This window comes from Streptomyces sp. NRRL S-31, from assembly GCF_000718775.1.
Taxonomy (GTDB): Bacteria; Actinomycetota; Actinomycetes; order Streptomycetales; family Streptomycetaceae; genus Streptomyces.
This window is the reverse complement of the sequence record NZ_JOCB01000007.1, coordinates 1-57,328: the sequence shown is the minus strand read 5'-3', so window position 1 is coordinate 57,328 and position 57,328 is coordinate 1. Positions and strand designations below refer to the sequence as shown.

At 75.4% G+C, this 57,328-nt stretch carries 45 protein-coding genes and 2 pseudogenes (1 of these 47 cut by a window edge); 26 read left to right on the top strand and 21 right to left on the bottom strand.

Annotation, left to right across the window (positions count from 1 at the left end; all coding sequences use genetic code 11):
- The 5 genes and pseudogenes from IF37_RS0104735 to IF37_RS38990 form a co-directional block, all read left to right on the top strand.
- On the top strand, positions 1-170 hold the 3' end of the coding sequence (locus tag IF37_RS0104735) for a WD40 repeat domain-containing protein (protein WP_030736609.1). The gene continues 898 nt to the left of window position 1, outside the view; the window shows 170 of its 1,068 coding nt (coding positions 899-1,068); its start codon lies beyond the left edge, outside the window; the stop codon is at positions 168-170.
- Between the two features lie 6 nt (positions 171-176).
- Positions 177-3,077, top strand: coding sequence for a DUF6603 domain-containing protein (locus IF37_RS0104730; protein ID WP_030736605.1), 2,901 nt, complete (start codon positions 177-179; stop codon positions 3,075-3,077).
- Positions 3,078-3,402: 325 nt separating this feature from the next.
- Positions 3,403-5,937: a hypothetical protein gene (locus tag IF37_RS0104725; protein WP_030736602.1), complete on the top strand. Its 2,535-nt coding sequence runs from the start codon at positions 3,403-3,405 to the stop codon at positions 5,935-5,937.
- Between the two features lie 31 nt (positions 5,938-5,968).
- Positions 5,969-11,962, top strand: a complete 5,994-nt coding sequence (locus tag IF37_RS0104720) for a hypothetical protein (RefSeq protein WP_030736599.1) — start codon at positions 5,969-5,971, stop codon at positions 11,960-11,962.
- Between the two features lie 177 nt (positions 11,963-12,139).
- Positions 12,140-12,746: pseudogene (locus IF37_RS38990) on the top strand (LuxR C-terminal-related transcriptional regulator).
- 6 nt (positions 12,747-12,752) lie between these two features.
- Here IF37_RS38990 and IF37_RS0104710 read toward each other — a convergent pair.
- From IF37_RS0104710 to IF37_RS0104700, 3 genes are all read right to left on the bottom strand, one after another.
- Positions 12,753-14,075 carry a sensor histidine kinase gene (locus tag IF37_RS0104710; protein WP_079165550.1) on the bottom strand — a complete coding sequence of 441 codons (1,323 nt, stop codon included), beginning with the start codon at positions 14,073-14,075 and terminating at the stop codon, positions 12,753-12,755.
- Between the two features lie 149 nt (positions 14,076-14,224).
- Positions 14,225-15,595, bottom strand: a complete 1,371-nt coding sequence (locus tag IF37_RS0104705; RefSeq protein WP_030736593.1) for an ABC transporter permease — start codon at positions 15,593-15,595, stop codon at positions 14,225-14,227.
- Between the two features lie 5 nt (positions 15,596-15,600).
- Positions 15,601-16,353, bottom strand: a complete 753-nt coding sequence (locus IF37_RS0104700) for an ABC transporter ATP-binding protein (RefSeq protein ID WP_030736590.1) — start codon at positions 16,351-16,353, stop codon at positions 15,601-15,603.
- 395 nt (positions 16,354-16,748) lie between these two features.
- Here IF37_RS0104700 and IF37_RS0104695 point away from each other — a divergent pair, with 395 nt between their 5' ends.
- Positions 16,749-17,963 (top strand): cytochrome P450, encoded by a 1,215-nt coding sequence (locus tag IF37_RS0104695; RefSeq protein WP_030736587.1) that lies wholly within the window; start codon positions 16,749-16,751, stop codon positions 17,961-17,963.
- Positions 17,964-18,275: 312 nt separating this feature from the next.
- On the opposite strand, the gene IF37_RS0104685 is transcribed toward IF37_RS0104695, so the two are convergent.
- The gene (locus tag IF37_RS0104685) at positions 18,276-18,968 is read right to left on the bottom strand and encodes a chaplin (RefSeq protein WP_030736584.1); all 693 of its coding nucleotides are present in this window, start codon (positions 18,966-18,968) and stop codon (positions 18,276-18,278) included.
- Between the two features lie 181 nt (positions 18,969-19,149).
- The gene (locus tag IF37_RS0104680; RefSeq protein WP_030736582.1) at positions 19,150-20,007 is read right to left on the bottom strand and encodes an MBL fold metallo-hydrolase; all 858 of its coding nucleotides are present in this window, start codon (positions 20,005-20,007) and stop codon (positions 19,150-19,152) included.
- A 163-nt stretch (positions 20,008-20,170) separates the two neighbouring features.
- Between IF37_RS0104680 and IF37_RS0104675 the strand changes: the two genes are divergently transcribed.
- On the top strand, positions 20,171-20,683 hold the full coding sequence (locus IF37_RS0104675) for a cytochrome c oxidase assembly protein (protein ID WP_079165549.1): 513 nt from the start codon (positions 20,171-20,173) through the stop codon (positions 20,681-20,683).
- Positions 20,684-20,745: 62 nt separating this feature from the next.
- Positions 20,746-21,093 (top strand): tetratricopeptide repeat protein, encoded by a 348-nt coding sequence (locus tag IF37_RS0104670; protein WP_030736576.1) that lies wholly within the window; start codon positions 20,746-20,748, stop codon positions 21,091-21,093.
- A gap of 352 nt (positions 21,094-21,445) precedes the next feature.
- Here the strand turns inward: IF37_RS0104670 and IF37_RS0104665 are convergent, their stop codons facing one another.
- Positions 21,446-22,375 (bottom strand): M56 family metallopeptidase, encoded by a 930-nt coding sequence (locus tag IF37_RS0104665; RefSeq protein ID WP_030736573.1) that lies wholly within the window; start codon positions 22,373-22,375, stop codon positions 21,446-21,448.
- Positions 22,376-22,381: 6 nt separating this feature from the next.
- Complete coding sequence (locus IF37_RS0104660; RefSeq protein WP_030736570.1) at positions 22,382-22,780, bottom strand: BlaI/MecI/CopY family transcriptional regulator; 399 nt, start codon at positions 22,778-22,780, stop codon at positions 22,382-22,384.
- A 254-nt stretch (positions 22,781-23,034) separates the two neighbouring features.
- On the opposite strand from IF37_RS0104660, the pseudogene IF37_RS41555 reads away from it, so the two are divergent.
- Positions 23,035-23,680, top strand: a pseudogene (locus tag IF37_RS41555) (peptide deformylase).
- Between the two features lie 8 nt (positions 23,681-23,688).
- Here IF37_RS41555 and IF37_RS0104650 read toward each other — a convergent pair.
- Positions 23,689-25,119, bottom strand: a complete 1,431-nt coding sequence (locus IF37_RS0104650) for an NAD(P)/FAD-dependent oxidoreductase (RefSeq protein ID WP_030736564.1) — start codon at positions 25,117-25,119, stop codon at positions 23,689-23,691.
- 153 nt (positions 25,120-25,272) lie between these two features.
- Here IF37_RS0104650 and trxA point away from each other — a divergent pair, with 153 nt between their 5' ends.
- On the top strand, positions 25,273-25,650 hold the full coding sequence (gene trxA / locus IF37_RS0104645; RefSeq protein WP_030736561.1) for a thioredoxin: 378 nt from the start codon (positions 25,273-25,275) through the stop codon (positions 25,648-25,650).
- A gap of 47 nt (positions 25,651-25,697) precedes the next feature.
- On the opposite strand, the gene IF37_RS0104640 is transcribed toward trxA, so the two are convergent.
- On the bottom strand, positions 25,698-26,711 hold the full coding sequence (locus IF37_RS0104640; protein WP_030736558.1) for a LacI family DNA-binding transcriptional regulator: 1,014 nt from the start codon (positions 26,709-26,711) through the stop codon (positions 25,698-25,700).
- 136 nt (positions 26,712-26,847) lie between these two features.
- Between IF37_RS0104640 and IF37_RS0104635 the strand changes: the two genes are divergently transcribed.
- Complete coding sequence (locus IF37_RS0104635) at positions 26,848-27,528, top strand: TetR/AcrR family transcriptional regulator (protein ID WP_030736555.1); 681 nt, start codon at positions 26,848-26,850, stop codon at positions 27,526-27,528.
- Positions 27,525-28,673, top strand: coding sequence for an NAD(P)/FAD-dependent oxidoreductase (locus IF37_RS0104630; protein ID WP_030736552.1), 1,149 nt, complete (start codon positions 27,525-27,527; stop codon positions 28,671-28,673). The genes IF37_RS0104635 and IF37_RS0104630 overlap by 4 nt, the downstream gene beginning before the upstream one ends.
- A gap of 37 nt (positions 28,674-28,710) precedes the next feature.
- Here IF37_RS0104630 and IF37_RS0104625 read toward each other — a convergent pair whose 3' ends face one another.
- The gene (locus IF37_RS0104625; RefSeq protein ID WP_030736548.1) at positions 28,711-29,391 is read right to left on the bottom strand and encodes a TetR/AcrR family transcriptional regulator; all 681 of its coding nucleotides are present in this window, start codon (positions 29,389-29,391) and stop codon (positions 28,711-28,713) included.
- A 99-nt stretch (positions 29,392-29,490) separates the two neighbouring features.
- On the opposite strand from IF37_RS0104625, the gene IF37_RS0104620 reads away from it, so the two are divergent.
- The 5 genes from IF37_RS0104620 (at position 29,491) to IF37_RS0104595 (ending at position 34,337) form a co-directional block, all read left to right on the top strand.
- Complete coding sequence (locus IF37_RS0104620) at positions 29,491-30,048, top strand: NAD(P)H-dependent oxidoreductase (protein ID WP_030736545.1); 558 nt, start codon at positions 29,491-29,493, stop codon at positions 30,046-30,048.
- A 180-nt stretch (positions 30,049-30,228) separates the two neighbouring features.
- The gene (locus IF37_RS0104615) at positions 30,229-31,197 is read left to right on the top strand and encodes an alpha/beta hydrolase (protein WP_030736542.1); all 969 of its coding nucleotides are present in this window, start codon (positions 30,229-30,231) and stop codon (positions 31,195-31,197) included.
- A 364-nt stretch (positions 31,198-31,561) separates the two neighbouring features.
- A complete protein-coding gene (locus tag IF37_RS0104610) occupies positions 31,562-32,983 on the top strand; it encodes an amidase (RefSeq protein WP_030736538.1) in 1,422 nt (473 codons plus the stop codon).
- Between the two features lie 240 nt (positions 32,984-33,223).
- A complete protein-coding gene (locus tag IF37_RS0104600; protein ID WP_030736535.1) occupies positions 33,224-33,637 on the top strand; it encodes a cupin domain-containing protein in 414 nt (137 codons plus the stop codon).
- 253 nt (positions 33,638-33,890) lie between these two features.
- Entirely contained in the window at positions 33,891-34,337 is a 447-nt protein-coding gene (locus IF37_RS0104595; protein ID WP_030736532.1) for a type II toxin-antitoxin system PemK/MazF family toxin, read from the top strand.
- On the opposite strand, the gene IF37_RS0104590 is transcribed toward IF37_RS0104595, so the two are convergent.
- Complete coding sequence (locus IF37_RS0104590; protein ID WP_030736529.1) at positions 34,322-35,203, bottom strand: TIGR02452 family protein; 882 nt, start codon at positions 35,201-35,203, stop codon at positions 34,322-34,324. The two genes, IF37_RS0104595 and IF37_RS0104590, sit on opposite strands and share 16 nt — an antisense overlap.
- Positions 35,204-35,474: 271 nt before the next feature.
- On the opposite strand from IF37_RS0104590, the gene egtA reads away from it, so the two are divergent.
- The 4 genes from egtA to egtD are packed head-to-tail and all read left to right on the top strand — an operon-like array spanning position 35,475 to position 39,932.
- Entirely contained in the window at positions 35,475-36,824 is a 1,350-nt protein-coding gene (gene egtA, locus IF37_RS0104580) for an ergothioneine biosynthesis glutamate--cysteine ligase EgtA (RefSeq protein WP_030736525.1), read from the top strand.
- A complete protein-coding gene (gene egtB, locus IF37_RS0104575; RefSeq protein ID WP_030736521.1) occupies positions 36,821-38,158 on the top strand; it encodes an ergothioneine biosynthesis protein EgtB in 1,338 nt (445 codons plus the stop codon). The genes egtA and egtB overlap by 4 nt, the downstream gene beginning before the upstream one ends.
- Positions 38,158-38,973, top strand: coding sequence for an ergothioneine biosynthesis protein EgtC (egtC, locus tag IF37_RS0104570; protein WP_030736518.1), 816 nt, complete (start codon positions 38,158-38,160; stop codon positions 38,971-38,973). The genes egtB and egtC overlap by 1 nt, the downstream gene beginning before the upstream one ends.
- Positions 38,970-39,932 carry an L-histidine N(alpha)-methyltransferase gene (egtD, locus tag IF37_RS0104565; RefSeq protein WP_030736516.1) on the top strand — a complete coding sequence of 321 codons (963 nt, stop codon included), beginning with the start codon at positions 38,970-38,972 and terminating at the stop codon, positions 39,930-39,932. The genes egtC and egtD overlap by 4 nt, the downstream gene beginning before the upstream one ends.
- Before the next feature lie 13 nt (positions 39,933-39,945).
- On the opposite strand, the gene IF37_RS0104560 is transcribed toward egtD, so the two are convergent.
- On the bottom strand, positions 39,946-41,202 hold the full coding sequence (locus IF37_RS0104560) for an extracellular solute-binding protein (protein ID WP_030736513.1): 1,257 nt from the start codon (positions 41,200-41,202) through the stop codon (positions 39,946-39,948).
- A gap of 232 nt (positions 41,203-41,434) precedes the next feature.
- Between IF37_RS0104560 and IF37_RS0104555 the strand changes: the two genes are divergently transcribed.
- Positions 41,435-41,650, top strand: a complete 216-nt coding sequence (locus IF37_RS0104555; RefSeq protein ID WP_030736510.1) for a dodecin — start codon at positions 41,435-41,437, stop codon at positions 41,648-41,650.
- A gap of 10 nt (positions 41,651-41,660) precedes the next feature.
- On the opposite strand, the gene IF37_RS0104550 is transcribed toward IF37_RS0104555, so the two are convergent.
- Entirely contained in the window at positions 41,661-42,152 is a 492-nt protein-coding gene (locus tag IF37_RS0104550) for an HAD family acid phosphatase (RefSeq protein WP_030736507.1), read from the bottom strand.
- A 218-nt stretch (positions 42,153-42,370) separates the two neighbouring features.
- On the opposite strand from IF37_RS0104550, the gene IF37_RS0104545 reads away from it, so the two are divergent.
- The 3 genes from IF37_RS0104545 to IF37_RS0104535 all read left to right on the top strand — a co-directional run bounded on the left by IF37_RS0104545 (position 42,371) and on the right by IF37_RS0104535 (position 46,019).
- A complete protein-coding gene (locus IF37_RS0104545; protein WP_030736504.1) occupies positions 42,371-43,378 on the top strand; it encodes an LLM class flavin-dependent oxidoreductase in 1,008 nt (335 codons plus the stop codon).
- An 85-nt stretch (positions 43,379-43,463) separates the two neighbouring features.
- On the top strand, positions 43,464-43,658 hold the full coding sequence (locus IF37_RS0104540) for an antitoxin (protein ID WP_030736501.1): 195 nt from the start codon (positions 43,464-43,466) through the stop codon (positions 43,656-43,658).
- 30 nt (positions 43,659-43,688) lie between these two features.
- The gene (locus tag IF37_RS0104535; protein ID WP_030736499.1) at positions 43,689-46,019 is read left to right on the top strand and encodes an excinuclease ABC subunit UvrA; all 2,331 of its coding nucleotides are present in this window, start codon (positions 43,689-43,691) and stop codon (positions 46,017-46,019) included.
- A 75-nt stretch (positions 46,020-46,094) separates the two neighbouring features.
- Here IF37_RS0104535 and IF37_RS0104530 read toward each other — a convergent pair whose 3' ends face one another.
- The 5 genes from IF37_RS0104530 to IF37_RS0104510 form a co-directional block, all read right to left on the bottom strand.
- Complete coding sequence (locus IF37_RS0104530) at positions 46,095-46,991, bottom strand: 1-acyl-sn-glycerol-3-phosphate acyltransferase (RefSeq protein ID WP_052844970.1); 897 nt, start codon at positions 46,989-46,991, stop codon at positions 46,095-46,097.
- Positions 46,991-47,767, bottom strand: a complete 777-nt coding sequence (locus tag IF37_RS0104525) for a GNAT family N-acetyltransferase (RefSeq protein WP_030736495.1) — start codon at positions 47,765-47,767, stop codon at positions 46,991-46,993. Before IF37_RS0104525 ends, IF37_RS0104530 begins: the two co-directional genes overlap by 1 nt.
- 339 nt (positions 47,768-48,106) lie before the next feature.
- Positions 48,107-48,856: a succinate dehydrogenase/fumarate reductase iron-sulfur subunit gene (locus IF37_RS0104520; RefSeq protein WP_030736493.1), complete on the bottom strand. Its 750-nt coding sequence runs from the start codon at positions 48,854-48,856 to the stop codon at positions 48,107-48,109.
- Positions 48,853-50,799: a fumarate reductase/succinate dehydrogenase flavoprotein subunit gene (locus IF37_RS0104515; RefSeq protein ID WP_030736491.1), complete on the bottom strand. Its 1,947-nt coding sequence runs from the start codon at positions 50,797-50,799 to the stop codon at positions 48,853-48,855. Before IF37_RS0104515 ends, IF37_RS0104520 begins: the two co-directional genes overlap by 4 nt.
- Positions 50,800-50,801: 2 nt before the next feature.
- Positions 50,802-51,473 carry a succinate dehydrogenase gene (locus tag IF37_RS0104510; protein ID WP_030736479.1) on the bottom strand — a complete coding sequence of 224 codons (672 nt, stop codon included), beginning with the start codon at positions 51,471-51,473 and terminating at the stop codon, positions 50,802-50,804.
- Between the two features lie 119 nt (positions 51,474-51,592).
- Between IF37_RS0104510 and IF37_RS0104505 the strand changes: the two genes are divergently transcribed.
- Complete coding sequence (locus tag IF37_RS0104505) at positions 51,593-52,477, top strand: LysR family transcriptional regulator (RefSeq protein WP_030736475.1); 885 nt, start codon at positions 51,593-51,595, stop codon at positions 52,475-52,477.
- 38 nt (positions 52,478-52,515) lie between these two features.
- Here IF37_RS0104505 and IF37_RS0104500 read toward each other — a convergent pair whose 3' ends face one another.
- The 3 genes from IF37_RS0104500 to IF37_RS0104490 all read right to left on the bottom strand — a co-directional run bounded on the left by IF37_RS0104500 (position 52,516) and on the right by IF37_RS0104490 (position 56,723).
- Positions 52,516-54,660 (bottom strand): bifunctional diguanylate cyclase/phosphodiesterase, encoded by a 2,145-nt coding sequence (locus IF37_RS0104500; RefSeq protein WP_030736472.1) that lies wholly within the window; start codon positions 54,658-54,660, stop codon positions 52,516-52,518.
- The gene (locus IF37_RS0104495) at positions 54,657-55,469 is read right to left on the bottom strand and encodes an SAM-dependent methyltransferase (protein WP_030736469.1); all 813 of its coding nucleotides are present in this window, start codon (positions 55,467-55,469) and stop codon (positions 54,657-54,659) included. The genes IF37_RS0104500 and IF37_RS0104495 overlap by 4 nt, the downstream gene beginning before the upstream one ends.
- A 294-nt stretch (positions 55,470-55,763) precedes the next feature.
- Positions 55,764-56,723 (bottom strand): SCO0930 family lipoprotein, encoded by a 960-nt coding sequence (locus IF37_RS0104490; protein ID WP_030736466.1) that lies wholly within the window; start codon positions 56,721-56,723, stop codon positions 55,764-55,766.
- Between the last annotated feature and the right edge of the window lie 605 nt (positions 56,724-57,328).

The window sequence follows — 57,328 nt, the reverse complement described above, 5'->3', positions numbered from 1 at the left end:
CCTCCATCGACAACGTGGTGCGGGTGTTCAACCTCGACGGCAAGGAGCACTACACCGTGGGCACCGACGAGGTGCTGGCCCTGGGGTTCAGCCCGGACGGGCGCTGGCTCGGCGTCGGCTGCACCGACCGCGCCCTCGTGATCGACAACGGTGAACTGGGCCACGGGTGAGGCGGCATGGACGCGCACGAACTGCTGCACCAGATCGCCGACCGGCTGCGCGGCCTGGCCCAGGACGCGGTGGACGGTCTCGTCCGGCGGTTGCCCACGCTCGGTGACGAGCCGTCAGCGGCCGGAACCGTGCTGGCGGGCCGGCTGCTGGCGGTGCACGACCGGCTGCCCGCGGGCAACCCGCTGGTGGAGCTGGTCCGCGAGGCACTCGGCGACCTGGGCGCCGGCTCGCCGGTACGACTGCACGGCTGGCGGCGAGCGCCGAACGCGCCGATCGGAGTGGCCCTGGTGCTGACCGACCCCTCCGGGGCCGCGACCGGGCGGGCGGTGCTCGGGATGACCCCCGGCGGCCCGGTCTTCGACGTCGTGGTCACCCCCGGAGCGGCGCTGTCCCTGCCGCCGACGGCGAGCGGGCCGTGGACGGCGCGGGCGGCGATCGCCTCACCGGGCGGCTGGGACGCGTCGTACGGGCCCGGTACGTCGCCGACGGTGCCCGGCGGCACCGCGACGATCCGCCTGGAGCGCGCCGGCCGGCTGACGGCCGGGATGACCGACGGACCCGGCATCAGCGTCGACGGCCTCGCGGTGACCGTCACGGCCGCCCCGGACGCGTCGCCGGCCGCCGAGGTCGAACTGCGCGACCTGAACGCCGCCGTCCTGCCGAAGGCGCTGGCGAAGCTGGTCGGCGCGGGTGAGTCCAGTCCGCTGGACGGCGGTTCCGGGCCCGTGACGGTCACCGCCCGGGCCGATCGCGACAGCGGGCTGCGCTTCACCGGCACCGGCACACCGCGCGTCGCGCTGCCGCTGCGGCTGGACGCACCGGGCGTGCGCACCCGGGGTGCCGCGCTGGAGCTGACCCTGGACGGCGGCGAGCCCCGGCTGGCCGTGTCCGTGTCGGTCACCGCCGCCCTGCCCGGGCTGCCCCTGCGCGCCTCGCTCGACGGGGCCGGGATCGAGCTGCCGGTGGTGTTCTCGCCGGAGCGGCTGGGCCTCGACCCGCACCGGCTCGGCGAGCTGTTCCCGGACGGTGTCGGCACCGAACTCACCCTCCCGCCCGTCTCCGGCGGCGGCGTGGTCCGGCGCACGGACGACACGGGCTACGCCGGACTGATCTCCGTCGACCTGAGCGTGCTCCAGGTCCAGGCGGTCGCCCTGTTCCGGCCCCCCGCCGACGGCGCCCCGACCAGTTTCCTGGTCCTGCTGGCCGCCGCGTTCCCGGCGCCCGGCGTCCAGCTCGGGCTCGGCTTCGCGCTCGACGCGGTCGGCGGGCTCGTCGGCGTCAACCGGCGGGTGGACGTCACCGCGCTCCGGCAGCTCGTCGGTGACGGCAACGCCGACCGGGTGCTGTTCCCCGACCACGTGGTCGAACGCGCCGCGGAGATCGTCGGATCGCTGGGCTCGGCCTACCCGGTGGCTCCCGGCCGGTTCCTGGTCGGGCCGATGGTCCGCGTCACCTGGGGCGGACGCATCGTGTCGCTGTCCGGCGCGCTGATCCTGGAACTGCCCGCGCCGGTGCGCGCGGCGCTGGTCGGGCGGCTCCTGGTGGGCCTGCCCGATCCGGTGGTGCCGTTGATCCGGCTCCAGGCGAGCGTGCTCGGCCGGATCGACCCGGCCGTCCCCGTGGTCGAGCTGCTGGTGTCGCTGGCCGGGTCGTGGATCGTGGGGCTGGCCGTACGCGGCGAGCTGTACCTGCTGGTGCGCGGCGGCCGGCAGCCGGAGTTCGTGCTGTCCGCGGGCGGCTTCCACCCGCGCTACACCCGGCCCGCCCAGGTGCCCGCGCTGCGCCGGCTCCAGGTCGACCTGGCCCCCGGCAACGATTTCGGGCTGCGCATGGAGGCGTACTTCGCGGTCACCTCGAACGCGGTGATGTTCGGCGGTCAGGTACAACTGGACGCGACGATCGCCGGCTGCGGTGTGCAGGGCTGGCTCGGTCTGGACGCGCTGTTCGTCTTCGACCCGGTGTTCGCGTTCTCGGTGCGTGTGCGGGCCGGTGTGGCGGTGCGGGCGTTCGGCCGCCGACTGGCCGGTGTCGCCCTGGACTTCACCCTGGAGGGCCCGGCGCCCTGGCACGCCTTCGGCACCGGCAGCATCTCGGTGCTGTTCTGGGACGTCGGGCTGGACTTCGACGTCCGCTGGGGCTCCCCGCCCTCGGTGGCACCGCCTGCCGGGCGTGATCCGCTGGTTCCGCTGCGCGAGGCGCTCGCCCGGTCGCGGTGCTGGGTCGCGGAACGTCCGGCGGTCGAACGCACCCCCCTGGCGTTCACTCCCGCGGCCGTCGGGAAGCTGGCCGAGGGTGACCTGGTGCACCCCGACGCCACCGTGCGGGTCAGCCAGGAGGTGGTCCCGCTGGGGGTGCCGATCTCCCGGTTCGAGCGCCGGCCCGTACCGGTGCAGCAGTGGACGATCGCGGAGGTCACCCTCGGCACACCGCGGCCCGCCGACGGCCTGCCCTCGCTGCCCGAGCGGTTCGTGCCCGGCGAGTTCTTCGACCTCACCGAGGAGCAGCAGCTCACCACGCCCGCCTTCGTCAGCCACGCCGGCGGGGTGCGCGTGGGCGCGGACGGCATCGCGCTCGGCCCGGGGCACCGGGTCGACGACGCGTACGAGACCGGTTACGAACCTCCCCTGCCCATCCGGCAGGTCTCCCGCTGGCCGGGGCTGTTCGACCGTGAGGCGGTGCTCAGGCGCACCGCCACGGAACGGCTGCTGCGGTGGCGTACGCCCGCGGTGGCCGTCCAGGTCCGTCCGCCGACGCTGAGCGTGGTCGCCGCCCACGACATGAGCCCCCTGCTCCACGACGTGTCGCTGGTCGACGCGACCGCCGACGCCTGGCAGGCGGTGCGTGAGCGGCTCGGCGACCCGAGGGCCTCCGTGCGGCTCGTCGAGAGCTGGGAGCAACGCGCGTGAACCCGTCCTCCCCGGCCCGCACCCACCCGGCGCCCGACCGCACACACACCCCGGAGCCCGGCGAACCCCGCCGAACCGGCACACCCCACGCGGGGCCACTCCCCACACTCCGCCGCCTGAACACCCCTGGGCCCCGCGGCCCCCGCCGAACCGGCACACCCCACGCGGGACCACCCCCCACACTCCGCCGCCTGAACACCCCTGGACCCCGCGGCCCCCGCCCAAGCGACACACCCCACGCCGATCCGTCCCCCACAGCCCGCACACGGCCCACACCCCACCACGCACACACCCCAGGGCCCGGCGGCCCGGGCGGGAGCGGCGTATGACGACGCGATGGTTCTTCTCCTCCGCACGGGTCGGCGCGGCGGCCTCGGCGGTGGGTCAGGCACTGCCCACGTCGGTGGTGTTCGACCGCCGGATCGACGGCCGGGCCACCCGGGAGACCGCGACCGGGCCCGTCCTGTCGCTCCTCGGGCCGGGAGACGTCCTCGGCTTCGACCGGTCCATGGTGCTGCGCGAGGAGCCGCCGCCCGGCACGGTCTCGGCGGCGGAGGACGTGCTGGCCGGTGTCGAACTGGCCCATGCCGACCTGCCCTGGCTGCTGTCCCCCGGGACCGCCCCGACGCCGTCCGGGCCCACCCCGCAGCCGTGGATCGTGCTGATCGTGCTGAGGGACGACGAGGCGGCCCCGCCGCGTGAGGCAAGCCCGTTGCCCGTGCTCACCGCCCCGGTCGCCAAGCTGCCGCCACCGGCCGAGCGGTGGGCGTGGGCCCATGTGGAGGCCCGGCTCCCGGACGGCGTCACCGACCTGGAGACCGCCCGGCACCATGCCGAGCAGGGGGTGCGCGGTCACTCGGCCGACGTCGTCGGGCGGCTGCTGTGCCCGCGGAAGCTGGACCCGGACCGGGAGTGGATCGCCGCCGTGGTGCCGGCGACCGCCGCCGGCCGGGCCGCCGGCCTCGGCGCGCCGCCGCCGGCCGGGCCGGGTACGGCCGACGCCTGGACGGCCGGCGGCACCGGCACCGTCGACCTGCCCGTCTACCACTGGTGGAGCTTCCGCACCGGACCGGCCGGCACGTTCGAGGAGCTGGCCCGCCGGCTGCGGTTCCGGCCCGCCGCCGAGGCCGGGCTCGGAACCCGGACCATCGACGTCAGCCGGCCCTGGCCGGCCGGGCGGCAGGACCCGTCGCCGGTCACCGTCGCCCTGGACGGTGCCCTGCGGGCGCCGGGGACGGCGGCGCCCGAGGTCTGGTCGGACCCCGCGGCACAGGACCGGTTCCGCGCACTGCTGCGGCAGCGCCTGGACGCCCCGGCCCGGCGCCGCGAGGGGGGCGGTGCCCCCGCCGGCGACGGACAGCCGGACGACGACCGGGACACCGCCGCCGTCGCCCCGCCCCTCTACGGCAGCCACCACACCGGCCGGCAGACCGTGCCGGAGGCCCCTGACTCGTGGATGAGCACGCTCAACCTGGAGGTGCGCCGCAGGGTGGCCGCCGCGCTCGGCGCCCGCTACGCGCAGCTGGAGCAGGACTTCCTGATGGCCCGGGCGTGGGAGCAGGTCGGCGAGATCCGGGAGGCGAACCGGCTGCTGGCCGTGAGCGAGCTGGCCGGTGCCGCGGCCGAACGGGCCCAGGACAAACACCTCGGTCCGCTGGGCGTCGCCGACCTGGTCACCGTCATGGCGCCGGTGGGCGACCGCACCCCGTTGCCCGCCGGTCTGAGCGAGCGGATCACGGCGCCGACCACCCTGGCCACGATGCTGGACACGTCCCCGGTGCTGAGCGGCACGGCCGGCACCGCGTTCGCCCGGCTGACCCGCCGCACCGGCGCGCTGGCCCGCCGTACGGACCGTATCCCCGACGGGGGCGGCGCCCAGGAGTCCGCGCCCGTCCTGGTGCGGGGGCTGAACGAGCTGGGGGTGATCGACGGGCACGGCGCGGGCCTGCCCGCCGAGCTGCGCACCGCGCTCGGCCCGCACCGGCTCCAGCGGCTGCGCATGGCCGACCGCATCCCGGCCGATTTCTGGGAGCGGCGCTCCGACGCGGACGCCCGTCCGCTGCGACCGGTCATGGCGCACCCCACCTTCCCCGTGCCGATCGCCGAGGAGCTGCTGACCCGCTGGCCGGAGTGGGCGCTGCCCGGGATCGGCGCGCTGCCGCCGGACTCGGTGACGCTGCTGGAGACCAACCCGGAGTTCGTCGCCGCCCTGCTGGTGGGGCTGAACCACGAGTTCAACCGGGAGCTGCTGTGGCGGGAGTTCCCGACCGACCAGCGCGGCACCCCCTTCGCCCGGTTCTGGCCCACCGACGGCACGGACATCGACGAGATCGCCACCTGGCCGCCGGACGTCCCGCTGGGCAGCCGGCTGCGCACCGGCGGCGCGGGCAGCCTGGTGCTGCTGGTACGCGGTGAGCTGCTGCACCGTTTCCCGGGCACCGCGCTGCTCGCCGTGCGCGGGGAGAACGGCAGGCTGCCTGACGCGTTCGGCGGGGTGCCGGCCACCCCGCTGGCGCTGGACGAGTCCACGGTGCTGTACCTGTTCGCCGGTCTCGACGCGCGGCGGGCCCGCGCGGAGGACTGGTTCTTCGTGTTCCGCGAACCGGTGCGCGGCACCCAGTTCGGGTTCGACACCGGTCCGCTGCCCGTTCCGCTGACGGCCTGGGCCGACCTCACCTGGAGCGGTGTCCCGGTGGACGCCGCCGGCTTCGTCCGCCTCGGCCCGGCGCCCGGCGCGCCGACCGGGCCGCCACCGGCCGATCCCCCGGTGTGGGGGCGCGACGCGGCCGACATGGGCCGTATCGCCTTCCAGCGGCCGTTCCAGCTGGCCTTCCGGGCCGCCGCGCTGCTGGGCGGCTGACGACCGCGCCGAGAACAGGAGACTCGCGCAGATGACCGACACGTTCGCGGCATGGACACAGGTGGAGCGGGCCCGCGCCGAGGCCGACACCGCGCAGGCTCGCGCGGACGAGCAGCAGGCCGTGGTGCGGCGGCTCCAGGACGCCCTGCGCACCGGGGACGACGAGCACGCCACGCCCGAGCTGCTCGCCGCCGCCGAGGCGGCGCACGCGGAGCTGCAACGCACCGCCGACCAGCAGGCCGGCCTGTTCGCCGGCGCGCAGGAGGAGCTGGCGCAGGCGCTGGGCAGCGGCGCCCCGCTGTTCCCCGACGACAACGCCGGGCCGATCGCGCTGCTGCCGGTGCGGGTGGAGACCATCTGGTGGGAGCCGCGCACGCTGCGGGTCCGGGTCTACCCGGACGACATCGCGCTGTCGCAGTTCGAACCGGAGCTGACCCCGGCCGAGGCGGACGCCGGCACCGAGTACTGGCGGGCGCCGGGCCCGGACGCCTGGCAGCGGGTCCTCACCCGGCTCCGCCCGGCCCGCGCCGCCTGGGCCGTCCAGGCGTGCCGTCCGGGGGCCCCGCCGCCCGTGGTGCGCCCCCGCGACCCGGGCGAACGGGGCCGGCGCGTGGTGGCGATGCCGAAACGCTGGCGCTTCCTCGGTCTGGTGGACGGCCGGGTGGCGGTGGACAAGCCCGGCCGTCCGGTGCCCGACCCGCTGCCGGTGGGTCTGCTGCGCGCCGACGAGGAGGGCTGGGAGACCGACTGGTTCGAGGCGGTCAAGGCCGGTATGGGGGTCGAGCTGCTGCTGCCTCCGGACGGCACCGATCACCTGGACGAGCTGCTGGTCGTCGGCGTGCGCGGCGACTCGGCCGCCGTCGGGGCCGCCCGGCTGCGCGATCTGCTGCACGGCCACCGCTTCGGCGGCGGGCTCGGTCTGCTGCCGTCCGGCACCGCGACCAACAACACCCCGCGCGCCCGTTCCGGCTGGTCCTCGGCCCCCGCCTTCCCCGGGCCGGAAGCGGACCCGGCGGCCGGACAGCGGCCGGTGGCCGACGCCCTGGCCGCCGCCCTCGGCCTGCCGGACGCCGGTTTCCTGCGCGGCTGTCCGGGCGCCGCCGACCCGGAACCCGGGGTCCTCGCCGCGCTGACCCTGCTGACGTGGCCCACGCTGGGGCAGGGGTTCGCCGAGGCGGCCGCGTCCCATCTGGACCTGGGCAGCCGCCGGGTGCGGACCACCGACCCGACCCGGCCGTGGCGCGCGGTCCGGGACCACCTCGCCGAGCACGTGCGCGGTCGCGGGCCGCTGCCCATGCTGCGGGTGGGCCGGCAGCCGTACGGGGTGCTGCCCGCCACCTCGCTGGGCGACTGGCGCGCGCGCCGCGCCGGGGACGTGGACGCACTGCTGGCGCCGTGGCTGCTGCGGCTGCGGGAGCACTGGCGCACGGTGGTCGGCGCCCCGGACACGATCCCCCGGGTACGGCCGGACCAGGCGGCCGACCAGGTCGCGGTGGACGCGTTGCAGCGGCTGCCCGTGGCCACCACCCTGGCCATGCGCCGGCTGGACGGCCCGGACTTCGCCGTGGGCAAGACCGCGCGCGACCAGCCGCCCACCCAACCGGGCGTGCCCGGGCTGCCCCCGGACGGGGTCCTGCGCTGGACAACGAGCGCCGACGGGTGGACGGACCTCGGCACCGGGCTGGACCGGGCCACCGGCGTCCCCGCGTTCGTGGCTCGGCTCACGCCCGACCCGGCCGGTTTCCCGGCCCGGGCCTCGGCCACCGCGGACTACCTGCGGGCGGTGCGCGCCTTCCTGGCCGGTGAGCTGGACGCCGCGGGCTACGACCGGGCGTGGCCGGTGGAGCTGTCCTCCGGCCGGGAGACCCCGCCGCGGCCCCGTACGTTCTTCGACCTGCCGGACGCGGGCGGCGAGGCACCGCACGGGGACGGACAGCCGGGCGGGGACGGGACACAGCCGGACGGGGACGGACAACCGGGCGGGGACGGGACGCAGCCTGACGGGGACGGAACGCAGCCGGATGCCCCGCCGGACGCCTCCGGGGTGCTCGACGCCCTGCTGTTCCTGCGCGCCTGGGCGTTCTTCGCGGGCGACGACGGCGAGGACGACCCGCTGCGCCAGGCGCTGGCCGCCACCTCCGACGTGGACCAGCTGGTCGCCGACGTACTGGAGGGGCTGCTGTCCGAACGGCAGCGGGCGGACCGGGTCGCGGCCCTGCGCCGGGCCACCGGTGCGCTGCCCCGGCTGGAGCAGGCACTGCGGACCCTGGTCTCCGTACCGGTGGACCGGCTGCCCGAACTGCTGCTGGAGGTCGTCGACGTCTACTCCCACCGGCTGGACGCCTGGGTCACCTCCCTGGCGTCGCGGCGGCTGGCCGAGCTGCGGGCGTCCGGCGCCGAGGGCGTCCGGTACGGCTGCTACGGCTGGGTGGAGAACCTGCGCCCGCCGGTCCCCGGGGAGCAGGTCGACATGGTCGTGGACGACGTGGACACCACGGTGGAGGTGTCCGCGCAGGACGGCTACATCCACGCGCCCTCGCTCCAGCACGCGGCCTCCGCCGCCGTGCTGCGCTCGGGCTTCCTCGGCCACCCCGGTGAGCAGGCGTACGCGGTCAGCCTCACCTCCCGCCGCGCCCGGATCGCCCGCTGGCTGCTCGGCGGCGTACGGCGGGGCCAGAACCTGGGCTCGCTGCTCGGCTACCGGTTCGAGCGGGCCCTGCACGACGCGGAGCTGGACCACCTCGTGGCACGGTTCCGCCGTCAGTTCCCGCTGCCCGTCGTGCCGGAGCCCGAGGGGCAGGCGGCCGACGCGGCGCTGTGGGCGCGCAGCGCGGAGGCCGTGGCCGCGCGCAACGTGGTCGACGGGCTGGCCCTGGCCCGGGCCGGGGCCGGTGCGGGGGACCTGCCCAGTGCCGTCGACGGCGCCCCGGTGGTGCCCGCCGGTGACCGGCAGGCGGTCGCGCCGCTGCTGGCGGACCTGACCGAGGCCCTGGACGCGGTGGGCGACCTGGTGCTGGCCGAGAGCGTGCACCAGCTGGTGGGGGGCAATCCGATCCGGGCGGGACTGACCGCCGACACTCTCGGGCGCGGTGAGGACGTCCCGGACACCTTCCACGTCCTGCGCACCCCGCACCGGGCGCGTGCGACGACCCAGCGGGTGGCCGCGCTGCTGCCGGACGCGCCGGGCGGACCGTCCGGCTGGCCCGCCGACCCGGTGGCCGCGCTGCAACCGGCCCTGGAGACCTGGGTCGCCCACCTGCTCGGCCCGGCCGCCGGCTGGACCCTGGCCGGCGTGCTCGGCGGGCGGGCGGGCGCCGCGCCGGGCGGTGACCGGCCCTTCGAGATCACCCTCGACCGGCTGGGGCTGGGCGCGCTGAGCACCGTGCTGGACGCGGCCGGGGCCGAGCCCGCGCTGCTGCGCCGTGCGGTGCTCGACGCCCACGGCGCCGCGCCGGACACCGCGGTCGCCTTCACCGGTCCCGGCTGGGACGGGCTGCGCGGCAGGGCCGTACGCGTCCGGTCGCTGCTGGCGACCGCGCAGCCGCTGCTGCCGGCGCACTTCTCCGAGGAGCCGGACGGCCACGCGGTCGACACGGCCGGCCTGCGCGAGCGACTGGCCCGTTTCGCGGCCGACCCGCTGATCGCCGACCGCCCCGGGACCGCCGCGCTGCGCGAGCTGGCGGCGGAGCCGGCCGCGCCGGGCACGGCGGAGGGCTGGCTCGCCCGGGCCCGGGCCGCGCTGGCCGAGGTGCTCGGCGTGGAACTGCCGCTGCTGCCCGCGCTCACCGGGGCCGCGCCGGCCGGCCGCGGAGACGTGCGCGGCGCGGACGCCGAGGACTGGATGCGGCGCAACGCGGCGGTCCGGCCGGTGGTGCGGGCCCTGCACGAGACGCTGCTGCTGGCCGGGGCCCGGGCCGGGCGGGTGGAGCGGCTGCGCGCGGCCCAGACCCCGGACACCGGGGGCGACCCCTGGATCGGCGGCACCTTCCCGGCCGGGCGGCGTCCGCGGGCCACCGCCCACCTGGTCTGGCACGCCCCGGCCGACGTCGCGCCCGGTGCCGCCGTCACCGGTCTGCTGCTGGACGAGTGGATCGAGCTGCTGCCCGGCTCCGACCGCCTGCGTCCGGCCGACGATCCCGGACAGCCCGCCGGGGCCGCGCCGGAGACCGAACTGACCGGTGTCGCCTTCCACTTCGACCGCCCGGACGCCAAGGCCCCGCACAACCTGCTCATCGCCGTACCCCCCGATCCGGAGCGCGGCTGGACCTCCGACGGCCTGGTCCAGGTCCTGCGCGAGACGCTGGAACTGGCCAAGTTGCGCGCCGTCGACGTCGCCGACCTGCCGCTGCTGGACGACCTGATGCCCGCGATCCGCGTCTCCCAGGAGGGCGCGACCGGGCGGGCGCTGGCGCGGATCGAGACCCGCCGGCCGAGAACCGATCCGGCCGGGCCGTTCCGGCTGGAACCCGGGCACCGCACCGACGACGTGGAGGCGGGGCTGGCCGCGCGGGTGCACGACCCGCTGTGGCTGCTCACCCGGCAGTGGCAGTTCGGGGAGTTCGCCGCCCAGGACGCCGGCTCCCCCGCCGTGGTGCGGATGACCGGCAGCAGTGCGCCGGTGGACGCCTGGCGCCCGGCCGGTGCCACCGACTGGGTGCCCTACGACCCGCGCACGGGGCCGCTGGACACCCAGGTCGAGGACGAGCCGGTGCGGGTCGACGAGCGGCTGCGCGCCGAGGGCGGCGCCCGGCTGCTGCGGATGTGCGACGACGCCGGGCTGCTGGGGGCCGCCGCCACGGCACTGGCCGCCCACGCTCTGCCGGCCGGCGAGTCCGACGCGAGTCTGGTCGCCCTGCTGGAGGGCCGGGTGCCGGACGCGGCGGCGGTGGCGGCGGCGCTGGACGCGGGCACCTTCGGCGGCGGGGCGGCCCCGGGGCTCGGCGAGGTGGCCGCCCGGTGGCGGAGCTGGTGGGCCGGGCAGCTGGCCGAGCGCGGCCCGGACACCTTCGACCCGCACCGGTTCGAACACGCGGCCGAGGTGTCCACCGGCGGCTCGGTACTGCGTGCCGAGGAGTACCTGGGCGACGGGCTGGACTGGTACGGACTGGACGTGCACCCCGATCCCGGGGTGACGGCGGCGCCCGCCGGACCGCCGCACGTCTTCGCCGACGAGGGGCTGCCCACGACGGTGCGGTACGGCGGGCTGCCGGCCGACCGGTTCTGGGAGATGGAGGACGCGCGGGTCGACCTCGGCTCGGCGGACGTCTCCACGCTGGACACCGGCCGGCTGCTGCTGATCTCCTTCGCCACCGTCTACGGCAACGACTGGTTCCTGGTGCCGCTGGAGGTGCCGACCGCCTCGCTGACCGTCCTGGACGACCTGCTGGTACGCGACGTGTTCGGCCGGTACCACCTGGTCCGCCGCGCGGGCCGCGACGACCCGTCCTGGTCGCTGTTCACGCTGCACGGCCCGGACCCGGACCGCCCGGTCTCGTCCGGACTGCTGGTGCTGCCCACCGAACGCGGGCAGTCGGGAGAGTCGTCGGAGCGGGTCGTGCTGGCCCGCGACGAGCTGGCGAACCTGGCGTGGGCCGTGCAGCACCGCTACACCGACGGCCGGGGCGTGCTGACGGACCGGGAGGACCAGTGGGCCCGCCGCGAGCCCCCCGGCCCGGCGGCCACGGGACGGTCGCCCGCCTACGGGGTGCAGACCGTGGTGCCCGACTACTGGTTCCCGCTGGTTCCCCAGGCGCTGCGGCCCGGGGCGATCCGGTTCCGGCTGACCGAGCTGACCGGGCCCGGGCTCGACTCCCGCCCGGAGGGCCGGCTGATCGCCGAGGGGCTGTGGGTGCACGAGGAGGAGGTGCCCCGGGAGGGGGTGACCGTGACCCGCAGCCCGGTGCTGGCCCGCTGGTTCGACGGCTCCTCGCACAGCTGGGTGCGCCGGGAGAAGGCGCCCGGCAGCGGGGAGGGTTCCAGCGGGCTGGCCTTCGACACGGTCCGGCCCACGGAACCGTGGCCGTGACGGGGTGCCGGACGCGCGGCGACTTCGTCGACGGCGTCGTTCACCCGGCCGCCCGGGCTGCGGCGGCGCGGCGGGTGACCCGCCCGCGCGGCCCGCGCGGGGCGGGACAATGGTGTCGTGATCGACAGGGAACTGCGCGTGGTGCTGGCCGAGGACTCCGTCGTACTGCGGGACGGCATGGTCGAGTTGCTCGCCGTGCGCGGATGCGAGGTGGTGGCCACCGCCGGGACCGAGTCCGAGTTGCTCGCCGCGGTGACCGAACACCGGCCCGACGTCGCCGTGGTGGACGTCCGGATGCCGCCCACGCACACCGACGAGGGCATCCGTGCCGCCGTGCGGATCCGCGCGCGGACGCCCGGGGTCGGCATCCTGGTCTTCTCCCAGCACGTCGAGCACGCCTGGGCCACCCGGCTGCTGGCGGACGGCGCGGCGGGCATCGGCTACCTGCTGAAGGAACGGGTGGCCCGTACCTCGGAGTTCGTCCAGGCGCTGCACCGGGTCGCCGCGGGGGGGTACGGCGCTGGACCCGGAGGTGGTCGACCGGCTGATGCGGGGCGGACGGCGGAGCCGGGTGGACACCCTGACACCGCGCGAGCGGGAGGTGCTGGAGCTGATGGCGCAGGGCCGTTCCAACCGTTCCATCGCCGCGTCGCTGGTGGTGTCGGAGCGGGCGGTGGAGAAGCATGTCGCCGCCGTCTTCACCAAGTTCGGTCTGCGGGCGACGGACACCGACAACCGGCGGGTGAAGGCCGTCCTCGCCTACCTCGCGGAGAACGGCGGTTGACCCCCTTCACAGACGCGCGGGCAGTTCGGCGGTGACCGTGGTGGGCCCGCCGGGCGGGCTGTCGAGGCGCAGTACGCCGTCCACCGCCGCGAGGCGCTCGGCCAGGCCGGACAGACCGGTGCCGGCGCCGGTCGCCGCACCGCCCCGGCCGCCGGCCGCGCTGACCGTGAGTTCGGCCGAGCGGGCCCCGCTGTGCCTGGCGATGTTGGTGAGCAGCTCGGCGGCGCAGAAGTAGACCGCCCGTTCCACCGTACGGTCCGGGCGTTCCCGCAGGTCCAGGCGGACGGTGACGGGCACCGGCGAGGTGGCGGCGAGTCCCGGCAGCGCCTCGCCGAGCCCGCCGTCGAGCGCGGCCGGGTGAATGCCCCGGGTGAGCCGGCGCAGCTCGGCGATGGTGTCGTCGGTCTGACCGCGCGCGCGGTCCACCAGGGCGCGCAGCCGGCCGAGGTCCGGGCCCGGGGCGGGCGGGAGGGCGTCGTCGACGAGCGCGAGGGTGACGGCCAGCGCGACCAGCCGGGCCTGGGTGCCGTCGTGCAGATCGCGTTCCAGGCGGCGCAACCGGTCGGTGTTCTCCGCGAGCAGGGTGGCGCGGGCGGCCTCCAGGTGCCGGACACGCCGCTGGGCGCGGGCCGGACCGAGCAGCACCCGGGCAAGCCGCCGGTTCGCGCCGCTCAGCGCCCGGACCGCGCCGGGCACCGTCGCCAGGAGCGCCAGGCCGAGCAACGGCGAGCCGACGTCTGGCCAGATGGCCGGAGGCGGACCCGCCTCCAGCAGGCGTCCCCACAGCGGGAAGCCGATCAGCCAGCCGCAGCCGAGGGGGAGCGCGACGGCGGCGGCGAACCCGAGCACGCCCAGCGGCAGCCGCAGCAGCAGGTAGAGCAGGGTCCGCCAGGCGACCGGGTCGGTCAGCAGCGCCCGGCCGCGGGCGACCGCGCCGGCCGGGCGGGGAGGGGCGGCCGGCGCCTCGACGTGCTCGCCGAGCAACCGGCCGACCAGCCACCGGTGCGGCGCGCCGGCACCGCGCGCGCCCAGCAGGGCGGCGGCCACGAACGGCAGGCCGAGCACGGTGAGCGAGAGCAGCGCCCCCGCGTAGAGCACGGCCAGCGCGTAGACACCGCCGCACAGCGCGAACGGCAGGCCGACGACGGCGAAGGCCCATTCACCGCCCCGAAGGGCGAACACCCGCTCGACCCGCCACGGGACGGAGCGGTGCCGTCTGTCCGCGGGGGCCGGGTGCCGCTCGGCGTGGGAGGGGTCCGGTCGCCGCTCGGCGCCGCGGGGGTTCCGTCGTCGGCCGGGATCAGAGGGGGCGCGCCCTTGCCGGGTCATGTCCGGCTCCGGTCGGCCGGTCCCGGATCGCGGGGGCGGGCCGGTGGGCGGTGTGCTCGGCACGGGACACGGACCCGCGGGGGTCGGTGCCGGGGCGGTTCCTTTGACGGCCGGAGGGTCCGTTCGGTCACGGGCACCCCCGCCTCCGCTCAGTCACGGGCACCGCCCCCCGGCTCGGCCGCCGGGCCGCGTACCGCCCGCAGGCCCGTGGCCAGGACGCACGGAACGGTCAGCGTGGCCGCGCCCGCGACGATCCACCCGCAGGCGGCCACCGGGACGGACGGCACCGCCGAGCCGGTCACCGCCGTGCTGAACGCCGCCGACGCGGCGCCCGCGACCACCGCGCCGAGCAGGACGCCCACCGCCGCGGTCAGCACCGCCTCCCCGGCCAGCACGCGCAGCAGCTGCACCCGGGTCGCGCCGACCAGCCGCAGCAGCGCGAACTCACGGCGCCGGTCGGCGGTCACGGCGACCAGCGTGTTGACGGTGGAGACGGCGGCGAAGCAGACCAGCAGCGCCAGTTCGGCCTGGCGCAGCCAGACGTCCGTGGCGGAGGTGGCACCGGTCGCTGTCGCGCCGGCGGCGTGCCCGGCGGTTCGTGTCATGATCGTCATGGTGCCCGACAGCCCCACGAGCAGCGCGACCGGTACCACGGCGGACGACAGGCGCCGCGCGTACCCGCGCAGATTGGCGTCGGCCAGCCATCCCGCGCCGGGTGCCGGCACCCGTACCGGCGCGCCCAGCGCGGTCGCCAGGACGCGCGCCGCGAGCGGCCCCACCAGGGCGACGCCGATCAGCAGCACCAGCGCGCCGAGCAGCGCCGCCTGCCCCGCCTTGTCCGTCCGCTCCGGCGGCCGGGTCGCGGCCAGTCGCAGCAGCAGGGCGCCGCCCGTCAGCGCGCCGGCTCCGGCGAGCAGGCGTGCCACGCCCGTCCGTCCGTGCTCGGTCGAGCCGGCGGTGAGGGCGGCCGCGGGCGCGATCCGGGAGATCCGCCGGGCCGCGACGGCCGACGCCGCCAGGCCGACGGCGAGTGTGGCGGCCAGTGCCACCAGCATCGGTACGGGCGTCTCCGGCACCCGTACGCCCGGCGCCGCCAGTCCCCGCCGTTTCAGCTCGCCGAGGAAGCGGCGGGCCGCCACCGCGCCGACGGCCCAGCCCGGCGCGGCGGCCAGCACGGTGGTCGCCACGACCTGGCCGCGGACCAGCCGCCGGGTCTGCCGGGGCGTCGCCGCGACGGTGCGCAGCAGGGCCAGATCACGGTGTTGTTGCCGGACGGCGAAGCCCAGCGCGTTGACCACGACGAAGAAGGCGACCAGGACCGCGATCTCGCCGAAGGCGCCGGCGATCACTCTCAGTCCGGGCCCGGGGTCCGCCCGCCGGACGCCCGCCGGGGCGGCCACGTCGGCGGCGAACAGGGTGCCGAAGAGCGTCACGGTGGCGACGGCGAGGAACAGCGCGACCGCCGGACCGGCGAAGGCGGCCGGCCGGCGGCGCAGCTGCCCCAGGGCGATGGGGATCACGGCGCTCACCCGCCCAGCCGGCTCAGGCGGCCGGCGACCCGGGCGGCGGTGGGCCGGTCCAGTTCGTCGACCACCAGGCCGTCGGCGAGCAGCAGCACCCGGTCCGCGTACCCGGCGGCCACCGGATCGTGGGTCACCATCACACAGGTCCGGCCGTCCTGGTCCACACCGGCGCGCAGCAGGGCGAGGATCTCGTGACCGGTGGCCCGGTCGAGGGCACCGGTCGGCTCGTCGGCGAACAGCACCCGGGGCCGGGAGACCAGGGCCCGGGCGATGGCCACCCGCTGCTGCTGCCCGCCGGACAGCTGCCCGGGCCGGTGCCGTTCACGGCCGGCCAGTCCCACCCGGGCGAGCGCGTCCCGCACCCGGTCCCGGTCGGGGCGGTGCCCGGCCAGCCGGCCGGGCAGCTCGACGTTCTGCGCGACGGTCATCGCCGGCATCAGGTTGAACGCCTGGAAGACGAAACCGACCCGGTCGCGCCGTAGCTCCGCCAGCCTGCGCTCGGGCAGCCGGGACACCTCGGTGCCGCCCCACCAGACGGAGCCGCGGGTGGGGCGGTCCATCCCCGCCAGGCAGTGCAGCAAGGTGGTCTTGCCGGAGCCGGACGGCCCCATCACCGCCGTGAACGTCCCCGGGGCGAGTTCCACCGACACCCCGCGCAACGCCCGTACCGCGGCCTGTCCGCGTCCGTACTCCCGGTGCAGGTCCTCCGCCCGGGCGGCGGTGCGCTCCCCGGTCCTGCTCGCCGTCTCAGCCATGTCCTCATCCTCGGCCGCGTCCGGCCCGCCGGTCGATCGTGGCCGCCCCCGGACCGGTGGTGCGGAAAACCGAACCCCTGGAACCCCTGCCCCCTGTGGACCCGTGGACCCCTGGCCCCCCGGTCACCCGAGCGGCGGCCGGGGCCCGCGCGGACGGCACGCCGGGAGCGGCCGGCCGGGGTGTCTGTGGTGCGAAGCCCGGCGGCCTCCCGCATATTGGGGGAGGTGACTCGCCGGACAACGTTGTCCCGGTGCCGTCACCCCGTCGGCCTCGACGTGCGCGGCACCTCGAAAGGCAGGCCCTCGCGGGCGCCGCGACGACACGGAGCGGGCGGCAGGGGGACCGACCGGCGCCCTCGGAGGTGACGTGCCCGGCGGCGCACAAAGGAGGCTGTATGTCGTTCCACGACCCGGCAGTGCTCGACTGCCCCTTCGACTACGCTGACGCGCTGGAGTTCGACCCGGAGCTGGACTCGTTGGCGCAGCGGGGACCGGTCAGCCGGATCCGGCTGCCCTACGGCGAGGCCGAGGCGTGGCTCGTCACCAGCTTCGCCGGAGTGCGTCAGGTGACGACCGATCCGCGGTTCAGCCGGGCGGCGATCGTCGGGCGCGACTATCCGAGGATGACGCCCGAGCCCATCGTGTCGCCGGAGTCGATCAACGTGACGGATCCGCCGCACGCCACCCGGTTGCGGCACGTGGCGGCCCAGGCGTTCACCCGGGACCGGGTCAACGCGATGCGGCCGGCGGTGGAGAAGGTGGTGGACGGGCTGCTGACGGCGATGGCCGAGACCGGACCGCCCGCCGACCTGGTCACCCATCTCTCGGTTCCACTGCCCCACCTGACGATCTGTGAACTGCTCGCCGTCCCCGAGGCCGACCGGGAGGAGCTGCGCGACCGCACCATGCGGCTGCTGGCCACCTCCGCGGACGCCCGGCAGGACGCGGCGGACGCCAAGGCGTCGCTGCGGGCGTACTTCGCCGGGCTGGTCCCCGAGCGGCGGGCCCGGCCGGGCGACGACCTGCTGAGCACGCTGGCCACGGCCCCGGTGCCGGAGGGCGAGGAGCCGCTGAGCGACGACGAGCTGGCGGTGCTGGCCGTGACGCTCATCCTCAGCGGCAACGACACCGCGACCTGCCAGATCAGCAACATCGCGTATCTGCTGCTCACCCGGTCGAAGGAGCGTGCCGCGCTGGTGAAGGAGCCCGACCGGTTCGCCGGCGCGCTGGAGGAACTGCTGCGGTTCATCCCGTTCCGCAAGGGCGTGGGCATCCCCCGGATCGCGCTGAAGGACGCGGAGATCGAGGGAGTCGCCATCAGGGCCGGGGACTACGTCCACGTGTCCTATCTGGCGGCCAACCGGGACCCGGCGGTCTTCCCCGACCCGCACACGCTCGACCTGGAGCGGCCGGTGCGCCCGCACATGACGTTCGGCTGGGGCGGGCACCACTGCCTCGCCGCACCGCTGGCGCGGGCCGAGCTGGACACCGCGGTCACCGGCCTGCTGACCCGCTTCCCGGATCTGCGGCTCGCCGTCGCCCCCGACGACATCGAGTGGGACACCGGCACGATCCGCCGCTTCCCGCTGCGCCTGCCGGTCACCTGGTGAACCCGGGGCGGGCGGCCCGGACGACCTTTCCAAGCCGTCCGTACGCCCGCCCCGGCCCACCGTCCCGACGACCGCCCCGGTCCACCATCCGGGCGACCGCGCCGGCCCACTGCTCGGGCGGCCGCCCCGGCCCGCCGTCCGGGCCACCACCCGGGCAACCGCCCCGGTCCACCAGCCGGGAGACCTCCCCCGGCCGCCGTCGGAAGCCCGCACCGCACCGCCGTCGGAAGCCCCCGAAGGGGTACGCGGGCGCGGCCACGGCCCGCTCGTGCCGGTGGGCCGTGGCGGTCGTGGCCGCGCCCGGGCTCAGTCCTACCGGCCGGCCGGACCCGTCCGGAAGCGCCGGTAGAGCACCGTTCCGCCCAACACCGACGCCAGGCCCGCGGCAGCCGCCGTCCAGGGGACGTCCGCTCCGGTGTGCGCGAGCGTGCCGGGCGTACGCGGCGGCACGACGGTGCGCGGCGGCTCGGGCGCCGGGTGGGTCACGGGCGGCCGGTGGTGCGTCGGCGGGGTGACCCTGGTCGGCGGTGTCGGCGTGGACGGCCGCGGCGTGTGCGGGGTCGTCCGGATGGGCTCGTCCGGCCGGTCGTGCGAGATGTTCGCGGACGTGTTGCCGAAGACGGGGTTGCCGATGCCCACCACGTCGATGCTGTTGCCGCTGAGGTTCACGGGCAGGTCGACCGGCACCTGGATGTCGTTGCCGGAGACGACGCCCGGCGAGCCGTGCGTCCTGCCCTCGGCCGTGGCCTGGCCCGCGGTCGCGGAACCCCCCTGGCCCGTGGCGTGGTCACCCTGGTTGGCGCAGCGGTTCCCCATCGCGGGGTTGAGCAGACCCACCACGTTCGCCGTATTCCCGCAGACGTTGACCGGAACGTGCACCGGCAGCTGGATGCCGTTGCCGGAGAGCAGCCCGGGCGAGCCGCCCGCGGAGCCGTCCGCGGCGGCGTCGGCGTACACCGGTCCCGCCACTGCCATCGCGCCCGAGGCGGCGGCGATGGCGATCACACTGTTTCGGGTAACCCGTTTCATCGGTTTCCCTGTCCTTCCAGATACGGTCGCGGGCACTCGCCCGCATCTGTAGAAACGCAGGTGAAACCGTGCAAGTTATGGCTTATCAATCTTTCGTCCGGTGCCAGAGCGTGATCGCGTACCGGGAGGACCCCGTCGCATGCCGCATCGTGCCTGGTCAGCGCAGCACCGGGGCCGCCCCGGGCGCGGCGGAAAGGAGCGCGTGACCGCCGTGCGGGCAGTGCACGATCCGGTCACCGAGGCCGAGCCGTCCGGCCTCCGTCAGGAAGTCGGTCAGGGGTGAGCGCATCACGGTGTAGTCCTCGTAGTGCACGGGCAGGACGGCCCATGGGTCCAGGCGCCGGGCCAGCTCCGCGCCCCGCGCCCCGTCCATGGTGACCACGAAGCCGCCGGGGAGCCGGGTGCCGCCCAGGTGGAGGACGGCCAGGTCGGCGGCGGGGAATCGGCGGCCGATCTCGTCCAGGCCCGCGTAGGGCAGCGTGTCGCCGGAGACGTACAGCCGGAGCCGCGGCGGACCGTCCGCCGGGCCGAACTCGATCATGCTGCCCATCACCGGCGGCAGCAGTCCGCGCAGCACCGGATGCCCGGCGTGCCGGCCGGGCAGGGAGGTGATGGTGGCCCGCACCCCGCCCCGGCGGAGGGTGAGCGCCTGCCAGGTCCGCAGTCCCGCCGTCCGCCGGAAGCCGTGCAGCACCCTCAGCCGCCGGGCGGCGTGCGGGGTGGTGAGCACCGGGATCGCGTGGTCCAGGGACCGCCGGGCCCTGCGGTCCCAGTGGTCACCGTGCAGGTGGGACAGCACGATCCCGTCGAGGCGGGGCAGTTCCCGGGGGCCGAGGGCGGGCTCCGTCAGCCGTCGGGTGATCAGGCCGTGGCCGAGGTAGGCGTACTCGCCCCGGTGCAGGAAGTTCGGGTCGGTCAGCAGGGTCAGCGGCCCGTACCGCAGCAGCACGGTGGCGTTGCCGATGAAGTGGAGGCCGACCGTGTCGTCGGCGGGCCCGTCCGTGGTGCCGGTCATGGGGTGACCCGTCCTTCCGCCTGAGCCGGCGAGCCTCACGCCCCGGGGCGTGCCGGGTTCCCGTCCCCCGCGGGCGGGGTACCCCCGGCGGCCGGGATCACTCGCCCCCGGTGCCGCGCGGACGGCCGAGCGCACGGCGGCGGCGCGGCCGGGGAGCTGGTAGCTGCCGGTAGGACGCCGCCGGAACCGACCGGCGCGGAATCCGGCGCGGGCCTGGAGCCCCTGGCGGACCGCCGGCTTCCACGCCGATGTCGTCCTGTCGGCGGTGGGGCTGCTGCCGCCCGTCGCGTCCTTCGCGCACCGCGACTTCCGCGGTCACATGCTCCAGCACCTGCTCCCCGGGATGTACGCCCCGCGCGCCCTCGTGCTCGGCGCGCCGGTCACCCCCCTGCTGCGCGCCCTTCCCGCGCCCCGCGCACGCCGCCTGGCCACCGTGCTGCGCAGCGGTCCGGTCCGGCTGCCCGGGCATCCGGTGCCCGCCCTGCCGCTGCCCACCGGCACCCTCCCGGTCCTGTACTTCTCGGAGGTCAGGTACTACGGCGGCGACATCGCCGAACTGCTGCTCGCGGCGGCCCTGGTCGCCACCTGGCGCCCCGCACACCGTACGCTCGGGACCCGGCGGCCCGGCCGGTCCGGCGGGCGCGTACGCCTCGGCGGGAGGCGCGTCGCGAGGTAGTGGAATATTCAACAACTTCGCCGGGTTGAGCCCGTCGAACGAGCTCACGAGTGGAGAAGCAAGTGCAGACCACGTACCACGACCACGGGACGATCGCCGAGCGCTGGGAGCGCGCGCAGCGGTTCTTCGACGCGAAGGAGTACTCGGACGCGGCTCTGGTCCTCGCCAAGCTGGTCGAGGAGGTTCCGGAGCAGACCGGGCCCCGCCTGCTGCTGGCCCGCGCCTACTACCACTCGGCCCAGCTCCGCCGCGCCGAGGCCGAGCTGCGGATCATCGTCGAGCGCGACCCGGTGGAGCACTACGCCCGGCTGATGCTGGGCCGCACGCTGGAGCGGCAGGCCCGGCACGAGGAGGCCGCGCAGCACCTGCGGATCGCCTCGGCGCTGGCGGGTGAGTTCCCGCAGGAGTAGCCGGCGACCTTCCGCGGGGCGGTCGGGAGACTCCCCGCGGGAGTGGTGCGGCCGCTGGCCCAGGGTGCCTGTACGGGCCGGGGCCCGGCTTCCCACTGGGAAGCCGGGCCCCGGCCCGTCCCCGTTCCCGGCCCATCCCCGTTCGCGGCCGGTGTCCGATCCGGGGTGGTTCGGCGGCCGGCCCGGACGGGCGCGGGTCGGCGCCGCCGGGGCCGTCGTACACGAGCGCCGCGTGGGTCGCGTGCGCCGTGCGCGCCCCGTGCGCGCGCCAGCCATGCGTGCCGCGTGCACCGTGCGCGCGCAACCGGCTCCCCTCCCCCGCCCGGTTCCGCTCCGGACGCGGTCGGCCAGGTCACAGCGGGGTCGCCGCGTGCAGGACCAGGAACAGGGTGACGGCCGAGTTCGCCGACGACATCGCGGACACCAGCGCCCCGGCGGCGGCGCCCCACACGGCCAGGCCGACCGAGGTGAACGCCGACGGCCAGGTACGGGCCACCGGCGCGGGGGCCAGCAGCGCCGCCACCCGGCGCGGCACCGGGCCGGTCCCGGCCAGTGCGGGCAGGGTCGGCGCCGGGGTGGGCGGGGACAGCAGGGCCGCCTTGCCGATGGCGTGGGCGACCGTGCGCCGGTCGCCCACCACGCGGGCCGCCTCCTCGTCCGCCCAGCGCTCGGCGGTGTAGACGACGGCGGTGCGCAGCGGGCGCAGGAACGGGTTGGCGCGGGCGGCCAGGTGCGCGGCGAGCAGGTGGCGGTGGTGCCGGGCGCGCAGGTGGGCGCGCTCGTGCGCGAACAGGGCCCGCCGCTCGGCGGGGGCGAGACCGGCCAGCAACGCCGTGCTGACGACGATCCGGCCCCGGCCGCCGGGAAGCGCGTACGCGTACGGCGTGCTGTCGGGCAGCACCGCCACCGTCGACCCCGGCGTCCCGGCCAGGGCCCGGTGGGCGCGGCGGGTGACCCGGCGGTGGCGGGCCAGGGTCCGGGCGCAGGCGGCGGCGACCACGGCGAGCGCCGGGATGGCGGCCCGGCCGGCCACCTCGTCGTGCGGGACGGCGGCCCGCACCTCCGGGTCGGACCAGCCGTCCGGCAGCGGATTGCCGGGCAGCTGCGCGGTGCCGACCACCATGAGCAGAGCCAGGCACAGCGTGCTGCACACGGCCATGACGACGGCGACCGAGGTCAGCAGCCGGGTCGCGGTGCGCGGGTGCAGCCGGTTCTCGGCGAGCCGGGCGACCGGCCACGCGGACAGCGGGAGCACCAGCGGCAGGAAGACGAACACCCCCATGAGCGGTCAGTCTTCCGTACCGCCGGCGTCCGGGCCGGGGATGTCGAGCAGGGCCCGCAGCACTTGTTCGTCGCCGGGCGGCAGGGCGGTGACGAAGCTGGCCAGGACCGCCTCCCGGTCCCGCTCGCCGTCCAGCAGGCGGCGCATGCGCAGGGCCGCCAGCCGGGACACGTCGGCGGTCGGCGTCCACAGGAAGGACCGGCCGTGCCGTTCCCGGGAGACGACGTCCTTGGCGAGCAGCCGGGTCAGGATGGTGACGACGGTGGTGTAGGCGAGGTCACCGCCGAGGCGCTGCTGCACCCAGGCCGCGGTGACCGGGCCGTCCGCCTCGCGCAGCGCGCCGAGCACCTGGCCCTCCAGCTCGCCCTGGCCGCGCCGTCGGGCCTGCCCGCCTTCCCGCGTCATCTCCCCGACTCCCTCCGCTCGCCCACCTGCCGTCCCGGTGTCCGCGTGCCGCACACGCTACTTCACTCCGCCGACATCTCCCCAGGGCACGGGGCCCCCGCCCGCCCTTCCGCCCCTTCCGCGGGCACGGCCCCCACCGAAGACCACCCGCCCGGCCGGTGCCTGCCGTCGCGCGGCCTCCCGCCTTGCCGGGGCCCCGGGGTGTTGGCGGCTCGTGCCGCGGGCGGCGGGGGCGGGCGTGGCATGCTGACGCGATGGCACCTCCCCGTGATGACACACCGCTCGCCGAGCGGGTCGAGGAACTCCTCGCCGCCGGCGGCCCCTTGCCCATCGTCGCGGCCGGCCGGCCCGTGCTGCGGCACGCGACCGAGCCGTACGACGGCCAGCTCGGCCCCGCGCTGCTGAACCGGTTCGTCGAGGCCCTGCGCGCCACCATGCACGCGGCGCCCGGTGTGGGGTTGGCCGCGCCGCAGGTGGGAGTTCCGCTGCGGATCGCGGTCATCGAGGACCCGGCGCCGGTGCCGGAGGAGGTGGCGGTGGTCCGGGGCCGGTTCCCGCAGCCGTTCCGGGTGCTGGTCAACCCGGTGTACGAGCCGGTCGGCACCGCCCGGGCCGCGTTCTTCGAGGGCTGTCTGAGCGTGCCGGGCTGGCAGGCGGTGGTGGCGCGCCACGCCGAGGTGCGGCTGCGCGGCGAGGACCAGCACGGCCGGGCGCTGGACGAGGTGTTCACCGGCTGGCCCGCCCGGATCGTCCAGCACGAGACGGACCACCTCGACGGCACGCTCTACCTGGACCGCGCCGAGCCGCGCTCCCCTGTCGACCAACGAGGCGGTGACGGCCCTGTGGGCCCAGCCGTCGCCGGAGGCGGCGGCCCGGGCCCTCGGTTTCGAACTGCCGTAGTCCGGCGTTCAGTTGTCCCGGTACGCCTCCAGCAGCCGCAGCCAGACCTCGCTCAGCGTCGGGTACGACGGGACGGCGTGCCAGAGCCGGCCGACGGGGACGCGGCCCGCGACCGCGACGGTGGCCGAGTGGATGAGTTCGCCGACGCCGGGGCCGACGAAGGTGACCCCGCGCAGGATCTCCTCCTCCAGGTCCACGACCATGCGGGCCCGGCCCTTGTAGCCGTCGCCGTACAGGCCGGCGCCCGCCACCGAGGAGAACTCGACGTCGACGGCGCGGACCCGGTGGCCGGCCTGTTCCGCCTCGGCCAGGGAGAGGCCGACCGCGGCGGCCTCCGGGTCGGTGAAGACGACCTGGGGTACGGCGTCGTGGTCGGCGGTCGCGGCGTGCGCGCCCCAGGGTTCGTCCAGCACCGGGTCGCCGGCGGCGCGGGCGGCGATCGCGGTGCCGGCCACCCGGGCCTGGTACTTGCCCTGGTGGGTGAGGAGGGCGCGGTGGTTGACGTCGCCGACCGCGTACAGCCAGTCGGTGCCGGTGACGCGCAGGCTGTCGTCGACGTCCAGCCAGGAGCCGGGTTCCAGGCCGACGGTCTCCAGGCCGAGGTCGTCGGTGTGCGGCGCGCGTCCGGTGGCGAAGAGGATCTCGTCGGCCTCGATCCGGTCGCCGGCGGAGGTGACGGCCACCACCGTGCCGTTCTCCCGGATGACGGACTCCACGGAGGTGCCGGTGCGGATGTCGACGCCCGCCTCGCCGAGGGCCTCGGCCACCAGCTCCCCGGCGAACGGCTCCATGCGGTTCAGCAGGCCCTTGCCGCGCACCAGCAGGGTGACCCGCGAGCCGAGGGCCTGCCAGGCGGTGGCCATCTCGGTGGCGACGACTCCGCCGCCGACGACGATCAGCCGGCCGGGGGCGGCGGCGGCGCTGGTCGCCTCGCGGCTGGTCCACGGCTTGACCGCGGCGAGTCCCGGCAGGTCGGGCAGCTGGGCGCGGGTGCCGGTGGCGACGGCGACGGCGTGCCGGGCGGTGAGCGTGGTGACCGTGCCGTCGGGAGCGGTGACGGTCACCGTGCGCGGACCGGCCAGCCGGCCCTGGCCGCGGTACAGGTCGGCGCCGGTGCCCTCCAGCCAGGCGACCTGGCCGTCGTCCTTCCAGTGGGAGGTGTAGTCGTCCCGGCGGGCCAGCACGGCCGGGGTGTCGAGCGGGCCCCGGACCGCCTGGGCGAGGCCGGGCAGGCGGCGGGCGTCGGCCTGGGCGATGACCGGCCTGAGCAGGGCCTTGCTGGGCATGCAGGCCCAGTACGAGCACTCGCCGCCGAGCAGTTCGCTCTCCACGACCGCGGTGGTCAGTCCGCCCGCGCGGGTGCGGTCGGCGACGTTCTCCCCCACCGGCCCGCCCCCGATCACCACGACGTCGTAGGCGATGGATTCCGTTTCCGTCATGGGGTCAGTGTGGTGGGTGGTGTGCGCTCCGGCCACATGGGTACGCGCGCGGGACACAGGCGTGCACGGGTGGAACAGCCGCGTGGAATAGCCTGATCGGTCGCCGTGTTTGAGCCGTCGGCACACCCCACACCAGGAAGAGGGAATCACGCCATGACCACCACCGTGGAGCTGACCAAGGAGAACTTCGACGAGATGGTCTCGGAGAACGAGTTCGTTCTCATCGACTTCTGGGCGTCCTGGTGCGGGCCGTGCCGGCAGTTCGCCCCGGTCTACGAGAAGGCGGCGGAGGACAACCCGGACCTGGTGTTCGCCAAGGTGGACACCGAGGCGCAGCCGGAGCTGGCCGCGGCCTTCGGTATCTCGTCGATCCCGACGCTCATGATCGTCCGTGACCAGGTCGCGGTCTTCTCCCAGCCGGGCGCGCTGCCCGCGCCGGTCTTCGCGGACCTCATCGACCAGGCCCGCAACCTCGACATGGACGAGGTCCGCAAGAGCATCGCCGCCCAGCAGGAGCAGCCGCAGGAGTAATCACGCGGGTGATCGCGGGGGCACACCGCGCGGGGGCCGCGGCCCGGTCAGCTGGACTCGCGCCGGACCACCGAGGCCCCCAGCACGGTGTGCACCTCGGGTTCGGCCCCGGGGTCGCGCACGGCGCGGTCGACCAGTGCGGCGAGGTCGCGGCCCGAGGGCAGTTCGATGTGGACCGTGCTGAGCCGGGGCCGCAGCAGCCGGCCGAGCATCAGGTCGTCGGCCCCGATCACCGCGACGTCCTCGGGGATGCGCAGCCCCTCGTCCTGGAGGGCGCGCATCAGCAGCATCGCGTACTCGTCGTTGTAGGCGAACACCGCGTCCAGACCGGACTCGGTCCAGCGGGCGGCGAGTTCGGCGGCGGCCTCCTCGGTGGGGTCGAGCGGCAGCTCGGTGACGGTGGCGTCCGTGCCGCGCAGCGCCTGGCGGACCCCGGCCAGCCGGGGCCGCGCGTAGGCGTCGAGCCCCGGCTCCCCGGGCAGGACGACGCCGATCCGGCGGCGGCCCCGGGCGTGCAGGTGGGCACCCGCGCAGTGGCCGACGGCGTCGTGGTCCATGAGTACGGCGTGCGCCCCCTCGACGCGGTCGGGGCCGACCGTGACCACGGCCCGCGCGCCGGCCCGCCTGAGGACGGCGACGCCCTGCGGGCCGAGGCCGGCACCGGGCACCAGGACGGCGACCGGCCGTAATTCGGCCCAGGCGCGGGCGGCCTCGTCGCCCTGGAGACCGACGCTGCCGTACTGGACGACGGTGTAGTCCAGCCGGCCGAGCGCCCATTGGAGTTCGCTGAGGAACCTGCTGTAGAGCGGGCCCACCGGGATGGCGGGCGTGGGCATCAGGACCATGCGGCTGTGTCCGGCGCGCAGGCTGCGGGCGGCGGCGTGGGGCACGTACCCCAGCTCGCGGGCGGCCTCGCGCACGCGCTCGCGGGTCGCTTCGCTGATCCGCACGGCGGTGGCGTTGTTGAGGACGTAGGAGACGGTCGCGCGGGAGACTCCGGCCAGGCGGGCCACATCGGCACTCGTGGGCGTGTTCGGTATCTGCACCATGACAGACCGCATCTTGGCAGAGCGCCGGGCACCGGGAGCGGGCGGGGCGACGTGAGGGAGCCTTCGACCCCATTGCTCCTCCGACGGCTCGCACGAACACGTTCGTTCCGAACTTGTTCGTGTCGAACATGTTCGTTACCCTTTCCGCATGACCGCTGCTCCCCGCTCCCGGCGGGAACGTCCCGCCAAGCCCGCCCTGACCCGCGAGGGCATCGTCGCCGCCGCCGTCGCCGTCCTGCGCGCGGAAGGGCTGCGCAAGGTGACCATGCGCCGGCTGGCGCAGGAACTCGACACCGGCCCCGCCTCGCTCTACGTGTACGTCCGCAACACCGACGAGCTGCACGCGGCCGTCCTGGACGAACTGCTCGGCACGGTCGGCCCCGCGCCGGCCGAGGGCAGCTGGCGGGAGCGGCTGGAGCGGGTGCTCACCGCCTACACCGCCATGCTGCTGGAGCACCCGTCCCTGGCCCGCTCGGCGCTGACCGCCCGGCCGTCCGGCCCGCACTATCTGCGCCTGATCGAGACGCTGCTGGACCTGCTCCGGACCGGCGGGGTGCCGCGCGCCCAGGCGGCGTGGGGCGTGGACCTGCTGCTCCAGCACGCCACCGCGACCGCCGCCGAGCACGCCGGGGAGGAACCCACGGGTGACTGGCAGGCGGCGGCCCGGGCGCTGCGCGAGGCACCCGCCGCCACCCACCCCCGGATCGCCGCCGACGCCGGGCTGCTGCTGTCCGGCACCCCCGAGGCCCGCCTGTCGTGGGCCTTCCGGGCCCTGCTCAACGGCATCGAGCGGACCGCCGTACCGACCGAAGGCCAGGAGACCCCGTGACCACCGGCTCGCTCCCCCACCACCCCGTCGCCGTCGTCGGCGCGGGTCTCGGCGGACTCGCCCTCGCCCGGGTGCTGCACGTGCACGGCGTCGAGGCCGCGCTGTTCGACCTGGACCCGTCGCCGGACGCCCGGACCCAGGGCGGGATGCTCGACATCCACGAAGACACCGGCCAGGAGGCGCTGCGGGCCGCCGGCCTGCACGAGGAGTTCCTGGCCCGGGTGCACGCCGGCGGGCAGGCGGTACGGGTCCTCGACCTCGACGGCGCCGTCCGGTTCGCGGAGTCCGACGACGGCACCGGCGGGCGTCCCGAGACAGACCGCGGCGCCCTGCGCGAACTGCTGCTCGACGCGCTGCCCGCGGGCACGGTCCGGTGGGGCGCCAAGGTCACCGGCGCCCGCCCGCTGGACGGCGGCCGGCACCGGGTGACGCTCGCGGACGGCACCGGGTTCACCACGGACGTGCTGGTCGGCGCGGACGGCGCCTGGTCGCGGGTGCGTGCGCTGGTCTCCGCCGCCCGGCCTGCGTACACGGGCGTGTCGTTCGTGGAGGCGGACCTGACGGAGGCGGACGCCCGGCACCCGGTGAGCGCGGAGGTCGTCGGCGCCGGCATGCTCTTCGCGCTCGGCGCGGGCCGCGGGTTCCTCGGGCACCGGGAACCCGACGGCAGCCTGCACGTCTACACCGCCGTCAGCGCGCCGGAGGAGTGGCTGGACGGCATCGACTTCACCGACACGGACGCGGCGAAGGAGGCCGTGCTCAAGGAGTTCGACGGCTGGGACGCGCGGCTGCGGGCGCTGGTCGCGGACGCGGACGGGGCGCTGGTGCCGCGCCGGATCCACGCGCTGCCGGCGGGCCACCGCTGGGACCGGGTACCGGGGGTCACCCTGCTCGGGGACGCCGCCCACCTCATGTCCCCGTTCGCGGGCGAGGGCGCCAACCTGGCCCTGCTCGACGGCGCCGAGCTGGGCCTGGCGCTGGCCGCGCACCCCGGCGACACGGAGGCCGCGCTGGCGGCGTACGAGGCCCGGATGTTCCCGCGCGCCGAGGCGTCGGCGGCGGAGTCCGCGCGCGGTCAGGAGCTGCTGTTCCGCGCGGACGCGCCGCTGGGGCTGGTGCGGATGTTCACGGGGCGGGAGGACTGAAGCGGGGTGCCGGCCGCCCGGTCGGCACCGGCCCGCGTCATTCCGGGGCGGCCGTGTTGGTCACCCGGGCGACCAGGTCGAGCCAGGCGGTCGCCAGCCGTTCCATCGGCATCCCGCACTGCCGGGTCAGGTGGTGGATCAGCGCGGGGTCCAGCGAGGCCAGCAGGGTGTGGGCCAGCAGGTCGCTGTCGGCGTCCGGCACGATCTGCCGGAGCAGCATGGTCACGTGCGTCCGCAGCGATCCGGCCGCGGGGTGCGCGAACCGGCGGGTCGGCTCCGGCTGGGCGGCCAGTTGCAGGTCCAGCTGTTCGGCCGAGCGGTACAGCACCGCCACGCCGAAGGCCCGCAGCCGCTCCAGGGGCGGCGCACCGGGGCCCAGCGGCGGGGGCCCGCCCAGGAAGTCCGCCTGGAGCTGCCTCGCCGAGTGGTCGAGCAGGGCCATCAGCAGCCCGGTGCGGTCGCCGAAGCGGCGGAAGACGGTGCCCTTGCCCACCTTCGCCGCCACGGCCACCGCCTCCATGGTGACCCCGGCGACTCCGTGCTCCGCGATCAGCTTGGCGGCGGCCTCCAGCAGCCGCGCCCGGTTCCGGGCCGCGTCGGCCCGCAGTCCGGGCTCGTCGGGAGCCGTGCCGACTTCCAGGAACCGCGGGGTGTCGTAGGGCTCTTGAGGCTGGGGGAAGGGCGGCAGAGCGCTGGACATGAACACAGCGTAAAGCATCGGGAAGACAACTGGACCGCGGTCCGTTTAGGGTGATAGAAATTTAAACGGACTTAGGTCCGGATCGTGTCACCGAGTTTCAGCCCCTTGGAGTTCCCCATGTCTGTTCGCATCCTCGCGCTCGTCGGCAGCCTCCGCGCCGGTTCCCACAACCGTCAGCTCGCCGAGGCGGCCGTGAAGTTCGCGCCGGAGGGCGCCGAGGTCGAGCTGTACGAGGGCCTGGCCGACGTCCCGTTCTACAACGAGGACATCGACGTGGAGGGCAACGTCCCGGCCGCCGCGGCGAAGCTGCGCGAGGCCGCGCAGGCCGCCGACGCCTTCCTGCTCTTCTCCCCCGAGTACAACGGCACGATCCCGGCCGTCCTGAAGAACGCCATCGACTGGCTGTCCCGCCCGTACGGCGCCGGCGCCTTCGGCGGCAAGCCCGTCGCCGTGATCGGCACCGCGTTCGGCCAGTACGGCGGCGTGTGGGCCCAGGACGACACCCGCAAGGCCGTGGGCATCGCCGGCGGCAACGTGATCGAGGACATCAAGCTGTCCATCCCCGGCTCGGTGACCCGCTTCGCCGAGACCCACCCGGCCGAGGACACCGAGGTCGCCGCCCAGCTGACCGAGGTCGTGGCCCGCCTGCACGGCAACGTGGGCGCGTCTGCCTGACCGTACGTCTCCCGCAGGGGCCGAAGCCGTCACGGCTTCGGCCCCTGCCGTGTCCGCCGCACCGCCTCCCGGCACGGCACGTCGCCCTCGGGGTCCCCGGGCCGTCAGCGGGTAGACGGTGCGTGGGCGGGCGCGGCGCGCGGCCGGCCCGCCGCCGGACACGTCACGGGAGGAGAAGCCATGCCCCTGGTCCCGCCGCCGTTCGACGCGGAGCTGGCCGCCACGCTGAAGTCGTACCCGGGCGTGGTCACGCCCGGTTTCCGTCCCGCCGACATCCCCGGCGCCCGGCGCGGCGCGGCCGTCGGCGAGCTGTTCGACGTCACCCTGGGCGGCCTCTTCGAGGCGGAGGACCGTACGGTACCCGGCCCCGAGGGCTCGCCCGGTCTGCCCCTGCTCGTCTGCCGCCCGAAGTCCGCGCCCGGGTCGGCCCGGCTGCCCGTGATCTACCACGCGCACGGCGGCGGCCTGGTGGCCGGCACCAACCGGGCCGGCGTGGCCGAGCCGCTGGCCTGGGCGCGCGAGCTGGACGCGGTCGTGGTGTCGGTGGACTACCGGCTCGCGCCCGAGCACCCGCACCCGGCGCCGGTCGAGGACGTGTACGCCGGACTGCTGTGGGCCGCCGAGCACTCCCGGGAGATAGGCGGCGACCCGGACCGGATCGTGGTCACCGGCTCCAGCGCGGGCGGTGGCCTCACCGCGGCGGCCACGCTGCTGGGCCGGGACCGGCGGGGCCCCCGCGCCCTCGGACAGCTGCTGATGTCCCCGATGCTGGACGACCGCAACGACACCGTCTCCAGCCGCCAGATGGCCGGCGTCGGCGTGTGGGACCGCAGCGCCAACGAGACCGGCTGGACAGCCCTGCTCGGCGACCGGCGCGGCGGCCCCGGTGTCTCCCCGTACGCCGCACCGGCCCGCGCCACCGACCTCTCCGGCCTGCCCCCGGCGTTCCTGGACGTCGGCTCCGCGGAGACCTTCCGGGACGAGGTGGTCGGCTACGCGTCCCGCGTCTGGCAGGCCGGCGGCGTGGCCGAACTCCACGTCTGGCCGGGCGGCTGCCACGGCTTCGACGCCCTGGCCCCGGACGCGGCCCTGTCCCGCACGGCCCGCGCGGCGCGGGTGCAGTGGCTGCGGCGACTGCTGGCGGGGTGAGACCCGGCGGTACAACGGCTGCCGGCGAGGGGGCGACCCGACGGCACGGCGGCTGCCGGCGAGGGGGGCGACCCGACGGTGCGGCGGCTGCCGGCAGGCGAGACCCAGCGGTACAGCGGCTACCGGCAGGCGAGACCCAGCGATACGGCGGCTGTCGGCGAGGGGGCCGAGACCCGGCGGTGTCCGCGCCCGCCCCTCCCCCGCGAGCCGCACGCAACCGGCGCGCTCACCGCGCTGACCCGTACCGCGCTCACCCGTGCGGGCGCCGTACGACGCCCGGCCGCGCGAAACCCGCACGCCGCCTCCCCGCCGACGTTACCGTTCGGTAGACATCGTGCCCGGAGCCTCCCGGAGGTGCTCGCCCATGACGCCCGACCGTGCCGCAGGCCTGGCGGAGACCCGACGCGCCCTCGCCGCCGGGGAGACGACCTCCCGTACGCAGGTCGAGCGGGCCCTGGCCCGGATCGAGGCCGCGCAGCCCACCCTGAACGCCTTCCGGATCGTCCGCCGGGAGGCCGCCCTCGCCGAGGCCGACGCCGCCGACCGGCGGCTGGCGGCCGGAGCGCGGCTCCCGCTGCTCGGGGTGCCGGTCGCGGTGAAGGACGACATGGACGTGGCGGGCGAGCCGACGGCGTTCGGCTGCCGGGGCGACTTCCCGCCGGCGGCCGCGGACGGGGAGGCGGTACGGCGGCTGCGCGCGGCGGGCGCGGTGATCGTCGGCAAGACCAACACCTGCGAGCTGGGGCAGTGGCCGTTCACCGAGGGCCCGGCGTTCGGCGAGACCCGCAATCCGTGGCACCCCGGGCACACCCCGGGCGGGTCCTCCGGCGGTTCGGCCGCCGCCGTCGCCGCCGGGCTGGTCCCGGCCGCGCTCGGCTCCGACGGCGCAGGCTCGGTGCGCATCCCGGCCGCCTGGACCCACTTGATCGGCATCAAGCCGCAGCGCGGCCGGATCTCGACCTGGCCGCGCGGCGAGTCCTTCCACGGCATCACGGTCAACGGCACCCTCGCCCGGACGGTCGCCGACGCGGCCCTGCTGCTGGACGCGGCGAGCGGCAACCACGAGCTGGACCCGCACCGGCCGGCCGCGCTGACGGTGGCGGACGCGGTCGGCCGTGACCCGGGCCGGCTGCGCGTCGCCCTGTCCCTGAAGCCGCCCTTCACCGCCGTACCCGCCCGGCTGCACCCGGAGATCCGGGCCCGGGTCGTCGGACTCGCCGAGGAGATCGCCCGGTCGGGGCACGTCGTGGAGGAGGCCGATCCGCCGTACGGGCGGATCGGGCTGGCCTTCGTGCCCCGGGCCACCGCCGGGATCGCCGAGCGGGCCCGCGAGGCCCCCGACCCCGCGCTGCTCGACCCGCGCACCCGGGGCACGGCCCGGCTCGGCCGACTGCTCGACGGGGCCCCGCTGCGGGCGGCCCGCCGCGCGGAGGCGGTGCTGCACCGGCGGATCGGCGCGTTCTTCGGGTCCTACGACGTGATCCTCGCCCCCACGACGGCCACGCCCCCGCCCCCGGTCGGCGCCTTCGCCGGGCTCGGCGGGCTGGCCACGGAACGTGCCGTCATCGCGGCCTGTCCGTACGCCTGGCCGTGGAACGTGCTGGGCTGGCCGGGCGTGAACGTGCCCGCCGGGTTCGTCGGCGGGCTCCCGGTGGGCGCGCAGTTGCTCGGGCCGGCCGGGAGCGAGCCGCTGCTGGTGTCGCTGGCCGCGCAGTTGGAGGCGGGGCTGCGCTGGCACGAGCGGTGGCCGCCGCGGCAGGCGGACGCCGACCGCACGGCCGTGTGACGCCGCCGCGCCCGTCCCCGGTGGCCAGGGTCCCCCGTCGGTCGGGACGCCATGGGATCACACCGTGGACAAGGCGATGCCCAGGGCGATCAGGGTGCCGGCCTTGAGGACCTCCAGCGCCACGTACCACGGGGTGGCGCGGCGCACCCGGTACCTTTTCCACGAGTCCTGCGTGGACCAATCGTGGAGTGAGTGGGTGGAGAGTTGAGCGGGGAACGCCCGGACCGAGGGGAAGACCGGATGGCGACCTCGTCCGCGCCCGGCACCGGACCGGCCGCCCGTCCGGCGACGGGGCCGCGCGTCCTGTGCGAGACCCGGGCGCTGGCGGCGGCCCCGCCGGTACCGGCGGGGGGGCTGTGGAAACTGGCCGAGGAGGGGCGGCAGCTCGACGCGAACGTGGTCCGGCTGGCCCCGGGCGCCCGGATCGCGGCCCACACGGAGGACCGGCTGGACGTGCTGGTCCTGGTCGTCGCCGGGGACGGCGTGCTCGGCGACGGCACCCCGGACACGGCCCGCCCGCTCACCGAGGGCTCCTTGGCCTGGCTGCCGCACGGCGCCGCCCGCGCCATCACCGCCGGCGAGGCCGGGCTGACGTACCTCACCGTGCACGACCGGCGCCCCGGCATGCGGATCGGCACCCGCCCCGACGCCTGAACGGCCCCCACGTCGACGCCTGAACGGCTCCGCCCGCGGCGGCCGAACGACCCTGCTCGCGGCCCCCGGACGACCGACCCCGCGACCGCCGAACGACCGGCCCCGCGACCGCCGGACGGCCCGCTCCCGGCTCCGCGTCGGCGCAACGCCCGGCTCGCGGAGGCGGGTTGGACAGGCGGGTTGGACCAGCCCGGCGGGAGCTGTTCGCGGGGCGGGCGGGAGTGCGACGCCAGGGCCTGGCTAGGGTGCCCGTGTGAGTACGTACACCGAAGAGAACGTCCCCGGCCGCCACGGCCCGCACGCCACCACCGAGGCCGACCCGCGCGAGGTCGGCCGGGTGCGCACCGAGTACTCCCCGGCGCACGACGGCGACCCGGACCCCGGGGAGGTCGTGTGGACCTGGGTGCCGTTCGAGGAGAACGACGGCCGGGGCAAGGACCGTCCGGTGCTGGTCGTGGCCCGGGAGGCGGGCGGCACCTTCCTCGCCGTCCAGCTCTCCAGCAAGCGGCACGCGGGCGACCGCGACTGGGTGGCGATCGGCAGCGGGCCGTGGGACCGCTCGGGCCGTGACTCCTGGGTGGACGTCGACCGGGTGCTGCGGCTGCACGAGCGGGGCATGCGCCGGGAGGCGTGCGCGCTGGACCGGATGCGGTTCGACCTGGTCCGGCGGCGGCTGCACGAACGCTACGGCTGGACCTGACCGGCCGGTGCCGGGCCGCCGCCCCGGGACTCCGGGAACGCCCGCGCGAACGCCTCCCGCACCGCGCCTCCCGGGGTCCGGTCCAGCACCCCGAACACCACGCGCTCGAAGTGGCCGGCGAACCGGCCGCCCGGCCCCAGCGACGCGCGGAAGGCTCCCGCGACCACCGCCGGGTCGTTCCGGAAGACGCCACAGCCCCAGGCGCCGAGCACCAGCCGCCGGTAGCCGTGGGCCGCGGCCGTCTCCAGCACGCGTTCCGCCCGCACCGCGAGGGCGCCGGGCAGTTCGGCGGCGCGCTCGGGCGCCGCGCGCCGGATCACGCCCGCGTTGGGGGCCGCGGCCGTCAGGAAACCCGCGTGGAACGGCTCGGCCAGCAGCCGGCCCCGGTCGTCGCGGAAGACGGGGACGCCCGGTGAGTGGATCACCCGGTCGGTGTAGAACGGGTCGCGGTCGGCGCGGTGGTGGTCGTAGAAGGCACGGGCCGTCAGCAGGCAGGTGTGCAGCGCGGAGGCGCGGCACAGGGCCTCCTCCTGGGCCTGCGCGCCGTTGAGGTAGCCGCCGCCCGGGTTGCGGGCCGAGGCGAAGTTCAGTACGGCGACGGGGGCGGCGGCCAGCCGGCGGGCCGCCTCCAGACTGCTCTCCCCGGTGACCTCGAAGAGCGTGCCGCCGCCGTCGGCCCGCGGGAGCGTGCCGCCCGCGACCGCCGCCGGTCCCGGCACCGGGGCGGGGCCGAACATCCGGGTACCGGCCCGCGCGGCGCCGACCGCTTCGGCGATCGGCACCTCCCGGCCGTCCGGCGCCCGGTAGCGGCCCGCGGCCACGATCGCCTCGGTCTCCGCGGCGATCGCGCGCAGGCGCGCGCTCATGGCGCCACCCCCGTGGACGCCATGGTCACGCCCGGCATGGTCTCCCCCGTCGTGCTCATGCACGCATCCTGGGTGATGCTGGTGGTGCGCCGCAACGAGGTTTCCCCCGCCCGGTACGGCCGGGAGCGGGCAGGGGAGGCGGAAGCGGCGGGTCCGGGTCGGCCGGGTCCGCACCCTTGTGCGCGACCTCCGAAGGGTCTTGGCTGGGACACGGGCCTGCCCGGCCGCGTCCCGGGTAGGCGGCATGGTGGAACCTCAGGAGGATCCCGACATGTCCGATGCACAGAGCGACGGCGGCGACTGTACGGACCACCGCACCGCCGTCACCGAGGCCGAGGTGGAGGCACTCGTCCGGGGCATCTGCTTCAAGACCGGACCGCCCCGCACCCTCGGTGTCGAGCTGGAGTGGCTCGTCCACCCGCTGGACCAGTCGCAACCCCCCGTCACCCCCGAACGGCTCGAAGCGGCCTACGCCACGTTGCGGGCCGTACCCCTGGGCTCGGCGCTCACCGTCGAACCCGGCGGCCAGCTGGAACTCAGCTCGCCGCCCGCCGCCTCCCTGATGGAGTGCGTCACCACCGTCTCCGCCGATCTGGACGCCGTCCGGGCCGTCCTGGCGGAGCAGGGCCTCACCCTCGCCGGCATCGGCCACGACCCCTGGCACACGCCCCGCAGGTTCCTGCACGAGCCGCGGTACGACGCCATGGAGGCATGCCTGGACCGCACCGGCCCGGCCGGCCGGTACATGATGTGCACCTCCGCCTCCGTCCAGGTGTGCGTGGACGCCGGTCACGAGGAGCCCGGTCCGCTGGGGCACGTCCGGCGCTGGTGGCTGGCACACCAGCTGGGCGCGGTCCTGGTGGCCGCGTTCGCCCACTCGCCCCTGCTCGGCCGGCGGCCCACGGGCTGGCGGTCCACCCGCCAGCTGATGTGGATGGAGATAGGTGCCGGCCGGGCCGGCGGACCCCCGCTGGACGCCGAGCCGCGCGCCGCCTGGGCCCGGCACGTGCTGGACTCGCCGGTGATGTGCGTCCGCCGGGACAGCGGCCCCTGGGAGGTGCCCGACGGACTCACCTTCCGCGAGTGGACCCGCTCCCGGTCACCCCGGCCGCCCACCCGGGAGGATCTCGACTACCACCTGACCACCCTGTTCCCGCCGGTCCGGCCGCGCGGCCACCTGGAGCTGCGGATGATCGACGCGCAGCCCGGCGAGGACGGCTGGATCGTCCCGCTCGCGGTGACGGCGGCGCTCTTCGACGACCCGGGGGCCGCCGAGACGGCCTACCGGATCGTGAAACCGCTCGCCGAGCGGGCCGGGAACCTGCCCGCCCCGCACAACCCGCTGTGGGCCGACGCGGCCCGGCACGGTCTCGCCGACCCGGAACTGCGCGAGGCCGCCGACGGCTGCTTCGCGGCGGCCGTGGAGGCGCTGCCGCGGCTCGGCGCCACCGCGCGGGTCACCGACGCCGTGGCCGCCTACCGGGACCGCCACGTGGCCCGGGGCCGCACACCGGCCGACGACCTGCTGGACCGGCACGGCGCCACGGACCCGCACCGGTCCCCGCCCGGCCCGGCCGGGGGGACGCCCACCGCCCAGGGGAGGAAGGACATCCGCACATGACCGCCCCGGAGACCGGCACCACGACCGCCGGAACGGACCCCGAGGCCCTGCGCGAGCGCGCGCTGGCCTCCCTTGCCACCGCCCGGGCCCGCACCACGCTGCTGACCACCTGTGTCGGGGAACCGGACCTCACCGCCCAGCACTCCCCGCTGATGTCCCCCCTCGTGTGGGACCTGGCGCACATCGGCAACCAGGAGGAACTCTGGCTGCTGCGCGCGGTCGGCGGCCGGGCGGCGATACGGCCCGAGATAGACGGCCTCTACGACGCCTTCGAGCACCCGCGGGCCGAACGCCCCTCGCTGCCGCTGCTGCCGCCCGCCGAGGCCCGGCGGTACGCGGCCGAGGTGCGCGGCCGGGCGCTGGACGTGCTGGAGGCAGCCGACTTCCACGGCAGCCGGCTCACCGAGGCCGGCTTCGCCTTCGGCATGATCGCCCAGCACGAACAGCAGCACGACGAGACCATGCTGATCACCCATCAGCTCCGCGCGGGCCCGCCCGCGCTGACCGCGCCGGATCCGGAGCCGGTCCCGCTGTTCACCGGCCCGGCCGAAGTCCTCGTACCCGGCGGCCCGTTCACGATGGGCACCTCCGACGAGCCGTGGGCGCTGGACAACGAACGCCCGGCACACCCGCGGCAGGTGGAGCCGTTCTGGATCGACACCACCCCGGTGACGAACGCGGCGTACCAGGAGTTCATCGAGGACGGCGGCTACGACACCGAACGCTGGTGGGCGCCGGAGGGCTGGGCGCACATCCGGCGGCACGCCGTGTCGGCTCCGCTGTTCTGGCGGCGGGACGGCACCCGGTGGCTCCGGCGCCGGTTCGGCACCACGGAAGCGGTGCCGCCGGACGAGCCGGTGCTGCACGTGTGCTGGTACGAGGCGGACGCCTACGCCCGTTGGGCCGGGCGGCGGCTGCCCACCGAGGCGGAGTGGGAGAAGGCGGCCCGCTTCGACCCGGTCACCGGCCGCTCCCGGCGCTACCCGTGGGGCGACGACGACCCGGCGGCCGGGCACGCCAACCTCGGCCAGCGGCACCTGCGGCCCGCCCCCGCCGGCGGCTACCCGGCCGGTGAGTCCCCGCTGGGCGTACGGCAGTTGATCGGCGACGTGTGGGAGTGGACGGCGAGCGACTTCCTGCCGTACCCGGGCTTCCGGGCCTTCCCGTACCGGGAGTACTCGGAGGTGTTCTTCGGTTCCGGGCACAAGGTGCTGCGCGGCGGCTCGTTCGCCGTGGACCCGGTGGCCTGCCGGGGCACGTTCCGCAACTGGGACTACCCGGTCCGGCGGCAGATCTTCTCCGGGTTCCGCACCGCCCGCTCGGAGGACGTCTGATGTGCCGTCACCTGGCCTACCTGGGCCCGGAGGAGCCGCTCGGCCGGCTCCTCGCGGAGCCCCCGCACAGTCTGCTCCGCCAGTCGTGGGCGCCGCGCCGGCAGCGGCACGGGACGGTCAACGCCGACGGTTTCGGGATCGGCTGGTACGCGCCCGGCGATCCGGTGCCGGCCCGCTACCGGCGGGCCGGGCCGATCTGGGCCGACCTGTCCTTCGCCGACCTGGCGCGGGTGGTGCGCTCGGGCGCGGTGCTCGCCGCGGTCCGGGACGCGACCCTCGCGGGGGCCGACGCCGAGGCCGCGGCGGCGCCGTTCGCCTCGGGGCGCTGGCTGTTCAGCCACAACGGCGTGATCGCGGGCTGGCCGGACGCGGCGGCGCCCCTGCTGCCGGCGCTGCCCCCGGTCGAGCTGCTGTCGCTCCAGGCCCGCACCGACTCGGCGTTCGTCTGGGCACTGGTCCTGGACCGGCTGCGGTCGGGCGAGGCGCCGGAGCGGGCCCTGGGCGAGCCGGTGCGCCTGCTCGCCCGGGCGGCCCCCGCCTCCCGCCTCAACCTCCTGCTGACCGACGGGGACACGATCGCCGCCACCGCCTGGGGTGACTCCCTGTGGTACCGCACGGAGCCCGGCCGGTGCACGGTCGTGGCCTCCGAGCCGTACGACGACGACCCGCTCTGGCGGGAGGTGCCCGACCGCACCGTGCTCACCGCGAGCCGCGCCGGCGTGCTGCTCGCCCCACTGGAGCATCCGGCGGCCTCCCCCACGCCCGACTCCGCTCGAGCGGGGGCGCCCCCCTCACCGAAGGAGCCCTGCCGTTGAGTCCCCTGCACGTCACCCGCACCCTCGCCGAGGACGCGACGGACGCCGCGCTGCGCGCCGACGTCCTCGGCGGCCTCACCGCCGCGCCGAAGTGGCTGCCGCCCAAGTGGTTCTACGACGCCCGGGGCAGCGAGCTGTTCGAGCGGATCACCGAGCTGCCCGAGTACTACCCCACCCGCGCCGAGCGGGAGATCCTGGCCACCCGGTCCGGTGAGATCGCCGCCGCGAGCGGTGCCCGCACCCTGGTCGAACTGGGCTCGGGCTCCTCGGAGAAGACCCGCCACCTGCTGGAGGCGCTCACTCCGCTGACCGCCTACGTCCCGGTGGACGTCAGCGAGAGCGCCCTCACCCGGGCCGGGCGGGCCCTCGTCGCCGAGCGGCCCGATCTGGAGGTGCACGCGCTGATCGCCGATTTCACCGCGCCCCTGGCCCTGCCCGCCACCCCCGGGCCCCGGCTGCTGGCGTTCCTCGGCGGCACGATCGGCAATCTGCTGCCCGTCGAACGCGCCGCGTTCCTGGCCTCCGTGCGCTCGCTGCTCTCCCCCGGCGACGGGTTCCTGCTCGGCACGGACCTGGTCAAGGACGAGCGGGTACTGGTCCGGGCGTACGACGACGCGGCCGGGGTGACGGCCGCGTTCAACAAGAACGTGCTGAACGTGCTCGACCGCGAACTCGGCGCCGACTTCGACCCGGAGGCGTTCGACCACGTGGCCCTCTGGGACGCCGGGCGGGAGTGGATCGAGATGCGGCTGCGCTCCCGTACCGACCAGACCGTGAAGGTGCCCGCGCTGGACCTAGCCGTCGACTTCGCGGCCGGCGAGACACTGCGCACGGAGGTGTCGGCGAAGTTCCGGAAGGAGGGGGTGAGCGCGGAACTGGCCGCCGCCGGGCTGGAGCTGACCCACTGGTGGACCGACGCGCAGGACCGCTTCGCGCTGTCGTTGAGCGTGCCGCGGTGAGCCGGGCGGCGGCTCAGCCGCCGAGCGGGGCGAGCGCCTCGCTGATCTCGCGCGAGGCGCGGCGGGCCTCGGTCGCCGGGTCCGCGCCCTGGAGCACCCGGGTCATGTACTCCTTGATCGGGTTGTCGGCCTCGACGTCGGCCCACTGAGGGGTGTTGGGGGTCGCCCGGCCGTGCGCCGCGCCCGCGGCCATGGCGGCGACTCCCTCCTCGCTCGCGACCGCGTCGGCCAGCGTGGTCTTGTTCGGCACGTAGTTCATGGTGCGGGCCAGTTCGGTGTCCCACTTGGCGCCGGTGAGCGCAGCGACGACGGAGGTCGCGGCGAACTGGTCGTCGGTGTTCTGCGGGACGACCAGGTCGGAGCCGCCGGTGAAGACGGTGCCGGGCCGCCCGGCGGTGCGTCCGGGCACCGGGAAGAAGCCGATGTCGCCCTTCAGCCCCGGGTTCTGCTCCAGGATCTGCTGGGCGAGCCCGGGCAGGGCGACGATCTGGGCGACCTTGCCGCCGGCGAACACCCCGGCCTGGGGCGGGTGTTCCTCGTCGGCGTCGACGGGTCCCTCGCCGAGCGCCTGGAGCCGCCGGTAGAAGTCCATGCCGCGCAGCGCGGCCGGGGAGTCCAGGGTGCCCCGCCACTCGTGGTCCTTCTCCTCGGCGAGGTCGCCGCCCTCGTCCCAGATGAAGCCGGACAGGGTGTACCAGTCCTGTCCCGCGAGGTAGATGCCCTGGTTGCCGGCGGTGTCGAGCCGCTGGGTGGCGGCGAGCCACTCGTCGCGGGTCTTCGGCGGTTCGGTGATGCCGGCCTGCTCGAACAGGTCCTTGCGGTAGATGACGACCCGGCTGGCCGCGTACCAGGGCACGCCGTACTGCTTGTTGCCGTCCTTGCCCGGCTGGGCGAGACCGGGCAGCCACTTGTCCTTGCCCCAGTCCCGCATCGACTCCAGGGTGAGGTCCGCGAGCCGGCCGCCGTCGGCGTACAGCGGCACCTGGGTGTTGCCGACCTCGATGACGTCCGGGCCGTCTCCGGAGGGCGCCTTGAGGGCGGCGCGGACCTTCTCCACGATGCCGGTCCACTCCTGGATGCGGATGTCCAGGCGCACGTCGTCGTGGGTCTTCTCGTAGTCCTCGGTGAACCGCTCCAGGAACTCCTCGGAGGCGCTGTCCTTCATCAGCCACACGGTGACGGTCTTGCGCTCGTGGTCGCCGGGGAGCATCCCGCAGGCGCTGACGAGGGAGCCGGTGACACAGATGAGGGCGAGCAGACGACGTCTCACGAGGGGTCCTGTTCTGTCTGGCGAGGGTGCTGGCACAGGGGTGGGGCCCGGCGTGGGGGGACGGGCGCACGGCCCGTACGGGTGGGCTGGATTCTGGTATGGACCAATGCGGAGGTCAAGCGCTACCGGGTGGTACGCCGGTGAGCGCCCTCGGTGACGGTCCGTCACGCCGTGCGGGCGGGGCGCGGATACGGCACGGTGGAGTACGGCGTGACACGAGAGGAGCACCCGCATGTCGAACCACACCTACCGGGTCACCGAGATCGTCGGCACCTCGCACGAGGGCGTCGACCAGGCCATCCGCAACGGCATCGCCCGCGCCGACCAGACGCTGCGCAACCTGGACTGGTTCGAGGTGACCCAGGTCCGCGGCCAGATCGAGAACGGCCGCATCGAGCACTACCAGGTGGGCCTCAAGGTCGGCTTCCGCCTCGAACAGAGCGAGTGAGCGCCGTTCCTCAGGTACGCCCCTCGCGCTCCTGGCCGTCCCGCAGGGCGGCGGACCCGGCGGTCCAGCGGGCCCGGACGACGGTGAACCCGGCGCGCTCGGCGTCGTCGCAGACCAGCTCGTCGTCGTCCACGAGGAACCGGACCTCGCGGTCCCGGGCGAGCCGGCGCAGGACCGCCAGTTTGGTGAAGCGGGCCGGTCTGCGGTCGGCGTCGCCCCGCATGTGCACCCGCCCCTCGGGCAGCCCGTGCGCCGCCAGCCACTCCAGCGTGTCCCGGCGGTACCGCTCGGGACGGCCGGTGAGGTAGACGATCTCGCAGGCGCGGGCGGTCTCCGCCGCGAGCGCCACCCCCTCGGCGATCGGCGGGTCCGCGGGCGCCGCGGCGAAGAAGGCGTCCCAGTCGCGCGGCCGGCGCTGGAGGAAGTGCTGGCGGTGGGCGGTGTCGGCCAGCGTGTTGTCGAGGTCGAACACGGCGATCGGCCGCCCGCTGGTGTCGGTCACACCGCCACCCTAGGGGTGCTGTCGGGGTCAGACCGGGTGACCGAGCCGAGCCGGGCCAGGCCGAGCCGGACCGCACCGGGCCGTGCCGGACCGCCCGGCCGCTCCGCGTACCCACCGCAGACGTCCGGGGGAGATTCCCGACCCGCGGGCGTCAGGGGAGATCCCCGGTGCGTGGGGGGCCGGGGGAATCCCCGGACCGTGCGGGTGTTGAACCCTGCGTGAGCAGCGCAGTGATCTCCCGGACCCGGTTCTCCGTCCTCGACCGCTCCCGCATCCGCGAGGGCCACCCGCCCGCGCAGGCGCTGCGGGACACGGTCGCGCTCGCCGGGGAGGCGGAGGCGCTCGGCTATCACCGGTTCTGGGTGTCCGAGCACCACGGCGTGCCCGGGGTCGCCGGCTCCGCGCCGACCGTGCTCGCCGCCGCGGTCGCCGCGGCCACCCGCACCATCCGGGTCGGCACCGGCGGAGTCATGCTGCCCAACCACCGGCCGCTGGTCGTCGCCGAGCAGTTCGGGGTCCTGGAGTCGCTGTTCCCGGGCCGCATCGACATGGGGCTGGGCCGTTCCGTCGGCTTCACGGACGGGGTGCGCAAGGCGCTCGGCCGCGGCAAGGACGACGCCGAGGACTTCGCGGCGCAGCTCGGCGAACTGCTGGGCTGGTTCACGGGCGGCTCGCCGACCGGGGTGCGCGCCCGCCCCGCCGAGGGCCTGGCCGTGCCGCCGTTCGTGCTGGCGACGGGCGAGGGCGCGGCGATCGCGGCCCGCGCGGGCCTGCCCCTGGTCATCGGTGACCTGCGCGACCGGGAGAAGACGCTCCGCGGCATCGACCGCTACCGCTCCCTCTTCCGCCCCTCCGCCTGGGCGGACCGACCGTACGTCGTGGTCTCCGGCACGGTCGCGGTCGCCGGCACCGAGGCCGAGGCGCGACGGCTGCTGGTGCCCGAGGCCTGGTCGATGGCGTACGCGCGCACGCACGGCGCCTTCCCCCCGCTCGCCCCCGCCGAGTCGGTCGAGGGCCGCACGATGACCGGAAGGGAACGCGCCGTGTACGAGGCGGGTCTGGCCGGGCACATCGCCGGTACCGCGGAGCAGGTCGCGCGCGAGCTGGAGACGGTCCTGGCGGAGACCGCCGCCGAGGAGGTGCTCGTCACCACCAGCGGCTACGACCGCACGGCCCTCGTGGACTCCTACCGGCGGCTCGCCGCGCTCTTCGCACCGGGCCGGTGACCGGCCGGGGACGCCCCCAAGATGCGAACCCCGCCCCGGCCGGTGACCCTGGGAGGGCGAACCTCAAGCGACGAGGAGGGCTGCCATGTCCTTCATGGACAAGATCAAGGGCATGCTCAAGGGCCATGAGGGCATGGCCGACAAGGGCATCGACAAGGGCGGCGACTACATCGACCAGCGGACCGGCGACAAGTACAAGTCGCAGGTCGACACGGGTCAGGACAAGGTGAGGGACGAGTTCGGCACCCGGCCGCAGGACCGGGGCAACCCTCCGCAGTAGTGGCGCACGGGGGCGGATAGAGTTCCCCGGATGCACAGCCCCCACGACCCGTACGTCCGCGTCCGCGGCGCCCGTGAGCACAATCTCAGGGCCGTCGACGTGGACATCCCCCGCGACGTCCTGGCCGTGTTCACCGGCGTCTCCGGCTCCGGCAAGTCGTCCCTGGCGTTCGGCACGATCTACGCCGAGGCCCAGCGGCGGTACTTCGAGTCGGTGGCCCCGTACGCCCGCAGGCTGATCCACCAGGTCGGGGCGCCGAAGGTCGGGGAGATCACCGGGCTGCCGCCCGCCGTCTCACTGCAACAGCGCCGCTCGGCGCCGACCTCGCGCTCCTCGGTGGGCACGGTCACCAACCTCTCCAACTCCCTGCGCATGCTGTTCTCGCGCGCCGGAACCTACCCGCCCGGCGCCGAACGGCTCGACTCGGACGCGTTCTCGCCGAACACGGCGGCCGGCGCCTGTCCGGAGTGCCACGGCCTCGGACGGGTGCACGAGACCACCGAGGAGCTGCTGGTCCCGGATCCCTCGCTGTCCGTCCGCGAGGGCGCCGTCGCGGCCTGGCCGGGTGCCTGGCAGGGCAAGAACCTGCGGGACATCCTGGACACGCTCGGGTACGACGTGGACCGGCCCTGGCGCGAGCTGCCCGCCCGAGAGCGTGAGTGGATCCTGTTCACCGACGAGCAGCCGGTGGTCACCGTGCACCCGGTGCGGGACGCGGACCGTATCCAACGGCCGTACCAGGGCACGTACATGAGCGCCCGCCGGTCTGTGCTGAAGACGTTCTCCGACACCAAGTCCGCGACCCTGCGCGCGAAGGCGGAGCGATTCCTGACCAGCGCCCCCTGCCCCGTCTGCGGAGGCGGCCGGCTGCGGCCCGAGGCGCTCGCGGTGACCTTCGGCGGGCGGACCATCGCCGAGCTGGCCGCGCTGCCGCTGACCGAACTGGCGGGGCTGCTGGACGGCGGCGGCGAGACGGCCCGGGTGCTCGCGGCGGACCTGACGTCCCGGATCGCGCCGGTGGTCGAGCTGGGGCTCGGCTATCTGAGCCTGGACCGGGCCACTCCCACCCTGTCGGCGGGCGAGCTGCAACGGCTGCGGCTCGCCACCCAGTTGCGGTCCGGGCTGTTCGGCGTGGTGTACGTGCTGGACGAGCCGTCCGCGGGACTGCACCCGGCGGACACCGAGGCACTGCTCACCGTCCTGGACCGGCTCAAGGCGGCCGGCAACTCGGTCTTCGTCGTGGAGCACCACCTGGACGTGGTGCGCGGCGCCGACTGGCTGGTGGACGTGGGCCCCGGCGCGGGTGAGCACGGCGGGCGGGTGCTGTACAGCGGGCCGCCGGCCGAGCTGGCCTCGGTGGCGGAGTCGGCGACGGCCGCGTACCTCTTCGACGAGTCGCCCGGCCCGGCGCGTGAGGTGCGCGAGCCCCGCGGCTGGCTGACGGTCGGCCCGGTGACCCGGCACAATCTGCGCGGGGTGACGGCCCGGTTCCCGGTCGGCGCGTTCACCGCCGTCACCGGTGTCTCCGGTTCCGGGAAGTCCACGCTCATCGGCGAACTGACGGAGGACGTGCCCGGGGTGGAGCGACTGGTCCGGGTCGACCAGCGACCCATCGGCCGCACCCCGCGCTCCAACCTGGCCACCTACACGGGTCTGTTCGACGTCGTACGGAAGGTGTTCGCCGGCACCGAGGAGGCGCGGGCGAGCGGGTACGGGGTGGGGCGGTTCTCCTTCAACGTGCCCGGCGGACGCTGCGAGACCTGTCAGGGTGAGGGGTTCGTCAGTGTGGAGCTGCTGTTCCTGCCGAGCACCTACGCGCCCTGCCCGGACTGCGGGGGCGCCCGCTACAACCCCGAGACGCTCCGGGTGAGGTACCGGGGGCGGAGCATCGCCGACGTGCTGGACCTGACCGTGGAGGCCGCCGCGGAGTTCTTCGCGGACACCCCGGCCGCCGAACGGAGCCTGCGCACCCTGCTCGACGTGGGCCTCGGCTATCTGCGGCTCGGCCAGCCGGCGACCGAGCTGTCCGGCGGGGAGGCGCAGCGGATCAAGCTGGCGAGCGAACTCCAGCGGGGACGCCGGGGCCACACCCTGTACCTGCTGGACGAGCCGACGACCGGACTGCACCCGGCCGATGTGGAGGTGCTGATGGACCGGCTGCACGGACTGGTCGACACCGGGCACACGGTCGTCGTGGTCGAGCACGACATGACGGTGGTCGCGGGCGCCGACTGGGTCATCGACCTGGGCCCGGGCGGCGGCGACCGAGGCGGCCGGATCGTCGCCGCCGGCCCACCGAACCTCCTACCCGGAACGGAACACAGCGCCACGGCCCCTTACCTGGCCCGGGTCCTGCCCTGAGCCCCGGTTCATCCCACGCTCCCGCCCCCGCGGTCCGTCCGCCGGCGGCCGGACGGTGGGCGTCCGGGGCCGCGTTCAGCGTGCCGGGAGTCCGAGGGCCCGCGCGGGGCCGTCATGCAGGCCCGCCGGCGGTGGGCCGGGCCGGTCCGGTGTCTCCTCCAGCGCGCCGGCGACCAGGGCCGCGTGCGTCCAGGCCGGTTCCGGGGTGGCCGGCTGGGACGCTTGGGCCAGGGTTCGGCGGTCGGGGCGGGTGCCCGGGGGGATCGCCGGGCGGACGTCCACCTCGGCTACCAGGTCCCGGGTGCGGGCGACCCGCCACAGGGAGGCCAGCAGGGTGTCCTCGCCGACGAAGGCGGCCTCGGTGCCGGGGCCGCCGCCCTGTCGCCGGTAGCGCAGGCTGACCGGCTGGACGGGGACGCCCGCGTCGAGGGCGGCCTGGAAGACGGCTCGGCGGAAGCGGCCGTGGGCGCGTCCGCACCAGGTGCTGCCCTCGGGGAAGGCGGTCACGGCCGCGCCCTCGCGCAGGGCGCCGGCGATCCGGGCGACCGTGCCGGGCAGGGCGCGCAGCCGGTCCCGTTCGATGAACAGGGCTCCGCCGCGCGCGGCCAGCGCGCCCGCCACGGGCCACCGCCGGATCTCGGTCTTGGCGAGCATCCGGGCCGGGCGTACGGCGGTGAGCAGCGGGATGTCCAGCCACGAGACGTGGTTGGCGACCAGCAGCAGACCGCCGGCCGGTGCGGTGGCGCCGGTGACGCGGACGCGGACCCCGACGGCCCGGACGATCATCCGGCACCACCGCCTGACCCACTCGGCGGGCACCCTGCCGCCGAGCGGGGACAGCGCGATTCCGGCCAGCACCAGGGCGGCGACCGCGGTGAGCCGCAGTACGGCACGGGGTAGGGCCGCGGCGGCGCGGTCCGGTCCCAGGCAGGCGTCCGGGGTGCAGGGCGCGGTGGGCAGCCAGACGTTCATCAGGCCGGGACGAGGGAGAGGAAGTGCCGCAGGTAGCGCGGGTTGACCCGGCGCATCGACAGCAGGACGTACAGGTCGGCGACCCCGAAGTCGGGGTCGTGGGCGGGTTCGCCGCAGACCCAGGCGCCGAGCCGGAGGTAGCCCCGCAGCAGGGCGGGCAGCTCGCCGCGGGCGGGCGGGAGGAGGGTGCCGGCGGGCGGGGTCCAGGGCAGCAGCGGCCGGACCCGGAACTCCTCGGGTGCCAGGTGCTTGGTCCTGATCCGCTCCCAGGTGCCGGCGGCGAGGGCGCCGCCGTCGGCGAGCGGGACGGAGCAGCAGCCGGCCAGCCACTCGTGGCCCCGGTCGGTCATGTACCGGGCTATGCCGGCCCAGATCAGGCCGATGACGGCGCCGTCGCGGTGGTCGGGGTGGACGCAGGAGCGGCCGACCTCGACCAGGCCGGGCCGGATCGCGTCGAGCGCGGCCAGGTCGAACTCGCCGTCGGAGTACAGCCGGCCCGCGACCGCGGCCCGTTCCGGCGGCAGCAGCCGGTAGGTGCCGACGACCTGCCCGGTCACCGTGGACCGGACGAGGAGGTGGTCGCAGTAGGCGTCGAAGGCGTCGATGTCGTGCCCCGGCTCCGCGGTGGCCAGCAGGGCTCCCATCTCCCCGGCGAAGACGTCGTGCCGCAGCCGCTGCGCGGCACGCACGTCGGCCTCGTCGCGGGCGAGGGTGACGGTGTAGCGAGCGGGGGCCGCGGGCTGCGGGGGACGGTCGAGGGTGGATACGCCGGTCATGGCTCTCTCCTGGTCACGGGCCGGTTCGGCGACGGCGGCGGGCGTGTGCACGACCCGCCGCTCCTGTTCTTCCGATGTCGGTTGGCCGGTGCGTGACCGGTGCCGGGAGAAGGGATGTGAGGGTGGTGAACGCCGGGATCGGGCGGTCGGCCGTCCTGGGTCCCACGCACCCGGCGGGCAGCCGCCCGGCCGCCTCCCGGCCGGGCGCCCGCTCGGGTCGAGGGCGCCCGTGCCCCAAGATCCGTGCGGAGACCACCGGGGCCGGTGAAACGAGACGGGGCCGGGTGAGCACCTCCCCGGCCCCGCCCGCCCGCCACTCGGCGAACGTCCCTTCGGCGGTCAGCGCCTGCCCGCCTTCCGGGTGGCCCGCAGCCACTCCCGGTTCATGCTCGTGATCGACACCAGGGGGATGCCCTTGGGGCAGGCGGTCGCGCACTCACCGGCCAGTGTGCAGCCGCCGAATCCCTCCGCGTCCATCTGCGCCACCATGTCCAGCACCCGGCTCTCCCGCTCGGGCGCCCCCTGGGGCAGCACGCCCAGGTGGTTGACCTTGGCGGAGGTGAACAGCATCGCCGCCCCGTTGGGGCACGCTGCCACGCACGCCCCGCAGCCGATGCACTCCGCGTGCTCGAAGGCGAAGTCGGCGTCGGCCTTCGGCACCGGTGTGGCGTGCGCCTCCGGCGCGGACCCGGTGGGCGCGGTGACGTAGCCGCCGGCCTGGATGATCCGGTCGAACGCCGACCGGTCCACCACCAGGTCCTTGATCACCGGGAAGGCGGACGCCCGCCAGGGTTCGACGTCGATCGTGTCGCCGTCCGCGAAGGACCGCATGTGCAGCTGGCAGGTGGTGGTGCGCTCCGGTCCGTGCGCGTCGCCGTTGATGACCAGCGAGCACGCGCCGCAGATGCCCTCGCGGCAGTCGTGGTCGAAGGCGACCGGCTCCTCGCCGGAGAGGATGAGCCGCTCGTTGAGGACGTCCAGCATCTCCAGGAAGGACATGTCGGGCGAGATGTCGTCCACCTCGTAGGTGGACATCGCTCCTTCGGCGTCGGCGTTCTTCTGCCGCCAGACGCGCAGGGTGAGCTTCATGCGTAGCTCCGCTGGGTGGGGTGGACGTACTCGAAGACCAGGTCTTCCCTGTGCAGGACGGGGGCCTCGCCGGTGCCGGTGAACTCCCAGGCGGCGGCGTAGGAGAAGGCGTCGTCGTCGCGGGCCGCCTCGCCGTCCGGGGTCTGGGACTCCTCGCGGAAGTGGCCGCCGCAGGACTCGGTGCGGTGCAGCGCGTCGAGGCACATCAGCTCGGCCAGCTCCAGGTAGTCGACGATCCGGTTGGCCTTCTCCAGGGACTGGTTGAACTCCTCGCCGGTGCCGGGCACCTTGATCCGGCGCCAGAACTCCTCGCGGATCTGCGGGATGCGCTCCAGAGCTTTGCGCAGTCCCGCGTCGGTGCGCGCCATGCCGCAGAACTCCCACATCAGCTCGCCGATTTCGCGGTGGAAGGAGTCGGGGGTGCGGTCGCCGTCGACGGCCAGCAGCAGGTTGAGCCGGTCCTCGGTCTCGGCCAGCACCTGCTGTACGGCCGGGTGTTCACCGGTCACCGGGTCCTGGTGAGGGTTGCGGGCCAGGTAGTCGTTGATGGTGGCCGGCAGCACGAAGTAGCCGTCGGCCAGGCCCTGCATCAGCGCGGAGGCGCCGAGCCGGTTGGCCCCGTGGTCGGAGAAGTTGGCCTCGCCGATCGCGAACAGGCCCGGGACGGTGGTCTGGAGGTCGTAGTCGACCCACAGGCCGCCCATCGTGTAGTGCACGGCCGGGTAGATCCGCATCGGCACCTCGTACGGATCCTCGTCGGTGATCCGCTGGTACATGTCGAAGAGGTTGCCGTACTTGGCCTCGACGGCCTCGCGGCCCATGCGCCGGACGGCGTCGGCGAAGTCCAGGTAGACGCCCTGTCCGCCGGGGCCCACTCCCCTGCCCTCGTCGCAGACGTTCTTCGCGGCGCGGGAGGCGATGTCGCGCGGGACCAGGTTGCCGAAGGCCGGGTAGATGCGTTCGAGGTAGTAGTCGCGTTCGTCCTCGGGGATCCGGTGCGGTGGGCGGGTGTCGCCCTGGGCCTTCGGCACCCAGATCCGGCCGTCGTTGCGCAGCGACTCGCTCATCAGCGTCAGCTTGGACTGGTGGTCGCCGGTGCGCGGGATGCAGGTGGGGTGGATCTGGGTGAAGCAGGGGTTGGCGAAGTGGGCGCCGCGCCGGTGCGCCCGCCAGACGGCGGTGGCGTTGGAGTTCATGGCGTTGGTCGACAGGTAGAAGACGTTGCCGTAGCCGCCGGAGGCGAGCACGACGGCGTCCGCGAAGTAGGTGTCGACACGGCCGGTGATCAGGTCCCTCGCGACGATGCCGCGGGCCCGTCCGTCGACGACGATCAGGTCCAGCATCTCGGTGCGCGGGTGCATCTCCACGTTGCCGGCGGCGATCTGCCGGGACAGCGCCTGGTAGGCGCCGAGCAGCAGCTGCTGGCCCGTCTGGCCGCGGGCGTAGAAGGTGCGGGATACCTGGACGCCGCCGAAGGACCGGGTGTCGAGCAGGCCGCCGTACTCGCGGGCGAAGGGCACGCCCTGGGCCACGCACTGGTCGATGATCTCGACGGAGATCTGGGCGAGGCGGTACACGTTGGACTCCCGGGCGCGGAAGTCGCCGCCCTTGACGGTGTCGTAGAACAGCCGGTGCACGGAATCGCCGTCGTTGCGGTAGTTCTTCGCCGCGTTGATGCCTCCTTGCGCGGCGATGGAGTGGGCGCGGCGCGGGGAGTCCTGGTAGCAGAACTGGACGACGTGGTAGCCCTGTTCGGCGAGGGTGGCACCGGCGGAGCCGCCCGCGAGGCCGGTGCCCACCACGATCACCGTGTGCCTCCGCCGGTTGGCGGGGTTGACCAGCCTGGCCTCGAAGCGGCGCTTGTCCCAGCGCTCCGCGACCGGCCCGGACGGGGCCTTGGTGTCGGTGACCGGTGTGCCGGTCGTGTAGTCGGTGTACGTCATGGTCAGCTCACCACTCCGGTCATGACGCCCACGGGTACGGCGATGAAGCCGGCCGTGAGCAGCAGCGCGAGGATGTCGGCGATGGTCTTCAGGGCGCGGTCGCGGGCGCGGCTGCCGACGCCGAGGGTCTGGGCGGCGCTCCAGAAGCCGTGCCGGATGTGCAGGCCGAGCGCGAGCATCGCGACGATGTAGACGACGTCTCCGTACCAGGTGGAGAAGGTGTCCACGACGTTCTGGTACGGGTGTCCCTCCTGGAAGCCGCCGGGGTGCACGGTGCCGGTCGTCAGGTCCAGCAGGTGCCAGACGATGAACAGGCCGAGGATGACGCCGCCCCAGCGCATGGTCCGGGTGGCGTAGCTCGCCCGCGGCTTCCTGTGCACGTACTTGCCGGGGCGTGCCCTGATGTCGCGGCGGCTGAGCTGGTAGGCGGCGGTGGCGTGGGCGACCACGGCGACGACGAGGACGATCCGGATGAGCCAGAGCGTCCACTCGTAGTGCATGAACGGTTCGCCGACGGTGCGCAGCCACTGGGCGTAGTGGTTGAACTCGCCCGCGCCGAAGAAGATCTTCAGGTTGCCGATCATGTGCGCCACCAGGTAGAGCAGCATGATCAGTCCGCTGACGGCCATCACCGTCTTCTTGCCGACGGAGCTGTCCCACACGGTGCGCGCCATGGACGGTCGTCGGTCCGTCCGCGTTGCCAGAGCCATGGCAAGCACGCTAGGGCCGAAGGTCCCGATCGGTCCAAGACATGGTCCGGTTTGATTCCATAGGCTGGGACTATCCTGGCAGCGTGCAGCTTCAGCAGCTCCAATACTTCGTGGCCGTCGCCGAGACCCGGCACTTCACCCGGGCCGCCGAGCGGGTCCATGTCGCCCAGCCGTCGCTGTCGCAGCAGATCAAGGCGTTGGAGCGGGAGCTGGGCGCGGATCTCTTCCTGCGCGCCCGGGGCAACATCACGCTCACCGACGCCGGCGAGGCGCTGCTGCCGCTGGCCCGGCGGATCCTGGCCGACGCGGACACCGCCCGGCACGAGGTGCAGGAGCTGGTCCAGCTGCGCCGGGGGCGGGTGCGGCTGGGGGCGACGCCGAGTCTGTGCACGGGGCTGCTGCCGGACGTGCTGCGGGCGTTCCACGACCGCTACCCGGGCATCCGGCTGCTGATCGAGGAGGGCGGCTCGCACGACCTGGTGCGGGAGCTGGCGCGGGGCGCGCTCGACCTGGCGCTGATCGTGCTGCCGCTGCCGACGCCGGCGCCCGCGCTGACCACCGTGGAGCTGCTGCGCGAGGACCTGGTGGTGGTGTCCTCACCGGAGGCGCCGGTGCCCGGCCGGGGCGGGCGCCCCGTGCGCGTCGCCGACCTGGAGGGCGAGCGGATGGTGATGTTCCGGCACGGCTACGACCTGCGCGAGCTGACCGTGGCGGCGTGCCGGGCCGAGGGCTTCGAGCCGGACTTCGCCGTGGAGGGCGGCGAGATGGACGCGGTGCTGGGGTTCGTGCGGGCCGGGCTGGGCGTCGCGGTGGTCCCGCGGATGGTCGCCACCCGGGCCGGGCGGGGGCTGCGGGTGACCCCGCTGGCCCGGCCCGGACTGCACCGCGCCATCGCGCTCGCCCACCGCAGCGATGTGGCTCCGCCGCGGGCGGCCCGGGAACTGCAACGGATGCTGCTGGAGCGGTGAGTCAACGGTCCGGCGTGCCCGTTCGGCCCGCCGGGCGTTCAGCCCGGGGCGTCCACCAGTGCCAGGTCGTGGAGTCTCTCCGGCGGTCCGGGACGCGCGTAGTACCAGCCCTGGGCCGTGTCGCAGCCCAGTTCCCGCAGCTGGTCGGCCTGGGCGCCGGTCTCCACGCCCTCGACCGTGACCGCCAGGTCCAGGCTGTGGGCCAGCGAGACGATGCCCTCCACGATCTTCAGGTCGACGGGATCGGCCGGGAACTGCTGCATGCCCTGGGTGAAGGAGCGGTCCAGTTTGAGGACGCTCACCGGCAGCCGGCGCAGGTTGGCGAGGTTGGAGTAGCCGGTGCCGAAGTCGTCCAGGGCGATGTCGACGCCCATCTCGGCGAGTCGGCGCAGGGGTTTGAGGAGATCGTCGTCGGCGCCGATGAGGGCCGACTCGGTGACCTCCAGGCAGAGGGCGTCGGGGGTGACGCCCGCCCGCTCCAGGATGTCGACCGTGTCCTGGACCAGACCGGGGTGGCTGAGCTGGCAGGGCGAGAGGTTGACGTTGATGCGCAGCGGACCGGCGGCGGCCTCGTCGGCGTGCCGCTCGCGCCAGGAGCGGGCCTGCCTGATCGACTCCTCCAGGACCCAGCGGCCCAGCGGGACGATCAGACCCGTGTGCTCGGCCAGCGGGATGAAGCGGTCGGGGCCGAGGATGCCGTGCTGCGGATGCAGCCAGCGCACCAGCGCCTCGGCGCCGCGCACACTGCCGTCGCCGAGGTGGACCAGGGGCTGGTACTCGATGAAGAACTCGCCGCGCTCCAGGGCGGTGGGCAGGGCGGTGGTGAGGCCGTGCCGGGTGATGGCACGGGCGTCGGCCTCGGGGTCGGCGAGCTCGAATCGGTTGCCGCCCGCCGACTTGGCCCGGTACATGGTGATGTCGGCGCTGCGCAGCACCTCGGCGGCGGTGCGCTCGCCGGCCGGGCCCTCGACGATGCCGAGGCTGCCGCGGACCAGGAGATCACGGCCGTCGATGCTGATGGGCGTCACCAGGGCGTTCATGATGCGCTCGGCCAGCTCGTCGACCTCGCGCTCGGTGCCGGGACCGGTGGTCAGCGCCACGAACTCGTCGCCGCCGAGCCGGGCGACCATCTCGCCGGGCGCGGTCGCGCAGGACTGGAGGCGGTCCGCGACCTCCACCAGCAGCCGGTCGCCGGCCGCGTGGCCGAGGCTGTCGTTGATGGTCTTGAAGCCGTCCAGGTCCAGGTAGCACAGGCCGAAACGCTGGCCCTCGCCCGCGTTGAGGGCCTTCTCCAGCCGCTCGAAGAACAGGGTGCGGTTGGGCAGTCCGGTGAGGGCGTCGTGGGTGGCCTCGTAGCGCAGCCGCAGGTTGAGCAGCCGGCGCTCGGTGGTGTCCTCCATGAGGGCGAGCTGGTACTGCGGGCGGCCGTCGGCGTCGCGCAGCAGGGAGACCGTCAGATTGGTCCACAGCGCCGTGCCGTCGGGGCGGTTGAACGCCTTCTCCAGGTGGTAGTGCTCGCGCTCGCCGCGCACGAGTTCGTCGTAGAGCCGCCAGGTCTGCGGGGCGTCCTCGGGGTGCACCCAGTCCTGGACGCGCCGGCCGCGCAGGGTCGTCGCGGTGAGGCCGAACATGCGCAGCAGCGCCTCGTTGACCTGGAGGATGTTGCCGTCCAGGTCGGCGATGCCGATCCCTATGGCGGCGCCCTCGAAGACGGCGCGGAAGCGGGCCTCGCTCGCGTGCAGCGCCTGGGCGACCACGCCCTGGGCGCGCAGCGCGGCCTGGGCGATGGACTCCTGCTCGGCGAGGGTGCGCGTGCGCAGCGCCTGGGCGTACCCGGCGGCCATCGCGTGCTGCAACCGGGAGGAGCGCATGCGCAGTTCGTCCTGCGGGCCGTCGCCGCCGCAGTACAGCACCAGGTACGCGTCGACGCAGTCCAGGGTGCGGGTCAGCGCCTCGGGGTCGGTGCAGTGCGCCCCGACCAGGGCGGCGCCGACGGCCTTCGCCGCGTCCGCGTCGAAGCTGCGGGTATGCAGCAGCTCACTCAACCGGCGTGCGAGGGGCAGGAGTTGTTCCTCGAACTCGGTGCGGGTCAGCGACGTGGAGGTCACCGGGAAGACCGCCCGGCTCCAGATCGTCGTCAGCCTGCGGAGTCTGTCCTCCGGCCCGTCCGGCTCCGCGCTCACGCCGTACGTCCCACGCCGGCGTACCCGGAGAAGGCATAGGGGTCCTCGTCCTCCGGCGCCGAGTCCGGGCGCCAGTGCGGCATCGGCACCAGTCCGGGTTCCACCATGTCGTACCCCTCGAAGAACCGCGCGATCTCCTCGCGCGAGCGCATGATCAGCGGATTGCGGATGTCCTTGTACACGTCGACCGCGCCCTCGGCCCGCTCGGCGGGCTGCGGGATCCCCTCGTACGAGGCATGGGTGAGGATCAGCAGGCTGCCGGGCGCGAGCGCCTTGCGCAGCTCGGCCACGGCACCGTAGGGGTCGTCCGCGTCTTCCACGAAGTGCAGTATGGCAACGAGGAGCAGGGCCACTGGCCGATTCAGGTCGATCAGCCGCGCCAGTCGGGGGCTTTCGAGGATCTCCCGGGGCCGCCGGAGGTCGGCCGCGACCACGTCCGCGTCGTCGTCGCCGGCCAGGACGGCCTCGCTGTGGGCGACGGCTACCGGGTCGTGGTCGACGTAGACCACGCGGGCGCCCGGCGCCGCCGCGCGGGCCACCTCGTGGACGTTGCCGAACGTCGGGATGCCGGAGCCGATGTCGAGGAACTGGGTGATGCCCTCACCGGCCGCGAACCGCACGGCCCGGCGCATGAACGCCCGGTTCGCCTGCATGGTCTTGGGCAGACCAGGCAGGAACTCCATGGCTTTGCGCGCCGCTTCCCGGTCGACCTCGAAGTTGTGCGAACCGCCCAGGTAGTAGTCGTAGATCCGCGAGACGCTGGGCACCGTGATGTCGATGCTCCGTGGGGCCCAGGCGGGACGCTCCATGTATGTCTCCAAGGCGTGGACAGGTGTAGGCGATCCGGTGTTCGAGCTGAGGCTACTGATCGCCCGCCAAAGGAGCGACCCGAAACGGAAATTGACCATCCGTTCCCGGTCACTGCCTCCGGCATGTGCCCGTACGACCCCGCTGTGTGACGGCTCGTGGCCGTGCGTGTTCCCGCGCACACGACGATCCGCCCCCTCCGCGCGGTGCGGAGGGGGCGGATCCCGGTCGCCCGCCGGGCCGGGGCGGTCGGTCGGTCGGCCGGTCGGTCGGTCGGTCGGTCGGCGGAGGGTGGTCTACTCGCCGGGTGCGCCGACCGCCTTGCCGTCGGGCGAGACGGCGTACCAGGTGCCGCCCACGCCCTGGCCGTTGGTGTCGCCCGGGGCCTTGTCCCCGGAGAAGGTGTAGACCGGCCAGCAGTTGACGGTCATCTGCCGCACGCCGTCGGAACGGGTGAAGGGCATGAGGCCCTTCTTCTTCACCCCCTTGGTGTCACCGGCCGCGACCGGGCCGACGGCCGGCCACTTCTCCAGGCAGGTCCCGGTGCAGCGGGAGACGGACTCGGGCCATGCCTGGTCCTTCAGGAAGCGGTAGACCGTCCTGCCGTTCCGGTCGACGACGATGTCGCCGAGCTTGGCGTCCTTACGGACGGACAGACCGGGCAGGCCGGACGACTCGGCCTTCCTGCCGGTCGGGGCGAGCGCGAACCACTTGCCGCCCACGCCCTGGCCGTTGACGTCACCGGCGTTGACGTCCTTGGCGTAGCGGTAGGCCGGCCAGCCGCCGATGGTGAGCTGCCGGGTGCCGTCGGCTCGGCGGACCTCGCCGAGCCATGCCTTGTCGATGCCCGCGCCGGCGGTGGCGTCGGCGGCGGGGACCGGCGGCCAGGTGGTGGCGCAGTCGCCCTCGCAGTGCGACGTGGGCGGGTCGGCGGTGTCCTTGTCGAACCGGTAGAGGGTGAGGCCGGAGCCGTCGGTCAGTACGTCGCCCAGTTCCGGGTCGCCCGCCACGGTCAGCTCGCCCGCGGGGGTGACCGGGGCCGGGGAGGCGGTGCCCTGGTCGGCGCCGTACCCGTTGCCCGTGCCGGGCGCGGCCGCGCCGCCCGGGCTGCCGTAGTCGTCGGCCGCGGCCGTGGCCCCGATGTTCCGGGCCGCCGACGCGGGGGTGGTGGCACTGTCCTGACCGCACGCCGTCGTCAGCACCAGCACCGAGGCGGCCGCGGCCACCAGTGAGGCGGTCCGCCAGGAGGTATTCATCGGTCGGCTCCCCATCATCGCCTGGCTGCCGCGGCGCCCTGCCGCGCCGCCGCACGGCCATGGGTACGCACCGCACCGTCCGCCGCGTTCAACGGCGGCCGGACTTTCCCCGGCCAAACCTCCGATCACCCCATCTCCCTCTTTCGGAGCAATCTCGGCGCACTACGGGATGCGACGACCGTCGGCGCCTCATGATCTCGGTCGTGCATGGACCCGAAGTGACCCGATGCGCGCCCGCCGCACGGGTGTCGGCCCTGCTGGCGCTGGTCTGGGCCCTGGTGGGCTGCCCGGCCGGCACCGCGTCGGCCGACGCCTGCGCGTACGCCTCGACGGGACCGGACGGCACGGTGGCGGTGGCCCACGCCGACGGCCACCACCGGCCCGATCCGCCCGGCCACCACCGGCCCCACCTTCCCGGCCACCACTGGCCCCACCCGCCCTGCCCGGTGCCGACACCGCCCCCGTGTCCGCCCACACCCACGCCGACGCCCACACCCACGCCGACGCCCACTCCCTCCCCGACGCCGACGCCGACACCGCCGCCGGAGCCGACGCCCGTGCCCACGCCGACACCGGAACCGCCACCGCCACCGACCCCCGCCTCT

Coding starts and splice junctions, on each gene's coding strand:
- IF37_RS0104730 (WP_030736605.1), top strand. CDS start 177: ATGGACGCGCACGAACTGCTGCACCAGATCGCCGACCGGCTGCGCGGC.
- IF37_RS0104725 (WP_030736602.1), top strand. CDS start 3,403: ATGACGACGCGATGGTTCTTCTCCTCCGCACGGGTCGGCGCGGCGGCC.
- IF37_RS0104720 (WP_030736599.1), top strand. CDS start 5,969: ATGACCGACACGTTCGCGGCATGGACACAGGTGGAGCGGGCCCGCGCC.
- IF37_RS0104710 (WP_079165550.1), bottom strand. CDS start 14,075: ATGACCCGGCAAGGGCGCGCCCCCTCTGATCCCGGCCGACGACGGAAC.
- IF37_RS0104700 (WP_030736590.1), bottom strand. CDS start 16,353: ATGGCTGAGACGGCGAGCAGGACCGGGGAGCGCACCGCCGCCCGGGCG.
- IF37_RS0104695 (WP_030736587.1), top strand. CDS start 16,749: ATGTCGTTCCACGACCCGGCAGTGCTCGACTGCCCCTTCGACTACGCT.
- IF37_RS0104680 (WP_030736582.1), bottom strand. CDS start 20,007: ATGACCGGCACCACGGACGGGCCCGCCGACGACACGGTCGGCCTCCAC.
- IF37_RS0104665 (WP_030736573.1), bottom strand. CDS start 22,375: ATGGGGGTGTTCGTCTTCCTGCCGCTGGTGCTCCCGCTGTCCGCGTGG.
- IF37_RS0104660 (WP_030736570.1), bottom strand. CDS start 22,780: ATGACGCGGGAAGGCGGGCAGGCCCGACGGCGCGGCCAGGGCGAGCTG.
- IF37_RS0104650 (WP_030736564.1), bottom strand. CDS start 25,119: ATGACGGAAACGGAATCCATCGCCTACGACGTCGTGGTGATCGGGGGC.
- trxA (WP_030736561.1), top strand. CDS start 25,273: ATGACCACCACCGTGGAGCTGACCAAGGAGAACTTCGACGAGATGGTC.
- IF37_RS0104640 (WP_030736558.1), bottom strand. CDS start 26,711: ATGCGGTCTGTCATGGTGCAGATACCGAACACGCCCACGAGTGCCGAT.
- IF37_RS0104635 (WP_030736555.1), top strand. CDS start 26,848: ATGACCGCTGCTCCCCGCTCCCGGCGGGAACGTCCCGCCAAGCCCGCC.
- IF37_RS0104625 (WP_030736548.1), bottom strand. CDS start 29,391: ATGCTTTACGCTGTGTTCATGTCCAGCGCTCTGCCGCCCTTCCCCCAG.
- IF37_RS0104620 (WP_030736545.1), top strand. CDS start 29,491: ATGTCTGTTCGCATCCTCGCGCTCGTCGGCAGCCTCCGCGCCGGTTCC.
- IF37_RS0104615 (WP_030736542.1), top strand. CDS start 30,229: ATGCCCCTGGTCCCGCCGCCGTTCGACGCGGAGCTGGCCGCCACGCTG.
- IF37_RS0104610 (WP_030736538.1), top strand. CDS start 31,562: ATGACGCCCGACCGTGCCGCAGGCCTGGCGGAGACCCGACGCGCCCTC.
- IF37_RS0104600 (WP_030736535.1), top strand. CDS start 33,224: ATGGCGACCTCGTCCGCGCCCGGCACCGGACCGGCCGCCCGTCCGGCG.
- IF37_RS0104590 (WP_030736529.1), bottom strand. CDS start 35,203: ATGAGCGCGCGCCTGCGCGCGATCGCCGCGGAGACCGAGGCGATCGTG.
- egtA (WP_030736525.1), top strand. CDS start 35,475: ATGTCCGATGCACAGAGCGACGGCGGCGACTGTACGGACCACCGCACC.
- egtB (WP_030736521.1), top strand. CDS start 36,821: ATGACCGCCCCGGAGACCGGCACCACGACCGCCGGAACGGACCCCGAG.
- egtC (WP_030736518.1), top strand. CDS start 38,158: ATGTGCCGTCACCTGGCCTACCTGGGCCCGGAGGAGCCGCTCGGCCGG.
- IF37_RS0104555 (WP_030736510.1), top strand. CDS start 41,435: ATGTCGAACCACACCTACCGGGTCACCGAGATCGTCGGCACCTCGCAC.
- IF37_RS0104540 (WP_030736501.1), top strand. CDS start 43,464: ATGTCCTTCATGGACAAGATCAAGGGCATGCTCAAGGGCCATGAGGGC.
- IF37_RS0104535 (WP_030736499.1), top strand. CDS start 43,689: ATGCACAGCCCCCACGACCCGTACGTCCGCGTCCGCGGCGCCCGTGAG.
- IF37_RS0104530 (WP_052844970.1), bottom strand. CDS start 46,991: ATGAACGTCTGGCTGCCCACCGCGCCCTGCACCCCGGACGCCTGCCTG.
- IF37_RS0104525 (WP_030736495.1), bottom strand. CDS start 47,767: ATGACCGGCGTATCCACCCTCGACCGTCCCCCGCAGCCCGCGGCCCCC.
- IF37_RS0104520 (WP_030736493.1), bottom strand. CDS start 48,856: ATGAAGCTCACCCTGCGCGTCTGGCGGCAGAAGAACGCCGACGCCGAA.
- IF37_RS0104515 (WP_030736491.1), bottom strand. CDS start 50,799: ATGACGTACACCGACTACACGACCGGCACACCGGTCACCGACACCAAG.
- IF37_RS0104510 (WP_030736479.1), bottom strand. CDS start 51,473: ATGGCGCGCACCGTGTGGGACAGCTCCGTCGGCAAGAAGACGGTGATG.
- IF37_RS0104495 (WP_030736469.1), bottom strand. CDS start 55,469: ATGGAGCGTCCCGCCTGGGCCCCACGGAGCATCGACATCACGGTGCCC.
- IF37_RS0104490 (WP_030736466.1), bottom strand. CDS start 56,723: ATGAATACCTCCTGGCGGACCGCCTCACTGGTGGCCGCGGCCGCCTCG.